The following is a 48,957-nucleotide window of genomic DNA, read 5'->3' on the forward strand; positions in this document are numbered from 1 at the left end:
TTCCGGCCGACCTTGTTGCCCTTGATCGCGTCGGTCCGTTCGTACACGTGGTTGTGGCCGTTGATGACCAGGTCCACCTGATGCTTCTCGAACAGCGGCACCCACACGTCGCGCACCCCGCCCTCCGAGGCGTGCGCGCTGGTGGTGGAGAACGCGCAGTGGTGGAAGAACACCACGATGAAGTCCACGTCGCGATGGTGGCGCAGTTCGCCCAGCCGCCGGTCCAGCCACGCCGTCTGCCTTCCGCCGCTGATCCCGAAGTTGGCGGGGATCTCGTACGAGACGTCGTTCGCGTCGAGTGCGACGACCGCGACGTTGCCGTGTACGAACGAGTACACGCCGGGCTGGTTGACCGGGTCCGGGCCGTTGTCGGGCAGGGACCAGCGGGCGTTCTGGCCACCGTAGCCCTGGGGCGAGTACCAGGCCTCCATGTCGTGGTTGCCGGTCGTCACCATCCACGGCACGGTCTTGGCCACCGTTTCCGTCTGGGCCAGGAACTGGTCCCAGGCCCGCGCGTCGTAGGTGTCGCCGGCGGTGCCCGAACCGGAGGAGTCGGCGTAGCAGATGTCGCCCGCGTGCAGGTGGAAGGCCGGGTTCTGGGCCAGCAGTACCGCGTCGTTGCCGAGCGCGTGGTAGCTCACGCCTTGGTCACCGAAGGCGGTGAAGGTGAAGTTCTCGGCGCGCGAGGGGGCGGTGGTGAAGGTGCCGAGGGTACCCAGGTTGCGGTGGTCGGCCGGGTCGAAGCCGTCGTGCCCGACCCCGTAGTAGTAGGTCTGACCGGGCCTCAGCCGGTCCAGACCCACGTGCAGGTAGAACTGCTCGGCCGCGGCGATCTTGCCGCCGTTCAGGACCGGTGTGCTCAGGTGCCGGACCTCGGCATCGATCTTCACGCTCAACGCCCAGGGGCTGGTGCCCACGCGCAGGTACGGCTTCTTCACCGCGAACGGCACCTGCCAGGACACCCGCATCTGCGTCTTCGGATCGGCGCCGTACTGCAAGTGCCGTGCGAACGGTGCGGCCAGCGCACCGTCGACACCGCGCCGCTCGGTGGAGGTCAGCGCGGCAGGAGCCGCGTACGCGGGCGAGGCCGCGCCGACGCTCAGGCCGGCACCGGCGACGGCCGCGGTCACCGCACCCGCGCGCAGCGCGCCGCGCCGGGTGAACTTCGCACGCAGGTAGTCGTGCTGCTCAGCCATGCTCATCCGGGAGGCGAGCTTCTGGGGGATACCGAAATCGGGAAGGTCCATGGCCGCAAACCTCATCGTCCCAGATGACGCGGAGTTGGCCGGGAGGTGGACGGACGGGGGCGGAATCCCCAGGAGAATCCCCGGAATTGCCCATCTTCGTGCCACTCCGGTTCGATGCAGGGGCCTCTGGCTGACGCCACACCAGTTCCCGTGGTCCGCCACCTCGATCACCGTGCCGCGGTCTTCTCCCGAAGATCGCGTGGGGTCACCCGTCTCACACAGCAGTTGGCCGGCTGCGTCCGGACCGCGTCATGCTCGGGGAAGCCGGCCGCTCCGCTCCACGCCGCGTGGGCGGGCAGTCTGTGGGGATGCCGGCGGCGTCTCACTTCTTGCCCCGCAAGGCTCGCAGGAGCGACTGCGTCCTGTTCGGGCCGGGGCCGCTGTCGAGCTGGTTCTCACTCTCGGGGGTGACCCAGCCCAGCGCCTTCCAGAACTCGAGGGCCTCAGGCGGGAACAGGTGCTGGAACTCGTCCGCGCTGATGGCCATGTCGGGCGCCTTGGCGGTGCTGTGGTCCTGTTCCATGACACCCTGATGCTGGCCGGTGTACTGCTTGAGGAACTTCTCCATGTAGCCGGGGCCCGAAATGTCGGAGGCCAGGCCCGCGAGATCCCCTTCGATGTTCTTGGATCCGTACTTGTCCTTCAGGTCGGTGAAATGTTGCGGCAGGTTCTTGAGGATTTCGTCCATGAACTCCGACCCGGGCGCCAGGATGAAGTTGTTGCCCAGAATTCCCTTGCCGTAGCGGGCGGTGGCCGCCTCGCTGAGGTCCTCGGGGGTCGGCTCCTGATCCGTTTCCTCACGACCCAACGCCGTGTGCACGCTGTTCTTGTCCCTCAGTCGCGGGGCGAGAAGGGGAACTTCCTCGCTGTGCATCAGCACCTCGGGCGCCGACCTGAGCCGAACAGCGCCTGGTGCGACGTCGACGTCCATGTACACCCCGCCGTATTTCTTCATCACGGTGTAGCGCAGGATGTCGGAGGCCAGATTGTGGGCCTTTTTCTTCTTGGCATCCTTGTAGATCTGGTAGTTTTCCTCGCCCGCGTTCTCCTTCACCAGCTTGTCGCTGTCGGCGCGGATCTTCAGGCGGTTGCCGAAAATCTTCTCGAGGTCCTTTACCCTCGAACTGCTCGCGTCGGTCCACAGGGTCAGCGTCCAGTTGCTGTCCTCGGCGTTCTCCTTCCACGCGTTCAGGTTGGCCACGGCGGCATCGCCGGGCTTCCCGCCCAGCCAGATGAAGTGCAGGTCCCGCGGCACCGGGACGCGGCGCGCCGATCGCGGCTTGTCAGCCCCGCTCCACACCTGCTGAGCGGTGTCGGCCTGAGCGGCAAAACCTCGGCTGCTCAGGCGGTTGAGCAGCAGCCGGTAGATGTCCGATCGGTCCGTGGCCGCCAAGTGGCGCACGTATCCCACGAGCCGATCACCGTCACCCGAGTAGAGCTCGGTGTTTTCATGGTCGCGCAGTTGGAGACTCTCGCCGCGTGCCGACTCCACGGTCTCCTGTTCCCCGGGGCGCTCTTCTGTCGCCGTCTCCTCTCCAGGGGCCCGCTGCACCACCGTGGCGACGTGCGGTTCTCGCGCCGGGCTCCCGGTCGCGACGCGTTGCACAGGTGCCGGCCCGCTGACGGGCTGCTCGTGGTTGCTGCACCCCGGGCCGTGTCGATGCCGGTCGCCGGGCACGGGCCGGCTCCCGGCAGAGACGCGCTGGACGGGAGCAGGCGCGGCCATGGCCCGGTCGGACGCGCTCTCCGCGAAGCGTTCGCCCCGGTCACTCGGATGCGAGATGGCAAGTCCGGCCCCGTTGTCCGTACCCAAAGCCGGTTCCGGGTCGAAGGTGTGGGCCAGCTCGTGCGCCCAGTCCTTCTTGCTCATGGCACCGCCGTCGACGATGTGCCCGCCGGCGGCGAACGCCTTGGCATCGATCAGGGCAGCAGCTTTGCGCGCGGTGGTCCCGTCATGGACCTGCACGGCACTGAAGTCCGCGCCGTCGTAGCGTGTTTCCATCTCCCGCTGCAGAGACGGTTCCAGCGGGTGCGACGGTGACCGCAGGGCTTCGTCCACGGCCGCTCGCTGCACATGCGCATGGTCGACGGTCTCGTCCGGAGCGGGTCTGGCCGAAGCGCCGCCTCCTGCGGAAGCGACTCGCTGCAGATGCTTGAGCCAGTGAGAGTTCAGTCCGACAGCCTGGCTCGCGCGGGACGACCCTTGCGCCCGTCGGCCGACTTGCCCGGCATCCTTCTCGTGCGCATGCACGCGGCACACTCCTTCGCCCAAGGGGACACTGCCAGCCTGATTGTCCCCGCTGCAGTGCGGCGGCATGAAGTCCTCACCGGTGCAGACATGTTGCCCTCGGGCACCGTACGTTCGGGCAACAGGACCACCCCCACACGCCGTGAACGCCCGGTCACCGGCCCCGCGACCTCGTCAGGGCCCGGCACCGTCCTCTTCGGCACGCAGCCATTTCGCCACGGCTGCGTTTCCCGCAGTGTGTTGGAGGAGGTTCAGACGTGCCAAGGTGCCGCTCTCGGGGGCGGACCGCGCAGTCTTCCCGACCGCGCCCGAGGGTTCCGTGGCGATCGCGCGCCTTTGCGCCTGCGCGGCGCCCTCCTGCTGGTTGCCCTGCATCCGTCCTCTCTCCGTCGATGACCCAAGCCCGTCAACCACCCGCGAATTGCTATCACGAGATGCCGCCGAGGGGGAGGGCAGTTGGTTGGGCATGTCCCATGTGGTGAGGCGGACGAGGTGTTCGTAGCAGCAGATGGTGGCGCCGAGTCCGAGGAAGGCCGGTTGAAGGGTGTCCCGTATCTGGTTCGTGGTGATGTCGGGCGGAGCTGTCGACAGGCTCCGCGGGGACGTAGAGATCTGGCCGTGCCCCCACCCTCGCCCAGGCCTGGCCTGGCCTGGCAGATCCTGTTCGACGGCCGTGGGCAGGCCAATCCTGGCGCAGCGAGCACCTGGCGTTCGCCGCGGCACGTGACGCGGTAGTCGCCGCGACCGCCCGGCGCGCGGAGTGCCGTCGTTCTCGTTTCACGTTGGAGCGCTGTCGGCAGTTCCTCGAGTTTCTGAGTGCTGGGATGGCGACGACGAAGGCTGCGGCGGAGGTCGGCATCACGACCGCGACGGTCTATCAGCCCCGCCGCCGGGATGCCGCCCTTCGATGTCCCAGGACACGCGTCGCCATCGGGGTCGCGCACCGCCCGTCCGACATCCGCGACTTCCTCGCCGAGGCCGGGCTGGAGAACGCCGAGGACGTGGACCTCACCGACACCGGCTTCGCGGCATCCAGAAGTGCCGCAGTTCCGGAAAGGGGCTCTGCGGCGCTTGGGGCTGCGGTGACCCTCTTTTCAGAGGACGGTACCGGCTTTGACCACGTGCTGAAGGTGGCGCTCGGGCCGGGTGAGGACGGCCAGGTCCGCCAGGGGGTCGCCGTCCACGACGAGCAGGTCGGCGTGCGCGCCCGGCGCGAGGGTGCCGATCTCGCCCTCCATCCGCAGCAGGCGGGCCGCGGTGCTGGTGGCGGATCGGATCACGTCCGCGGCGGGCTGGACCTCGGCGCGCAGCGTGAACTCCTGCAACTGTGCCGAGTGCAGCGGCCCGAGCAGGTCGCTGCCGTAGACCAGGTTGACCCCCGCCCGGTGGGCCTTCTCGAGGGCGGCCAGCCCGTGGTCGCGGACCTCGGTGAGCTTGCGGTAGGACGACTCCGGCAGGCCGGACTGCCTCCCGAGCTCCGCCGTCCGCTCGTACGCGACCAGGGTGGGCACCAGGAAGGCGTCCTGCTGCAGCATCAGGGCGACGGTCGCGTCGTCGATCAGGTTGCCGTGCTCGATGCAGCGCACGCCTGCCCGCAGGGCCCGGTCCATGGCACGCGGGTGGTAGGCGTGCACGGTGACGTACCGGTTGTGGTTCTCCGCCTCCTCCACGGCGGCACGGATCTCCGCCTCGCTGTACTGGACGGCGGCGATCTCGTCGTGCGGCGAGGCCACCCCGCCGGAGAGCAGCACTTTCAGATGGGCGGCGCCCTTGCGGAACTCGTCACGGGCCGCTGCGCGGACGGCGTCGACGCCGTCCGCGATCCGGGCGAAGTTCGGACGGTTCTCGCAGCAGGGCGCCGAGTCGTCCCCCAGCGGGCGCAGGTCGCCGTGGCCGCCGGTCTGGGAGAGCGCCTTTCCGCCATGGACGAGCCGGGGGCCGAGCACCAGCCCTTCGGCCAGGGCGCGGGCCATGCCGTGGTCGGCGCCGCCCACGTCGCGGACGGTCGTGAAGCCGCGGCGCAGCATCCGTTCGGCCTCCGCCAGGGCCCGGACGGTCAGGTATCCGGGGGTCCAGGACGCGATGGCGGGCAGGTCGAGGGAGGTGACCAGCAGGTGGACGTGGGCGTCGATCAGGCCGGGCAGCACGGTGGCGCCGGCGGCGTTGAGCACCCGCACGTTCTGCCCGATGCCGGGCGGCCGGCCGGTGCCGGTGGCTGCGATCCGGCCGTCGGCGACCTCGATCCAGGCCAGGTCGGTACGGGTGCCGGTCTCGGGGTGGAGCAGGTGCGCGTCGGTGATCAGCAGTCGGCTCATGGTGGCGGTCCTCTCACGACCCAGTTTCAATACGACCCGTATTGAATACACCATGTATCGTGTTGCCGTGAACTCCTCCCCGGCCGAACCCGCAGCTCCCCGGCCTCCGCGGCGCCGCGTCCACACCAGAGCCCGCATCCTGTCTGCGGCGAGCGAGCTGTTCCTGTCCGCGGGGTACGCGCGGACGAGCATCGAGGACATCTGCACCGCCGCCGGCTACACCCGTGGGGCCTTCTACTCGAACTTCGCCACCAAGGAGGACCTGCTGCTGGCGCTCTTCGACGAGCAGGCTGCCGGGCGAATGGCCGAGCTGGAGCGGCTGGCCACCGCGGCCGAACAGCTGAGGCCCGGGGAACGGGCGCGGCGGCTGGTCGAGGCGCTGCTGCGGGTCGAGGACGCCGAAACCGGCTGGATCCTGCTCTTCCTGGAGTTTCGCCTGTTGGCCGCCCGTACGCCTGGGCTCGCCAAGCGGGTAGCCGCGCACGACCGCACGGTGACAGCGGCGGTGGCGGTCCTGCTGGAGCGGGTCCTGCCGGAGTTGGTACCGGCCGGAGCCGCTGCCGAGCAGGCCGCCGAGGTGGTCCTGGCCGCCCGCGAGGGCTTGCTAGCCCGTACGGCCGCGGGCGGTCCGGCCGCCGAGCAGCTGCTGAACGCGACGACGGCAGTGCTGACCGGGCTCCTGGGCTGACGCGGCAGAAGGGGCGGCACCCCGTCACGTACGGGTACGGCCCGTTCGCCTCTCGCGCAGCCGGCCCTGGTCGTCGTGGCGGCCCAGGACGAGGTGGTGCGGCCTCTTGCCGACTCGACGATCTGCCGCGTCCACCAGCACGCCGCCGGAGCGGTCAAAAGGGGGATTTAGAAGGAGCCGCCCGGCGGCGTTGATGGTCGCGGCCATCGATGAGTGGCTGTGACCACGCGGCCGCACCAGCTTTCAGTTAACCCTTTGCCGAGGAACCGATGGGCCAGCTAAGTTCTCCCAGCCGTCCGTGTTGAACCGGACCGGCCCTGTCGACGAGGAGGTGTGGAGCACATGCGCAGGAGTGCCCAGCAGTTGAGCCCGCGTACTGACCTTTGCCACCTCCTCACGACGGAGACATCTTGTCGCTCCGCATCACCCCACTGACCGACCCCGCTCACGGGGCGCACAGCCGACGCCTTGCATGGCTGGAGTCCGACGCCGATTCCAGCCCCGTCGGGACGGCCTTTCTGCGCCTGTTCGATGGCGGACAAGAGCACCTGGCCGAACTGACCCTCCACGTCCATCCCGTGGAGCGCCGCAAGGGCGTCGGCTCCCGGCTCCTCGACACGGCCGTGGCCGCCGCCCGGGACAACTCCCGGCGCTGCGTCAGCGCGCAGGCCCGGGCCGGATCGCCCGGCGATCACTTCCTGCTGGCCCGCGGCTTCCGCAAGGTGCTCACCTTGAGGTTCGCCCGCTTGCCGCTGGCCGACGTCGATGCCATCGACCTCGCCGAGGTCATCGAGCGTCCGCATCCCGGCTACCGGCTGGCGTCATGGCAGGGCACCGTCCCCGACGCCCTTGCCCAGACGTTCGCCGCCTCACGCCGGGCCATGGACGACATGCCCATGGAGGACACCGACTACGGCACCGTGGCCTGGGACGTGGACCGGGTTCGGGCTGCGGCGAAGGCCGTCGAGGAGCGCGGCGACCAGTTGCACACGGTCGTCGCCATCGACACGGCCGACGACTCGATCGCCGGATTCACCGAACTCGTCGTCCCCGGCAATGGCACGGGTGATGCTCAGCACTACGGCACCGGCGTACTGCCCGAGCACCGCGGATACGGACTCGGCCGATGGATGAAGGCCGAGTCGATCCGACAAGCCCACGGGCGCTATCCAGACCTCGGCGGCCTCCTGACCGACACTGCCGACAGCAACACGCACATGAGACACATCAGCGACAGCCTCGGCTACGTGCCCACGCACACGACCCTGCAGTATCAGCTCGACCTGTAGAGGCGATAGGACCGGCCGGACGTGGGCATCACCTCGTCCGGCCCGTCGGCACTTTCACAACAGGCCCTAAAGGGTTTTGCAGAAGGCTCGGTTTGGCCATTTTGCCTGTATGGGTGGGGTGTTGCGCAGCTGGCCCCACTTCTCGGTGTGTCTTCGGCGACGGTCTGCCGGGTAGCTCCTGGCGGGACCACGGCCGTGACCTCCTCGTGAGCACCCTCATCCGGCTCGACAAGTGATCGACAGGACGCTGCTCAGCGGTTGTGTCGCCTGTGGCGCTGCCAGACCGGGTCATTCGATGGCCGGGTAGGCCATTGCGTCCGTTCCCTTGAGCGTCAGGCCTACGTACTCGTTCACCGCGTAGGGTGCGATCCCGGGGGACGTAGGCAGATCCTCACCCGTGCGCGCGTCCATCGCCAGCGGCCCGTTGTCGGTGCTTCCGTAGATCCGGCCGCGCCACACGGCAGTCACTCGCGGCGCGATGCGGTTGGCAGCCTTGTCCGGCAGTTTCCACCGGAGCTCTCCGTTCGCGGTGTCGAAGGCCCACACCGAGAGCCCCTGCCAGTTTCGGAAGCAGACGAGGGTGCTGACGCCGTCGAAGTCGCAATCGGCGGGCCCGAAATCCTCCGGGAGTTCTTGCCTCACCAGTCCGCTCTCCGCGTCGACAAGGCGGTGGAAGTCGACGTCGTTCTTGCTTCGTCCTGCGACGCTGACGAGTTGGGGTCCGCCGGCGCCCACGCCGGGATATTGGCTGTCCTCCCCGCGCCAGCGCTGCTCTCCGGTGTTCAGGTCGTATCCGGCAGCAGCTTGGTACTGACTGTTGATCTCATCCTCCGCGATGCCCACCACGGTGTTCTTCGCGATCCTCTCTGCCTTCAGCAGGTCGCGTGTCCACAGCACCCGGCGGTCTACCAGGTCGATGGCGTAGGTCGTCGAGCCGGAGGGCTTGAACGCGCTGACGGTCACCAGCGCGACACGGCCCGAGCTCCCGGCGATTCGCGCGCTCAGCGGGCCGGGCGCGTCCTTCGCCCACTCCGGAATGTTCAACGGCAGCCGCCATTCGACCCGTGCACTGGCCGCGTTCACCGCGGTGAACTCCACGAAGACCCGCTCGGCGTGCGTACCCACCGCTGGCTGCTTCACGACGAACGAGGCGAGGGCCAGCGGGGAAGCGCCCTCCGTGATCGACACCGGGTGCGTGAACAGGAAGGAGCCTTGTCCCTCCGCCTGCGGATCCGTTACCGGCGTCGCCTCGGGTTTGACGGTGGTTACGGCCCCGCTGGTGGTGTCGATGGACAGCAGGCTTTCCTGCGTGGCCACATAGGCCTTCTCCTCGTAGAGCGCCACCGGATTCCTCAGAAGCTCCAACTCCTTGCCTTTGGCGGTGAGGAGCCCGGCGGTGGCTGCTTTCGGCATCAGGACACCGGCCTTGGGGTCGAACTTCGCCGGCGGAGCGAACACGGCGCGCGGAGACTTCGACGAGGTGCCTGCGGATACGTCGGGCTGTGGACTACAGCCGGTAAGGGCGGCCGCCAGCAGAAGCACGCAAGATGCCCAACGGCCGACGGGACGGCTCAAGTTCACGACGACCTCATCCACTCGATGATCAGATGATCACTCTACGGTCGAAGTGAATGGCGGCCGAGCCGCCGTGCCGCGAACTCCGGGTCCCGGTCCACGCCCGCGGACGGCCGTCCGGTGAAGACCGTTCCTTCGGCCTGCGGCCGGTGCGGCGGGCAGGGAAAGGGGGCGAGTGTGTCTTTGGCGCGCCCGGGTCAGGCTGTGCGCTCCCATGGGATGTCGGCGGGGGTGCTCCATCCGGGGGATGGTGGAACGTTATTTCGAGAAGGCGAGGGTTGTCCGAACGTGGCCGGTGGGACGACCGTGCTGGCCGGCCGGACCCAGCAGGCCATCTCATCGGCCACTGGAGGCACTCTCATGGCAGGTCAGTTCACCAGCGATCTCGACGCGGTCACTCATCACGACGGCGGCTACTGGTTCTTCAAGGGCGACCAGTGTTGCAAGACCAACGACGCCGGAACCAGTTTCAAGGTCGAGCCCGCGCCCATCACCAAGAGCGGCCGCTGGCCGATCCTTGAGACGGTCTGACCCTCCGCGAGCGTCAGCCGGACTGTGCAGGGCGGTAGCCCTCCGGGAGGGCAAGGGGCAGGCGGGCACGGTCTCCGGAACGGCTTCGCCCCGTCGCCTGCTGAATGAAGCCTTCGGCCCTGTCCTGTATGAGCACGCTCATGCAGGACAGGGCCGAATCGGGTGCGGATGTCCGAGCAACGGCCGCTACCTCGTCCGAAGCTTTCCATCCACACCCTCGTCACCGCAGGCCTGGCCATGCTCGGCCACCGGCCTGCCCGGCAACCCTGAACTGGTACCGGTCCGGTCTGCACGGGGCTGTTTCGTGCTGGTCTCCAGCCTCGGCCCGCTCATCGGCAACGCCAATGCCCTCGCCATGAACCGCCCCGCCCCGCCCCGCCGCCGACGCCGCCTCCGCCCCCCGCCGCGCTAGCTGGGTTAACCACCCTTGCTGGGACGCAGTCCGGGCCTGCCTACAGGCCGTGACAGAGCCCGGCCGGGTGCCTCGGGGCGCCCGGCCGGGCTCTGCGTGCGTGGGATGGCTGTGCTGTCAGAAGTCCTCGTCGCGCAGGTCGCGCTCCTCGCGCAGCAGATCTTCCTCACGGCGCTTGATCTCCTCGGGGCTCTTGCCGCGGGACGGAGTGCCGGGCTCGGGATGGACCGGGTCCTGGCCGGGCCCGTGAGGACGCTGCTGCTCCTCGCGGCCCTTGCCCGGCTCTTGGCGCTTGTCCTGCCTACCGCCCATGACGGTGACTCCCTTGCTGCGCTGGGGTGCGGATTCCTGCCGCTCACGCTGACACGAAGCGTCGTGTTCCGCACCATTTCGGATACGGATCGTGGCGGGAGGGTGATGCGTGGCACCCGCGCAAGGACGGAAAGCGGGCTGTCACGCTCGAGCTGCCACCCGCCAGCACGCACTCGTTCCGGTACCTGGCCGCGGGGGACTACTGGTTCAACGTCGAGAGCGCCGGTGACCGGGACGGCCCCTTTGCGGCAGTGAGCGGTCCACGGCGGCCGCAGTGCGGAGCCTGTGGCAGGTGCAGGAACCGTCACGGCCCGCCTCGAGGATGCCCCGGGTCGTCCCCGTGTCCCGACGATCGGCCCCTCCTGGGGCAGGAGGGGCCGCTGCGGTGCGGTTGCTCGGGAAGCTAGCGCTTGTGCCCGTGCTGCACGTCCAGGCAGAGCGCCCAGACGTCGGAGTAGCTGCCCTGGGAGGGTGAACCACCGCTGTGGGTGGCTGCCGTCCAGTACGACGGGTTGGCGCCCTGGTCGCCGACCGGGGTGCCGGCGGCGTCGCTGGGGAAGCTGCCGTTGAGGTGGGGGCCGCCCGAGGTGGCCTTGCTGAAGTCGGTCGTGGTCACGTTGCCGCCGCTGATCGCAGCGCCGCCGCTGACCAGCTGCCCTTCCCCTCGGGAGCAGCCGGCTGTCGCGCTCTCGCCCGTGGAGGCTGTGTTCGGGCCGCTGACCTCGGTGAAGTGGACCGTTGTGGAGACGTGCTTGAGGTCGATGTCGTCCGTGCTGCAGATCGCGTAGGCGTAGGTCATGTTGTCCTCGCCGCGTCCGCCGCCGATCCCGCCGACCGCCGTCCAGGAGTCGGGGTTGCGCTCGCCGTCCCCCGCTGCGATCGAGCCGAAGTGGTGGTCGGCGTCGTTGAAGGTGGGGAAGCTGGCGATCGGTTTGAGGCTGCCGACGCTGGCCGGGGTGGTGCGGGCGCCGCCGCCGATGAGGACGGTGTTGGCAGGGCAGCTCGCCGTCACGAGCTTGGAGGACAGCCCGGCGGACGGCCCCTGAGCCTTGTTCATGACCACCTGGGTGTGCCTGATCAGGTTGCTGTTGAGGCAGATCGCGTACGGGGTGGTGGAGAAGGCGTCGCTGCTGCGGCTCCCGCTTCCGCCGAACGCCATCCAGTGCGTGGCGTCGGTGCCGACGATCCCGGGCGTGTCGATGTACTCGGTGGCGCCGTCGGCGCTGGGCACCATGCCCATCACGTGGTTGCCGTTGGACATCTCGTCGCTGCCGATGGCCTGGTCGGCCCCGCCGCCGGAGATGAGGCCGTCGGGGCAGTCGGCGTGTGAGGAGACCCCGGTGAAGGGGGTCGGGGGGCCCATGGTGGGTCCGGGGGTGACGACGGTGACGTCGGCGGTCTTGGCGTACGCGGCTCCCGGCACCGCGACGGTGAGCAGGGCGGCCAGGATCAGGGCCTTGCCCGCGGCGGAGCCCCGCCGGAATTGCGTGCTCATAGGGGTCTCTCTCGTCTGTTCATGTGCACGGTCGGTGATCGGGCTGTCGGGAACGGCTGCCTCAGACACCGTCGTTGGCGCACAGCGCCCAGGCGTCGGTGTAGGTGCTGGGAGAGGACTGGCCTCCGGTGTGGGCGGAGGCCGTCCAGTACGCCGCCGTGGTGGTCCCGTCGCTGACCGCGGCGCCGCCGGAGGTGCTGGGGAAGCTGCCGTTGAGGTGGTCGCCGCCCGAACCCGGCCCGGTGAAATTGGTGGTGGTCACGCTGCCTCCGCTGATCGCGGCACCGCCGCTGACCAGGTTCCCGTCGCCCTGGCCGCAGCCCACGGTCGCCGTCTGGCCGGTGCTTCCGGTGGTCGGGCCGCTGACCTCGGTGTAGCGAACCTTCACGGTGGTGCCGCTGACGTTGATGCCGCTTCCGCTGCAGATCGCGTAGGCATAGGTGTAGTTGGCGCCGTTGGCGCCGGAGTCCCAGCCGACCGCCGACCAGGAGTCGGGGTTCGTCTCTCCGTCCGCCGCGGCCTTCGCGCCGAAGGAGTGCGCGGAGTTGTTGAAGGTGGGGAAGCTCGCGATCGCCTTCAAGCTGCCCGTGTTGCCCGGGGTGGTGCGGGCGCCGCCGCCGAGCAGGCGGGTGTTGGCCGGGCAGGTCGCCGTGACGAGGCCCGCGGTCGCGCCGGCGGTGGGGGTGTTGGCCTTGTTCATGACGACCTGGGTGTGATTGATCAGGTTGCTGGTGAAGCACATGGCGTAAGGAGTGGTGGAGAAGGAGGCGTTGACCTGCCCTCCGCTGCCGCCGATGCCGAGCCAGTGCGTCACATCGGTGCCGACGACGCCGGTGGAGCCGGTGTACTCGGTGGTGCCATCGGAGCTGGGCGAGGTGCCGTTGACGTGGTTGCCGTTCACGCTGGAACCGGTGCCGATGGCCTGGTTGATACCCCCACCGGAGATCAGACCGCCGGAACAGTCCGCGTGGGTCGATATCTCGGAGTTGGCGGAGGCAGGGCCACTGGTGGCACCGGGGGTCTTCACGGTCACGCTCACGGTGTTGGCGTACGCGGTGCCCGGTACGGCCAGGGCCAGAGCGGCACCCAGGAGGACCGTCCTGCCTGTGGCGAAGCGGCGAAGAAGTCCTGCGTTCATGTGGATCTCCCCATCTGATGGGCGATAAGCGACGAGCGGTGCACGGGTGATGGGCCTCAGAGGCGGCCATGGGCGGTACGGAGCGGAAGAGGCGCAGGGGCATCGTCGGTGCGGAATTGCCACGGCATCACAACGGCTGACTGCCTCGCGGATGTACGCCGCTCAGGGGCAGACCTGGGGTTCGGACCGGCCATCTCGCCACCCTGTCCCGAGTAGCGCATGCGGACTATAACAGCCCTTCAGCCGTGCATCTACCTAGCTATTTTGTACTTCTGAGTAGCAGATGCGCGGATGAGGGGCCTGGTCTTTCCGGGGTCGCTTCTTCGGGTCGCCTTGCTGACCGGATGAAGAAGGCGGCGAGAGCCGGTGGCGCTCTTGCCGTGCGCCGCACCACCCCGAACCTCCGCCACGCCCGGCCAGGGCGCGCCAGCACCCGGTAGTCGCGGCCGCGCCCGCGCGGGACCGGGACGGCCTGCATCCCTCGCCCGGTTGCCCGGCTGCCCGGGTCCTGCGTGCGGGTGGGGTCGTTGTCAGTAGGGGTACGAGACGATGAGCGCGCCCCGCCCCGGGAGAGGAAGTCGGCCGTGGACGTACGGCGCTGGCCGATCGGCAGCGCGCTCGGCCTCGGCCTGGGCGCGGCGGGCTCAGGCCCGCCTCGGTACGGCGCCGCCCAGGACGATTTCGTGGCCACTGGTACGGGGGCGGTGGCCCGGGTGCTGATGCCCGCCGGTGTGGCCGTGCTGGCGCCGGTCTCCCACCGCGCACTGATGGGCGCCGGCCCCGTCGGTGCCGCCGCAGGACCGCGCGCCCAAGAGCGACTGTGAAAGGGCGAGTTGGTGGCACTGGTTGGTCGTCAGCATGGCGGGTGGCTGTCATGGGAATGCCCGTTTCTGTGTGCGGCCGGCCAAGGCCGGTGTGTGCTGGGGGGTATGGGTGAGGACGGCTGGTTGGCGCGGGGTGTGGTGGTGCGTCGGTTGTTGGCGGTGGAGCAGGGGCGGGGGTCGGTGTCGTTGCTGTATGTGCGGGTGATGGCGGAGGCGGCCGGTGTGACGCTTCGGACGGCGTCGAAGCGGCGTGAGGGCTGTTTGGGGCCTATGGTGCGGCCGAGTCCTACAGCGCCAGTGGCTCCGTCGAGCAGGGGCGTCAGCTGGAGGGCGAGGACCTCGGGGTCGGCCGGGCCGGCCTCCTGCCGTAAACCATCCCCGCGGACCAAGCCCACGCCCTAGACTGCGACCGCTCCGAAACTTGGCGATCATCGGGAGGCGTGCGAGATGAAACGGGCACTGATCAGCGCATTCGCGGCCGTGGGGTTAGTCGTGTCCGGAGGGAGTGTCGCCACCGCTTCCGACGGTGCTCCGCCGCGCACCACGCATGGCCCTTGCCAGTACACACAGACCCCGGACGAGCCGCCGGCGCGCTCTGTTCCGCTGCCGCCTGACCCGCGGCGCACCCCCAGCCGTGGCACGGTTGACATGGCTGTTCCGACCAGCCAGGGCCCGCTCCCGCTGCACTTGGACCGGGCCAAGGCGCCGTGCACGGTCCAGAGTTTCCTGCACCTGGCACGGCATGGGTTCTACGACCGTACGGTGTGCCACCGTCTGACGGCGTACCCGACGCTGAAGGTCCTGCAGTGCGGCGACCCGACCGGTACCGGTGAGGGCGGGCCCGGGTACAAGTACAAGGACGAGCTGCCGGTGGACCTGCCGCCGGCACCGACCGATCCGACCGGCGCACGTCGCCTCTACGGGCGCGGCCTGCTGGCGATGGCCAACGCCGGCCCGAACACGAACGGTTCACAGTTCTTCGTCGTATACGGCGACTCCGCGCTGCGACCGAACTACACGGTGTTCGGCACGGTCGGCGCCGACGGCCTGACGACACTCGACAAAGTCGCCGCCGGAGGCATCGAACCGACCGCGCAGGACCCGGCACCGGTCGACGGCGCACCCGTGCTGCGGACCGAGCTGCTCCGCGTCCGGCCGTCCTGCGAGCAATGACGCACCGCGGCGTGGCCGCGTGCTCGATGAGCGTGCCTGGCGCCTGTGGCCGCCCCAACCGCATGCCCGACCGCGATTCCCCCGAGGGAGGCCGTGCCAGCGGTACGGGCGCTGACGTCGGGGGCTTGGACGGCGCCGGGTTCGCTCAGCCCCGTTGCGGACCCGGCGGGGGAGGGTTTCCCATGCCAGCATCTCCGCGCCTCCGTCCTCGGGAGTACGCCGGGCATCCATCCTCGCCCGTCCGCGGGCCACAAGTCGGAGTTCTCCCATGTCGACAACGCCGTCCGCAGCGCCGGGTCCCGGGTGTTTCCAGATCGGATGCGGTCTCATCGTCGCCGTCTTCCTCGTAGCGGTTCTCGCCTCCTCCTGTGGGGACAGCGGGCCTGAGAACGACAGGCAGCGATGCGAACGCACGTCTTCGCAGAACGACAGCATTCGGTTCGGGGACTGCAAGGGCCTGTTCCCCGGGCAGTCCGGCATCAGCGGCTGGGACTAGGCAGCGGCTCATCCCCAACCCACTCACACCACATGGACTTGCACGGCCACGACCAGCAAGCGATGCAGTGAAGTTCTACAGATTGTCAAGCTCTTCGATTGTCGTAGCTGGGCCGTGCTGTGCCTGGGTGCGCTACTTGGTGGAGCCGTTCACTACCGGGCCTGCGGCGGGGCCGTCCCGTTGGGCCGTTCCTCGAGCTGATCGGCATCCCCGAGCGCCCTGGTGTGAGGTATGCCGAGGCCCGGCCGGGAAGGACGTTGCACGAGGTCGCTCGGACCGCTGTACGCGGCGGACGGCGTCGCGCTGCGGCTGGCCTGATTCACATGGCCTTGACCGATTCGGGGATGGCCGGTGTGGATCCGGACGACGCTGAGGCTATGGGCATCCTCGGCCGGGCGGACTACCTGCGGCTGCTGGCCCGGGGAGCCTCGCCCAGCCCGGCCTCCCAGATCCTTTTCGAGTTCCTCGAGCATCTGCGGGCCGGGATAACAACGGCGAAGGCCGCGGCGGTTGCGGTGCCGAGGTAGACGTAGCGGCGCTTGTCGTATCGGGTAGCTACGGCCCGGTGCTGTTTCAGTTGGTTGATGGCCCGTTCGATGGTGTTGCGCTTCTTCGTCGAAGCCGGGTGGCCGCCCGCCTCGTGAGCCTTTGCGTAGGCGGGCGGCCTGGCTGTCGGTCTTCTCCGGACTCCGGTCCGGACCCGGTGCAGAATCCCGTCGATCGCCTGCCTGTGGTCCCGCCACCTGCCACAACGCCTGTTGCTGACCGGCAGGAACGGCCGCAGCCGTTCCCACGCCGCATCACTCAGATCGCCCCGCCCCATGACAGGAGAAGCGACCCGGACAGACGTCGGTCGCAAGATCAGACGAGCCCTGATCACTACTCCGTGACGAAGGGCGCGTACCCGACCGGGACCTCGCTCACCTGAAGCTCGGAAAAGAGCAGAGTGAGGTTGTGCGCGTTGGTCTCAATGCGAACCTCGTGGAAGTCGATCCCGAGGGCCTTCGACCAGCGGCGGGTCGCCTCCGACTCGGGGAGAAGCCTGGCTCCCGGGTACAGGCAGTGCCACTTCACACCCCAGACGTATCCGTCGAGATCGACACCGGTTTCGTGGTCGATGAGCCGGTCGTCCAAAGAGACCCGCCAGGTCTCCGCCGGCACTGAGGTCTCGCATCGGGCCTCGACGCAGTACCGGAAGAGATACCGCAGGTGGGATGGCGTGATGCCGGTACGGGGATCCGCCGTCGCGTAGACGATGACCTCGTAGTCGCGCATGTAGTTGGTGTATCCGTGGTGCACGACGGCGTGATCGAAGGTCTCGTCCAGCATCTGTTCAAGTACGGCAGCATCCATACCGCCCTTCTACCTCACTCGACGAGACCTTCGACAATGAGATTCACGGGCGTCAGGCACCGTTGTTGGCCTCCAAGATCGCTTGGACAGTTCCTAGGGCAGGGCGAAAGCGACTGCGCTGTCTGCCGGCCAGGGGCCCAGGCTGCTTCCGGCGGGTCGGCTGTTCGGGCTGATGTCGGCGGTGTCGGCGGTGTCGGCGAGTTGGAGGGCCAGGAGGATCCCGGCGGAGTGTTGGCTGAGGGTGTGCGCGGTCTGCAGTAGCCGGGGTGGAGGTGGGCGGGCAGGGACAGGGCGATGCACGCGGCTCGGCCGGGCATGGCCAGGGGGAATGCGGCGCGGGGTATCCCGAGTTCGGCTGTGATCCGGTCATCGGTCCAGCCGCGGCTCTGCAGCTCCACCACCTTGCGATGTCTGCTTTCCTTCACCGTTCCGGCTTCTCGCTCCTGTGCAAGCGAGTGCTATTCGTGCGGGAGCAGATGGCGGTTCGGACCGACTGGAAGCCGGACGTCTCACCACTGCAGTGCCATCGCATCTCGGACGGCGACCCGATCCTCGTCCAGGAGAGCATCATAGGGCCCCAGATCGACCCCAAGCTTGGCCATCTACCCGGCGGCGGGACTCAGATAGAGATCATGGAATTCGAAGATCGAGCCCGGCTGATACCAGTCGGCCCCACCGGGGGAGATCCCCCAGTGACAGCCGAAGAACCGGACGTCGTGGTCGATTGGGCCGAGGGTGACACCACGGTCCGATGGAGCGGCCCCGCCGGGGATGTCGAGACGACGTACACACTTCCGCCGCAGGCCGTCATGACGTGGCGGGAATACGACGAGACTTTGGTGCTGGTGGTGGAAGCCGTCAACAGTGCCCCTTTCACCCCGTCAGACAACGCAGTGGTTTACCGGGCCGATGGCACGGAGCGGTTCCGGCTGCACCCCCCACGAGACCTGCTCAGCAATCCGGACGATGTCCACGGCTTCTACGACGCCTTCCCGCAGGACGGGCGACCACTAATGATCATGGTTACGCGCAACGCAGGCGACTTCCACGGCCGCATCGACCTGGAGACCGGGGAGATCGTGGACACCAACACCTGGCGCTGACCCGACCCCCGCTCACGCCCCTTGCCCGGCGGCCGGGACGGGAGCGTTCCGGGGCAGCACGAACCGGGTCGTGGTCGTTCTCCATCCCCCCACCTGGGGGCGCAGCTCGGTGGGTGCGCCGAAAAGCAGGCGGCGTGCAGGTTCCTCGTCGAAGAGTCCGTCCCGCACCCCCCGCATCGCCGACCCCCAGACCACCGTCGCCCAGCTGGAGCACCTCGCTGAGCTTGCCGTGGCCGATGGAGTCCTGCACCGTCTACGACGACGCCCGGGTCGGCATCGCGCCGCTGGTGTGGGAGGTGCCGATGTCAGCTGGGCCACGTACCTTTCGGTTGGCCGTCCGCCTGGGCGGTGAGGAGGGGTGAGACATGAAGTGGGTCGGGGACGCGCGGCTGGCGGCCGGGCCTGAGGCCGCCTGGTACCTGGAGGCGGCTTTCACGCCCGGCGCTCACCTGGGGACGGTGTACGACGATCCGACGACGCCCATCGTTGTGACGGGCATCGAGGAGGTGACCACTCTTCGTGTGCCGAGTGGCCGTCTTGTTGTCGATGCGCCGTGGGATGACGATGACACCTGGAGGTACGCGCAAGCGGTGCCGACGAGGCCCCCTCGGGAGCTGGCGGTGCGCATTCCCCCGGGCGTCTACCCGGTGGAGATCGCGTGGACGGCGGGCCCCTACGAGTTCTTCGGCGAGCAGTTCGACGGTGTGGAGTGCGCAGCGACGCGCCTGCACATCAGCGATGACCCTGTGGTCGGGTGGGAAATGGGCCTGGGCGTCGATGACGACATCGACCTTCTTCCGCCCAGGGAGGAACCTCGGTTCGCAGCAGACCACAACGTCGGCTGCTTCGCCGACGCCGGCGCGTGGACGACCCTGTCCGCACCCTTTCGCACGTGCGTGGACGGGCGGTGGGAGCCGCGTGGAAGCGGGCAGCTGGCGGACGGGTGCGAGCGGATCAGTGACGAGGCGCAACAAGCCGACCTGGTGACGTTCGGAGCGGAGTCAGGCGGCATCGTCTGGTTGGGGCGGACGGAGAACGGCGATGTGGCCGCCATCGTCGTCACCAGTGGCTTGTCCGGCGCCAAGGCATGACCTTTCGCGCATGTGACTGGTGCAGAGCAGTCATCGAACATGCTGCCGATATGGGGTCGGTGGGTATCCGGAGCAGATCCTCACCAATATTCAAGGTCAGCTCGATGAGGGTGCCGATGAGCTGGAGGCTGGCCGAGCGGCCAACCGCGAGTTGACCAGAGCCCTGAACCGACGCGCCTGATCGGCGGGGCCGGGTTCCGCACGTTCTGATGGTCGTCAAGCGTTTGCCGGTCCGGGAGGGGACATGGCGCCGCTGTGCACTCTTCGGGTGGATACGACGTGTCGATGCCGTTGTCGATCGCTGTCAGGGGGCAAGGATGAGCCCCGTGCCGCCACCCTCGCAGGACACCAGCCCCGACCTCTGGCAGCGCTACGGCGCCCGCCGGTCCCGGGCCGACCGGGCTGCGGGGATGGACGGTACCTTCCACTGGGACTGGTACCAGCGCAACGGGCCGGGTGCCGAACTCCTCGGCTCCCTCGACGGCAGGGCCGTCATCGAGGTAGGCGCCGGCACCGGACGCCAAGCCGCCCACCTTGCCAGAACCAGCACGGCCTGCGAGGTGACCGCGCTCGACGCGTCCGCCTCCATGCACGAGCGCTGCCGCCGGTCGTACGGCAACGTTCCACGGCTCCGCATGGTCCTCGCCGAGGCCACCTCCTACCTCGTCGAGCGTCCCTCTACCTTCGACCTCGTTTACAGCGTCTTCGGCGCCCTGGACTTCACCGATCCTCGCCGCCTCCTCCCGGCCGTCACCGCGAGCCTCCGCCCTGGTGGGACGCTCGTATTTTCTACTCTGGGCCACTATCGCAACGGCCAAGCCTGCGAGAGCCGGGTTCGTTCCGCCCAACTCCCCACCGTCCTGGCCGACGGGACTCCGACGACGATGGAGCGGTGGGTCCTGGACCTCCCACTGTGGGAACGCCTGCTCGCGCGAGCCGGCCTGGATGTCGTCGGCGTGGACACCGTCCGCGACGCCGGGCGTGGTGGTGGGCCCCCGATGGCTACCCGCATCATCCGCGCCGCGCGGCCCCATGTCCGGCATCTGTGATGAGCCGAAGGGCGGTGCCGCTTAGTGGAATTGGCTGACGCACCGGTGGCGTCGGCGGCGGATTCGTGGTTACGGGTCCTACGGTCGGAACTTCAGGGGGAGACCTCTAGAGCGAGAGAAGGAAGAACGTTGGCTGCCAAAGAAGCCAGTACGTCCATTCCGGAGCATCCGCTACTACGAGTCCTGCAGCCGCACGGGGCGAACGTGAAGGTGTTCTGCGGCTACATCGGTTCGGCGAGCAGCGGCGACCACATCCTGCTGTACGCGAGCCTCTACAACCTCTCGCAGTGCGTCGAGATCCGCCGTTCAGAGGTGCTGCACGTCGAGGAGGCTCCGGGGCAGCTGCTGCCTTTCGGCGGGTCCGTGCTCTGGCTCAAGTCCGATGCCACCGTCGTCCGACGCCGTCAGGAGAGCGTCGCCGACATCTACGGTTCGGCCGCCCGACGCCGGCAGGAGAGCGTGGCGGACATCTACGGCGCGGTTGTTCCCCCGTCGTCGGACGGTCGGCTGCGCATCACCCGGCGGCAGCGCGCGGAGTCCGCAGATGACTGCCATTCACCCTGCCAACCCTGCCACAGCCCGTGCGGCATTTGCACGTCTCACCCGCCACTGCTGCAGGACCTATCCGTGCCCAGCCCGGAGTAAGCGGTGGTTCTGAGCCTGCGGACCGCCGACCGGTCCACAGCCGTGGCCCATCCAGCCCCGTACCTGATCGAGAAGCTGCTCAAGGAGAAGATCGTCGACTCGCAAGCCGAGGCGGAGCTCCTCTTCAGGGAGGTCAAACGGTACTGCGTGCTGGTGCACGAGCATGCCGAGCGGTCATGGCAGATGCACTCGCTCCGGGTCGACGAAGCATGGCACCAGTTCATTCTGTTCACAGTGCAGTACCAGGACTTCTGCGAGCGGTACTTCGGCCGCTACGTCCATCACGCGCCCAGCAACGCGCCTGTGCCGACGTCGGCGGAGGGCGCCCTGCCAGAGCGCCCCACGGCTACGTTCCCTCAGTTCAAGGACCAGTACGAAGAGACGTTCGGCGAGGAGCTGCCCGATGTTTGGTACGACGGTCGAACCTTGACGCTGCGTCGCCGGCTGGTGAACGAGCAGGCGGGGCGACAAAGCGTCCAGGCGGAGGGAAGCGAGGTCCATCTCCTCGCGCCGGACGGTGAGATCCTGATCAGCGTGAACGACGTCGCCGCCGACGCACTGGAGTTCGTCGCACACACCGGCGCCTTCTACGTGCGCGAGCTAGCGGGCAGTCTGAGCAACGACGAGAAGGTGGAGCTCGCCGCAGCCCTCGTGGAGGAGGGGATCCTGCGAGCCAGCGGTTGACTCCGGTCACACCACCGGCCCGGCCCCTGGGACCCAGATTCCACCAAGGACAATTCCAAGCCCGGTTTTCCACCAGCCGCAGGAGCGCAGTTCCGTCAAGCCCCAGGTGGTCGGCGGAGCAGCGCAGTTCGACGCGGTAGGGGTCGGCTCCGAACGTCCACGGTGCAGGAAGGCTCGCCCGCGACTTCTCATCAACAGGAGGGGTCTTCACACCGGGGTCGCCCGGTCCGCCTCGATGGTCCTGGCCGCCTCGGCGGCTTCCCGAAAGGTGACGACCGCCTCGCCGTTCTCCCGCGCCCATGCGGTGAGCATTCTGATGGGCTCCTCCAGGGTCCGCCCGAGATCGGTCAGGCCGTACTCCACGCGCGGCGGCGCCTCGGCGTACGCGTGCCGCTCGACGAGCCCGTTGGCCTGGAGTCGGCGCAGCGTCTGGGTCAGTACCTTGCGCGAGATGCCACCGCTCAGCTCTACCAACTCACCGTGTCGCAACGGGCCATCGGTCAGCGCGAAGAGCGTGACCATTGACCACTTGCTGGCGATGATCTCCATGGCCAGGAGGGCGGGACAGTCCGCGAGGAAGGCAATTCCGGGTCGCAGGCTCATGCCCCGAAGGTTACCTGTAGGTACCTAGCGGCCGCCTATCGTCGTCGAGGTGCGCACGCCCCTTACCCGCATCTCGCATGATTGAGGTTTCAGCCATGTTCGTCTCCCTTGCCGTCGTCACCGTGCTCATGTCGGCGGTTCTCCTGGTATCGGCCGGGGCCAAGTCCCTGCGGACGCGGCACATCACCGAGCAGATGTCCGCCCTCGGAGTGCCGCAGAGCATGATGGCTTTCCTGATCGGCGCTCAGATCGCTGGCGCGGCCGGTGGGATCGCCGGACTCTGGTGGGGACCCCTCGGAGTCGCCGCCGCGATCGGCCTGACGCTCTATTTCGCCGGGGCGGTTGCCTTCCACCTGCGCGTCGGCGACCGCAAGGGCGCGCCTCCGGCGGCGGTCCTCACCATGGCTTCCGTAGCCCTGCTCGTGCTGCGCGCTGCCACCCTCTGATCATGGTCCTCTGGGTGGACGAGCGTGCCGCTCCGGCGTCGGTATAGCCCGTCGTCCCCCTGTGGGCTGCACACCGCCACCGTACGGTCCCGACCGCCCGAGGCGCGGGACCGTACGGGATGAGTCAGGGCTTCGGGATGACAGTGGGGAGGCCCGTGGGAAGCTTGCCCGGCTCGCTCTTCTGGTAGGTCTCGGTGCCGACTTCCTGCCAGGTGACCTTCAGCTCGGCCGCACCCACGGAGGCGACCTGGCCCTTCGCGTGCAGTGCGCCCGCCGGGCACTTGAGGTCGAAGGACTTGCCGTCGGTGGTGCCCTGGCAGGTCAGACCGGAAGCGCCCTCGACGACCACGGCGGTCTTGCCCTTGACGGTCAGGACAACGGGCTTCGACGGATTCGCCATCGAGATCCAGCCGCCCTCCACACTGCCGCCCTTGGCGTCGGTGCCGACACCGGAGCTGGACGCGGCCGACGGACTGCTCGGCGTCGCGGCCGGCTTCGGGTCCTTCGAGGTGGCGGCCTTGTCGCTGCCGGAGTCGCTGCCGCATGCCGTGAGGGCCAGGGCGGCCGCGATGCCGGCGGTGGCGATGAGGCTGTGACGCAGGTTCTTGTGCACGAGAAGTCCCCCAGTGGAGCGCGAATTGATCGAAAGAGTGTGCCAAATTACCAGGAAGGGAGACACGGACGGCGGCGTCGGCGTCACCGGTTCGTCACAGGTACCGGGCTTACTCGTCCAAGACGCCGCCGATCAGGGGTGCGCGGGCCTTGGAGTGGCTCGTCTGGCGCAGTTCCCCGGCCGACTTGAAGGGTGAGGCGGGCTGCGGCGCGGCTGCTGTTCTGCGTGCCGTAGGGGGGTGACGATCACCCTGCCGGGCCGCCATATTTCCACCCAGGCCCGTGGGATGGAGCGCACGCTGAAGGGGCACAGCAGCCGGTCGTACGGGCCTCCGTCAGGTGGCCGCCAGGGCGTCACCCGTAAGCGCGTCGGCGTACAGGCCGAAGGTGCACGGCCGCTCCCCAGCGGCAGCTCACACCGCCGGGTCTACATCTACGACACCCCTGTTGATCGAGTAGCGCACCACACGCGGGACTGACACTCATGAACCGGTCACCATCCGACGGCGCCGAAGCCCTGTCCTTCAAGTTGCGGTGCGCGGCGAGCGTGAAGTCTCGCGGTGACCTGCAACTTCGCAATGCACAGCCCGCGATGACCCGAACGACAGTCCCTGGGCTATTTGCCATTCAAGTGTGTGGTCAAGCGTGATAGCAGAGGCAGCGCCGCCTCAAGCGTCTTTCGTTCATCGGAACTGAGGACATCGTTGATCGCGGTGCCGAGCCAGTCCGCACGCCTTCGGCGCTCCTCGGCCAGACGGCCGCTTCCCGTCGGCGTGAGGTGGAGCAACAGCTTGCGCCCGTCGCTGGGGTGCGCCTCGGCGTGCAGGAGGCCCTGAGCCAGGAGTTCTTTGACCGCCTTGGCAGCCGACTGGTGGCTGACTCCCCGCTGTTGTGCGATATCGGCGGTGGTCAGCGGGCCGCTGCGGTCCAGGTACCCCAGGACGGCGGCCTCGCCGGGCGGCATCGTGTCTGCAGTGCGCACAGTACGTACGAGCCGTCCGATGGTCAGACGAAGTTCTTCGGCCAGCTGATTCTCGTCCATGATTCCAGCTTACCCACACCCATCAACCAAACTGTACACCTTGGCTACATTGTTCGCTTGGTGCCGCGGGAGTGGCCGCCAGCCCCTGCCGTAGCGAAGAGCGGGGGCGTGGGGTCGAGTCACGGCCGACGCTACGGCGCGCCATCTACAACCATGTTGTACAGTTTGGTTGTAGATATTCGGGCGGCTCGGAAAGGACCCTCTGTGAAGCTCACCAAGCACTCCCATGCCTGCATCACACTCGAGAAGGACGGCACCCGCCTGGTCATCGACCCCGGCACCCTCACCCCGGACGCGGCAGAAGCCGTCACCCAGGCTCATGCCGTCCTGGTCACCCACGACCACTTCGACCACTTCGACGAAGAGCTCGTCGCCGCGGCTCTCGAAGCCCAGCCCGGGCTGCAGGTCTACGGCACAGCCGCGGTCGCAGCCGCCCTCGGCAGCCACGACGGCCGCGTCCACGCCGTCGCCGCGGGCGACACCTTCAGCGTCGGTTCCATCACCGCCACCGTCCACGGCCACCGCCACGCGCTGATCCACGCCGACATCCCGCGCCCCGACAACATCGGCTACCTCCTCGACAACGGAGCCGTCTACCACCCCGGCGACGCCTACTTCGCGCCCGACGCTCCCGTACGCACCCTCCTGCTGCCGACCAGCGGCCCATGGACAAAGCTCGGCGAAGCCGCCGACTACGTCCGCACCGTCAAGCCCGAGCGCATCATCCAGATCCACGAACTCATGCTCAGTGACCTCGGCCAGCACTCCACCGCCAGCCTCCTCGGCGAGAAGGGCCTGACCGGCACCCCGATCGACCGCCTCGAGCCCGGCACCACCGTCGAGCTGTAAGACAGCATCTGGTCCCCGTAGTTGGTATGTGGGGATGCTCTTGTGACTAGGCTGTTTCCTCTGGATCAAGCCCGTCCGGTGTTCCTGTTCAAAAAGATCTCGGATCTGCCGGGCGGGCGGCCTACTCTGAGCCCGGTTCGTACTACCTGGGAGAGCTATGACAAGTAGGTTCACCGAGCTGACCATCGACTGCCACGACCCGGAGCGGCTCGCCACCTTCTGGTGCGAGGTCCTGGACTTCAAGGTGATCGACCGGGGCGAGGACAGCGTCGAGATCGGCTCCTGGGTGCCGACCATCGAGGATGTCCAGGCCCGTCAGATGCCGCCCACCCTGATGTTCGTCCGGGTGCCGGAGGGCAAGGCCGTGAAGAACCGGCTGCACCTCGACGTCAGCCCGATCGACGCCAGCACCGAGGACGAGGTGACCAGGCTGCTCGCCCTCGGCGCCACCAGGGTGGACGTGGGCCAGGGACCGGGCCGGAGCTGGGTGGTCATGGCCGACCCCGAGGGCAACGAATTCGACGTCGTGCGCTCCCTGGCCCCGCGGGACTAGGCGTTCCTTGCAGATCCTCGCCGGACTCCACCTCGCTGGATGTTTCGTCTGCCGTCAAGGAGAGCACCAGGATCCGGTCGGCACTGCCTACCGTGCCCAGTCCATGCCGAGGTGAGCGCGGGCGGCGATGTCGCCGGGCAGTGAAACTGCGCAGTCGTCACACTTATGAGCTGGCGCCCGTCTTGGAGAGCGTGTTCGCCCGGTGGCGGGGTTCGTTAGGCTTACTGGGATGGAAGCCCGCACCCTGCCCGTTCTTCTGCTGTCCGCGCCGCGCACCTCGACCGCTGAACTCATCGCGCAGGCAGCGGCGTGGCGCGGCTACGACGTGGCCGAGCGGGCGGAGCTCGCCGTCGGGCGCCGGGCGTACTGGTACGGAGGCCCCCTCGCGGCAGCACGCCTCGTGGGCCCCTTGGGCCTTGGGCTGCTCGAACCGGCCGACGACTGGCTGACGCACCTACCGCACTCTCTCCTGCGGCGCTCCGTACGGCTTACCACCCTCGCCGAGGCCCGGACTCTGCGGGAGCGGGCCTTCGTGAAGCCGCCCTCGGCCAAGATCGATCTGCTGCCCGCCGCCGTATACGAGGACGGGACGGCACTGCCGGGCGGGCTCGACGGCTTCACACCGGTCCTGGTGAGCGGGGTGGTCGAGTTCACCGCCGAGTACCGGTTGTTCGTCCTCGACGGCGAAGTCGTCACCGGAAGCCGGTACGCCGTCCACGGACACCTCGACCCGGCGCCGCTGGACGCCGACAGCCGTGCCTTCGGCCGCACCGTCCTCGAAGCCACGGCCGCCGGTCTGCCCAGCGCGGTGTGCCTGGACATCGGCCGGCTCGCCGACGGAGGCTGGGCGGTCGTCGAGGCCAACATGCCCTGGTTCGCGCACTGCTACGCCGCCGAACCGGACCGAGTCCTCGACGTGGTACTCCGTGCCGCCGGCCCGATCGGCGCGGTCGCCGCGCGGGACCGGCCGCACCTGAGCAGGTCATCCGTCCCTGCGGCCCACGCTCCCTGCGCTGCGCCGGAGTAGGCGACCAGTAGCCGCCGGAATGCCCGCCAGCCACACACGATGCATCTGCGACCGCGGCGGTCTGGATGTGGGACCTGGTCCAGCCCGACCGTGAGCTCCAAGCTGACGATCAGCCGACCTCTGGTCGCTCACAGCCCGGCGTTGCCGGGTTGCCTTACCGGCGGAAGTGGGCGTGGTGTTCGTGCAGGAAGGCGTCGAGGGTGCGGGGCGGGCGGCCGAGGATGTCGTTGACGGTGGTGGTGGGGGTTTCGGGTCGGGCAATGGCGAGTTGCTGGATCTCCGTCACGTGGTCGGCGAGCCAGGTGGGCATGTGGGCGTTGTGGACGAGGTCGTCGTGCAGTTCGTCCGGGGTGAGGTTGACGTAGTCGACCTGATTGCCGGTCAGGGTGGTCAGTCGTGAGGCCAGTTCGGGGTAGGAGACGGCTTCGGGTCCGGTCAGGGTGTAGGTGCCGCGGGCGATGTCGGGCCTGGTGAGGGTGGCGGCAGCGACGTCGCCGATGTCGCGGGCGTCGATGTAGTTGCAGGGCGCGTTGCCCGTCGTGCCGAGGATGACGCCCTGGGTGACGGTGGGGGCCAGGCGCAGGAGGTTCTGCATGAAGGCGTAGGGGCGCAGGATGGTGTGGGCGAGGCCGCTGGCGCGCAGGTGTTCCTCGACGGCGTGGTGTCCGCGAGAGATGGCGACCGGCGAGTCGGGTTCGGCGGCGGGTGCGGAGATCTTGACGATGTGTCCGATGCCGGTGTGGGCGGCGATGTCGATGACGCGGGTTTCGAGTTCGACCTGTGCGGGACTGTTGGCCATGGCGAGGAAGAGTTGGCCGGCGCCCTTGAAGGCGGTGCGCAGGGAGTGGGGGTCGGTGGCGTCGGCGTACTGAACCTCGACGGGCGGTTGGTGTGAGCCGGTCATGCCGGGGATCGGCCTGTGCGGGGTACGGGTCAGTGCGCGGACGGGTGCGCCGAGTGCGCGGAGGCTGTGGAGCAGGGCGTTCCCGGTCGCTCCGGTCGCTCCCATGACAACGATCATCGTGTGCTCATTCCCTTTGACTTGGTGACTTCCCGGCGGCGGTTGCTGCCGGTGTGGCTCGGTCGGGCTTGGGCGCGTGGGGGCGGGTGGCCCCGGTGCCGGGGTGGGCTACGCCGGGGATGCTGTGGCGGTGCTGCGCCAGCGCAGGGTGACGATGGTGGTGGCGAGGGCTGCGGAGACGGGCAGGTCGATGCGCAGGCGCTCCAGCCACGGGGTGGCGGGTATCGGGGTGTGGGCGGGCAGCCATTGGGCGGTGAACCATCCCAGCAGGACCGCCGCGCCGGCGGCGGCGATGACGAGTGCGGCGGTCAGGGCGACGCGCGGCGCGGTGGTGGTCCACCGTCGGGGCTGCCCGCCGTGCCGCAGCCAGGTGCCGACGAGGAAGGCCACCACGGCGGATGTGCCGGCGATGGAGGTGAAGGCGGCCACGGCCAAGTCCTGCTGCTCGGTGACGGCTCCGGCGGTACCTGCCATCAGCGCGGGGGCGGCGTAGGCGGTCAGTACCTCGCGCCACAGCGTGAACGGTCGGGATGGCCGGGAGGCTGCCTGGTTTCGGCTGGTTGTGTCCTTCGTTGCGGGCATGCTGGCCTCTTTCTCGTTCGTGTGAGGGGAGCGAAGGCGCGTGGCGGGGGCGGCAAGCCTGCACCGCCCCAATATAATTAGGTGGCTAACTATTACCTCGGAAAAAGAGCCCCTACCCGGAGGGAGGGGCAAACCAGTAGGGAGTCGGGTCAGTCGACGGCCAGAGCCGCACTGCCCCGCACGACGCGGGCGAGCAGATCCAGGAACACCGCACGCTCCTCGAAGGAAAGCCCGCCCACCATCGCCTCGAGCCGCCCGAAATGCTCGGGCGCCATGTCGCGCAAACGCTGCGCTCCGCGTGCGGTCAGGATGGCCACCGTGCCCCGGCCGTCCTCCGTGGACGGGCGGCGGGCGATCAGGCCCTCGCGCTCAAGCCCGTCCAGTAGGCCGGTGATCGTGGCCCTGGAGACATTGAGGTCGGCTGCAAGGCGCGAGGGGGATTTCTCCCCGCCGTGGTCTTCGAGGTCGGCGAGCAGGCGGTAGCGACCCGTCGACAGGCCGAACCTGGCAAAGTGCGCCTCGGCCGCCCGGCCGACCCTCGCGCCCGCCGAGATCAGCCGCACCGCGACCAGCACCGCCTGCGGATCGACCTCCAGGCCATAGTGCTCGACCTGCCGCCGGGCCTGGTCCAGCGTGGGCGCCTCGCCGTCGATGCCGTCTCTCGTCATGCAAGTAATATGGCGGCTAATCACTTGGGCTGTCAAGGCACCCCCGCCTTCGGGCGGGGCAGGGCCAGCTGGGCTGGGCCTGGAGGCGTCCGCGGAGGTCGATCTCGTCGGAGGTGAACGGGTCCCCGGGCCGCCAGATGTGGACGGGCTTGGGCCGGAGCGCCAGGCCGGCGCCTGCCGCGGCACCTTCGGTCTCGGCGAGCGCCTGGTGGAGCGAGGCGACCGAGAGGTCTTGCCCCAAGGCCGGGTGGTTGGTGTTTTCGCAGGTCACGCAAGCCCGTTGAAGGATTCCTGACGTGGAGCAACGGAGCTCGTTGGTACGGGCAGTCGTCCAAGACAGCCTGTATCCGAGGAGCCCTGTCGCCGTCTCATCAGGTCCCGCCGGCCCCCGCGATGGCCATCACCCATACGGTCACCGTGGCGGCAGGCCGGTTCGCGCCCGGGCATCTGGGTGAGCTGACTGCCGGCGTGCCGTACGAGCCGGTCGACGCGGTCCTGGCGGAGACGCGGTCAGTGCAGCTACGGCTGCGTGATCTCCCCTCGAGGGTCGGGCTCTATTTCCTGCTTGCGATGTGTCTCTTCCCCGAGGCCGGCTACCGGCTGGAGTGGGACAGGCTGACGGCGGGGCTGTTCGGGCTGCCGGTGGCCTGTCCGACGCCGAAGGCCCTGCGCAACCGGTCCCGGCTTGGGCGCTGGCGGCACCGGCGTTGGCCGGAATCCCGGTGACCCAGCGGGGCATGGCCCAGGAAGTGACCATCGTGTCCGGGCACGTACCCCCCGACCATGCCGCAGGCCTCGTCGACTGGTCAGCCCTCGGCCGCCTCAAGGGCACGCTCGTGATCCTCATGGGCGTCACCCACGTCGCCACGAGCAGCGAGCTGCTGATCCAAGCCGGCCGGGACGCCGCCACACCCGTACTCGTCGTCCAGGACGCGGCCACCCGCTTCCAGCGCGTACTGTGCTCCACCCTTGCCGACATCGCCCAGGACTGCGCTGCCCACGAAATCGCACCGCCCGCCGTATTCGTCATCGGCCCGACCGCAGGCCTGGAGGTACCGCACACACCAGCCATGGCCGAAGCCCGGCACCCGCTGATGCCGTGAGAGAAGCTGCGAGGCCGGCCATCCTCACCGAGAGCGATTTCACCCGGCAGTGGCAGCGGCTGCCCGCAGGCCGCAGGCCGCAGGCCCAAGGGCCGGCGCGATACGGGCGCTTGCTCGCCGGTACGGGGTGCGCGGCATCCGGTTGGAGGCTGATCGTTTATCCGGTGAATCCGGCCGCCCAGTCGGGTGAGTTGATGTCCCGAAGCCTGTCGCCGGGAGGAGCGGGCCGTTAGACATCAGGTTTGTGATCAAGAAGCTGCTGCAGCGCGGTCTTCTCGCGCTCGCCCTCGCCTGCCTGCCCGTCCTCTCCTCCGTGCCTGCCGCGCACGCTGACGCCCGGCCGCCGGCTGTCCCGGGGACGCCTGGCGTGGGGGCGCCGAAGCCTCTGTTCGAGGTGATCGACATGATCCCGGCAGCGGCCGAGGAAGGGGAGGGCTGAGTATCCCCGGTGACCAATGATCGCCCGCAGTCCGGCGCCGGTACCGCCTTGGTCAAAGTCTGCCTCGCCGGAGCCGGCATTGTGTTCTTCGTTCTGGCCCTCGTTCTTCCCGCTCGCTGGGCCTACGTCCCCGGGGCCGTCCTCCTGGCCGTTTCTGTCTTCGTCGGCCGCCGTCCCAGACGCCGTACCTGACGCTGCACAGGCCGATTCGGCCGTGGCGAGCGACGAGCCGAATCCCGCGCCGCCACCGCGGGCTTACCGGTAACCCGCGTTCGCGCACGATCTGGTGCCGGCCGTCGGCGGAGGCCAGGAACCGATGCCCTGCACAGCCGACGCCGGAGCCGCCACCGTCTTCCGCCCCCTGGAGCGCAGCCAGCGACTCGAGCTCCGCCCGGGTCGGATCAACCAACCCCGCGCCTTTGCGTGGGGCTCCCCTGCCGGAGGCTTCCGCCTTCCGAGTGGGCCCCTGCACGGCCGCCTCTTTCATCAAGGAGTTCTTCATGCCCACCGCGACCGTGGACCTGCCCCTGAGTTTCGATGTCCCGGAGGTCTTCAGGGACATCGATTTCGCCCTCTCCGCGAAGGACAACACCGACAAGCTCGTCGACGAACTCATCTCGCTCGACCCGCGTCCGACCGATGAGCAGATCGCGCATGCCGTCCTGGCCCAGCAGTCGATGTACGAGATGCTCTCGGCTGCCGGAGCCGTCTACGCGGGGATCCTTCTCTACGGCCCGACGAAGGAGAACCCGAAGGCGAAGTTCAGCTCGATCATGCTGACGGTCACCGCCCGCCCCAGCGAGCTCTCCAACGAGAACACGGTGGGGCGCCTGGCCCGCACGATGGGCGCGATCTACCCGGAGGCCGAGGTCGGCGTGGTTCACATGACCACGGGGCCGGCCGTGCTCCTGACGGAGGAGACCAAGGTACCCAAGCCCGTCAACCTGCTGACCGACGACACGAAGGCGACCACCGTGCGCCAGCTGCACGTCTTCGTCCCCATCCCGGGCCGGCTCGCGATGGCCGACTTCTCCATCGCCACCGAGAACACCGCCGAATGGGACACCTGCATCGACATCGTCGGCCAGGTCTGCAAGTCCATCAGGTTCACCGACTGACCCCCACCCCCTTACCACCCGGAGGACTGATCACATGGCGGTTCTGTACACGATTGCCGACGGCAATGGCCTCTTCCCGATGGACAACCTCGGCTACGCGGCGGGTGGTGACGACCAGATCGTCGCCGCCGTCCACTCCAAGCTCAACCAGTTCACCCGCGACGAGAGCATCTCGATGAAGGTCTGGGGCTGGAAGGCGGATGCTCTGCGTGAAGAGGACCGTTACCGGATCAGCGAGCTGATCCGCATGTACCTCTACCAGGAAGACCGCATCCTCGCCGCGCTCAAGCGCCTGGACGGGGACCTCGCCGCCATGTGGAAATCCTCCACGGAGGCGAAGAAGCGGATCAAGGCGTTCACCGACTCTCTGGCTGAAGGTGCCTGGCAAAGGCACCAGGTGATGCACGACCAGTGGCAGAAAGAGCGGGAGGCGGCCAGGGCTGAGGCCGAAGCCGATCACCCCGGCCTCGGAGCCTTGCTCGGATCCGGCCTCGGCGGCGGCAGCCTGCCCGAGGTGCCATCCATGCCCGCCACGCGCGGTGCCGGAGGTGCCATGACTGCGGATGGCGAAGTGCTCGACGGCATCGAGTACGCCATGTGCCCGGGATCCGCGCCGATCATCGACCTGTACGACCCTGAGGTCGCCCGCAGTATCGGCTACGTTGCCTCGCTGGCCCGGGGCGGGATGTCCTTCAGCTGCGAGTACTGGCGGCTGACCGACAACTCCTACGACGCCAAGCGCATCCCGGACGCCGACCTGCGTGATCTCGTCGACCTCGTCCTCGCGGTCCAGGCCGAGTACCAGCTGCAGTCCCTGCTGCTGGACCGCGAGTTCGACCGGGTCATCGACACCCGGGGGCAGGAGTTCGAGTACCTGCTGGCAAAGGCCGCCGCCGAGGCCGCTGCCGCCGAGGGCAGCAGCTTCTGGGGGATCTTCGGCGATGTCCTGGGCATCGTCTCAGCAGTGGCCGGGGTCCTCGCGATGATCCCGGTCCTGACCCCCCTCGCCGGGCCGATCGCCCTCGTCGCGGCCGCCGGCTCACTCGCTGCCCACACCGTGGACGCGGCGATCAAGGGAGACTGGGACGCCGAAACGATCGCCGGACTCGCCACCGACGTACTCGGTGCTCTGCCGGTGATCGGCGCGGTCGGCAAGGCGGCGAAGGCCGGGAAACTCGCCATGAAGACGGTCGGCAAGGTGAGTGTGGCCGCCCGCTCCGGTGGCCGGGCCTTCCTCGCCGCGGCGGGCTCCGCCACCGCCGACGCCGGGAAGATCTCCAGCTACCTGGGCACCAAGGGCGCCAAGTTCGTCGGCGCCAGCGCCACGAAGGGCATCCTCGCCGGCAAGGTGATCCAGGGCTCCGCCAGCCTGGTCACCCAGGTGCCCACCGTGCTGAAGCTGGCCTCCGGGACGGAAGCCGGCGGGAACACGGCCACCGCCGTCGACTTCACCCAGGGCATGGCCGACAACGCCGGCGACTGGGTCGAGATGGGCTCCCGCCTCGCCAAGAAGGGCGGCGGCATCTCCCTTTCCCGATTCGCCGCCGCGTTCGCCTAGGACCCCCAAAGTCCGATCGTGCGGCCGCCTCGGGACCGGGTCATCCGTTCCGGGTCCGGGCCGGGTGAACCCCGCGGACGAGGAGGGGCTGCGCCCTGACCTCGATCTCGTTATGGCCGGGTTGCGTGTCAGCTACGTTGCACGAGTGCCATCGGGCGCGAGGGGCCTTGGACGGCCGCCACGTCACGTGCCCTGGCGGTCCGCTGCGTGGGCTGGGTGGCTGGTTTGTGTCAGGCCGGTGGCAGCGGGGTGTGCAGTCCGGCGGGCAGCTCGGCGCGGATACCCGCGCCGGGCTGGAGGGTGCCGCCGGTGACGACGGTGGCCTGCCGCCCGCCCGCCGGACGATGTCTCCGCCGGTGTCCCGGTGGAGGAGTTGCTTGAGGAGGCGGGGGCGGATCTCGTTGATGCGTTTGCAGGGGTCACACAGGCCGGTGAGGCGGACGGCGGTCTTCTCGCCGAGGTGCAGGAGCGTCCCGGCCGGCAGTGCGTGCAGGTCGAGGCCGCGGGTGAGGATGTTCTCCCCGAACTCCCCGAACTCCCCGGCCTCGAGGGCGTATCCGGCGGCTGCGACGTCGTCGAGGAGTTCGGCGGGCAGCAGGGACCCAGCACGATTCTCGCCGGCCGCGCGACATGCGGCCTGCGGCCGATTCTCCCAGCCGTGCCCCGCAGGCCAGGGGCCTGTCCGGGATGCGGGATCCGGCCCGCCGCGCCTCCCGCCGACGGCCGCGCATAGGGGCCACCACCTCATACGCCCCGGCCGGTCTGCGCTCGCGCCCGCGACCTGTCGGCGGCAGGCGGCCGGGGCCTGGGCCGGCGGCGACATTCGGGCTGGTGGTGGCCTGAAGGTCGCTGTGGTGCCGGTGGCAGTTCCCTGCCTGTGAACGCCTGAGCAAGGAGCCGGTCTGGTATTCGCCGTTCTTGCGTGATGCCTCCGCCAGCACGACGGCGAGTGTCCAGGCATGTCGCTCCTGGTGCGAGGCTGTTGAGATACACCACGGGGCCCGACATGCGTGGATGCGTCCGCGGCCCGCCCTCCGCGCACGGCCACCCAGCACCCACGCCCACCGAACCGCCGCGGCCACCCGGGGATGCCTGGGCACCGCGTCCAGGTCCTGCCGGCGGTCATCCACGTCTCGTACTCCGCCGACGTAGAGCCCACGGACGACCACTGACTCGGAGACAGCCCACCATGGGAAACGACGCCAGCCCCCCAGACCTGTCGAGTTGCGAGCTGACATGGGCCCCATACGGTGGAAGTGGTGGGCCCTTCCTTCTTCCAGGGAGGAAAGCCGACAGGTCTCATTCCACCCAGGGTGCGTCGATTCACGCTGGTTGTTTGCCTCGGTAGTATTTTTCGGTCGACCAATCCCTCTTGCGCATCCTGGCACTTCTACGTCGAACGCCTGGTGCTGGTTGCAATGAGCCGAAGAACCCTTATTGGTTTGCCTCTTAGTGTTTCGCTACTTGGCCTGGTATTTGCGCCTTTTGGTGCCTCGGCAGGGGATTGCGACATCTTCCCGGGCGGGATCTGTCCGCCGTTTTCGGAGCCGCGGCGATCGCCGGACTTCGGTGACGGATGGTGGAACATCCAGAGCGCGTTCACTCAAGATCTGGTCGTGAATGCGCCTTTCGAGTACGGCCGAGTCTTCCTTGAGCCCGATCGTAATGCGGAGTATCAGCAGTTCCGCTTCCTGCCCAGTGCAGGTGGTCAGTTCCAGATCCAGGTGCGCAGCACGGATCTGTGCCTGGAAGGAAGCGACCACTGGAAAGACGGACAGGCGATCGTTCACACAAATGAGTGTGCAGAGGAGGGCCCGCAGTTCTGGAGGATCGAACCCCACCCGGAAGGGTTCGGATTCAGGATCAGGCGGTCAACTGGTGCGCTCCGATGCCTCGACGCGCATAACCCGAGTCTAACCGCGCCATCGAAAGGAACCTATTTGCAGGAATGGTCCTGTCATGCGAGGGAGAACCAGGCCTGGAAATTTATTGACGCGACCCCTGTACAAGGCGTCCGCTAACAGTGTGGGCGGCGGCCGGGTGATGCGAGCGTGCTGCTCGGCAGCGGGTGGAGGTCCTGCAGACCGAGCTCCAGGAGGCGGAAGCCGCGTGGGAGCGGTTCGATCGTCTGCCAGACGGTGGCCGAAGTCCTGGCAGAACCTCTTGTGGGCGAGGAGGCGTCGCTGGCCGGGGTGGCCGGTGAACGGCCTGCGCGGGTCGCCGGGGCGGTGCCCGGCTCGGTGGTTCCCGCATGGAGGGAAGGGCTTGCTCTCGACTCACCGGCCCCGGACTACCAACGGCTCGTGGAAGTCCTGGCGGGGAGCGGGGAGGAGATGGACTGCCGGCAGCTCGCGGCGGACTTGGGTGTGGAGGTGGTCGCGGCGAAGGTGGAGGGAGCGCGGTCGAAGGTGAAGCGCCTGGCCGCGCGGGGCTGGATGGCCGAGGAACGTCCGGGGACGTTCAGCGTGCTCGCCGGGCGAGCCGGCGGCTCATGACCATGCTCATCGACCACCGGATCACCGCCTCGGAGGTGTCGGTGCGGGTCTCGTAGTCGCGGACCAGGCTGCGTGAGTGCATCAGCCATGCGAACGTCCGTTCCGCCAGCCACCTTTTCGGCAGCACCACGAAGCCCGTGGCGTCGTCGATGCGTCTGACCACCGGCAGCGCGATCCACAGGACATCGCGGGCGCGGTCGACCAGGCGTCCGGTGTAGCCGCCGTCGGCCCACACCAGCGAGATGCGCCAGTGCCGCATCCGCAGCCGCTCCAGCAGCGTCCAGCCGGCCTCGCGGTCGGTGACGGATGCGGCGGTGACCATCACGGCCAGCAGAAGCACGAGGGTGTCCACGCCGATGTGCCTCTTGGAGCCGTTCACCTTCTTCCCGCCGTCGAACCCCCGGCTGGCAACCGGCACCGACGCGGCCCCTTTCACCGACTGCGCATCGATGATCCCGGCGGTCGGCTCCGGATCGCGGCCCGACGCTTCGCGGACCCCGTCGCGCAGCCGGTCGTGGAACTCGGCGACCAGGCTCTTGTCCCGCCAGCGCCGGAAGAAGGCGTAGACGCGGTCCCATGCGGGGAAGTCCGCAGGCACTGCTCTCCAGGCAATGCCGCCCGCAACCAGGTAGCGCACCGCGTCGATCAGCTGCCGGTGGCAGTAGCTCTCCGGCTGCCCGCCCCTTCCCTCAAGCCAGGCGGGCACGGGCGCGGGCATCGCGTCGCATACGACTGCCCACTCCGCGTCGGTCATTTCCGAGGGGTACCTCGGACGCCTGGGCGGCCGGTCCCCGGCGTTCCCGAACCGCTGAGCGAGGCAATCGCACGACAGCGGACCGGAGTTGGATGGCAATGTCACGGAGACGGAAGACTGCGGCACCAGGGGCCTCCTGTTGCTCGACTGGATTCGACACCCACGAGCTGTACGGGAGGCCCCACTTTCATGCCCTGCCGACCAGGAGATCGCCCGACCGAGTCGGCAGACTCGAACTCACGATCACCAGCTCGATTAGAGCAACCGCTGGTTAGCGCACTCAGCGCACGAAGTCCGTTACTGTGCCGTGGTTGTCGGGAGCGGTCAGGCCCCAGAGCATCAGTCCCAGGATGATTGCCAGCAGGATCAGCCCCGGCACGTTCTCGGGCCCCCAACCGACGGGCTGCCGAACCGGTGGGTCGGGTGTGGCGTCGTCGCGTGCAGCGTCGGAGTCGGCGCGCTGCCAGGGCGCGACAACGGCCTCACCCCGGGCGATCAGCGCGGCCACGTGGCGTACGTCGGCCGCGTGGTAGGTCGCCTCGTTGGTCAGGTCCGGGGAGGGCGCAGCCGAGGTACGTACGCTGTTGGCCCGCGCCACGGCCGTGATGCTGATCGGCCTGATCTGCGGCCAGATCTCCCGGACTTCGGCCTTCGTCAGCCAGCCTTCGCCGTCCTGATGGTCCTGCTCGTCCGCTGCCCCCATTCGAAGTCCGCCCCCTCGCTCGCCGATCACCCTTGGCTTGATACCCAGACCGCCGAAAGATCACCCGGCCGGGCAGTCACACTCGAACTCACGCCCACCGTGATCGGTATGGCAACGACTTCTAATCTTGATCTTTGACCTCGCCTGTCATCCGACGTGCTGAGATCTACCGTTTCCGGGGGCACGTGACGCGGCCGCCCTCCACGCTTCGTGATGTCGAGTAACGAAGTGTCGAGGAACGGTCGCTGAGGATGAGTTTCCCTGTTGATGTTCCCGCCGTCGAGGCGTTGGGTGTCCTGTCCCGCTTTCGTGTGGAGTTCCACGACTGCCTGTACGCCCGTGCGGATGCGCTCTTCGAGCTCGCTGACGCGGTGCTGTGTGCGGACGGGCCGGTCAAGTCGCTGGCTGAGCTGACGTTGACGGCCGAGCATCGGCGCGGGCACGGAGCGATGTACGACGCTGTCAATCACGGCTGGCTGGAGCCGCGTCGCTTGCGGCGGCTGCTGGCCTCCACGCCGTTGCCGAGGGCTGCCGACGGGCGGATCGTCCTCGCGATCGATGTGAGCAACTGGCTGCGTCCGGACGCTCCTACCAGCCCGGACCTGCTGATCTGCCACGTCTACGGGCGAGGCCGCAGCGCGGACCAGATGATCCCCGGCTGGCCCTACTCCTTTGTCGCAGCCCTGGGAACCGGACGGACCTCGTGGACCGCGGTATTGGACGCCGTCCGTCGGGGCCCGGCCGACGACGCCACCGTGGTGACCGCCTCCCAGCTCCGCGACGTCACCACCCGGCTGCTGCGGGCCGGCCAGTGGAAGCCGGGAGACCAGGACATCCTCGTCGCCCTGGATGCCGGCTACGACGTCACCCGCCTCGCTTACGTCCTGGCCGACCTGCCCGTCGAGCTGGTCGGCCGCCTGCGCTCGGACCGCGTCATGCTCCGCGACGCCGGCCCGTGACGCTCCACCCCACGCGGGGGGCAGCCCCGCAAGCACGGCGGTGTCCTCACGTTCTCCAAACCCGACTCCTGGCACAACCCGGACCACACCACCATCAGCGCCACTTCCCACTCGGCGCGGCCGAGACCCTTGCCTGGGACCGCATGCACCCACGCCTGCAAGCCCGCGGCCCTGGCTCGATCACTGCGGTGAACTCCCCTTGATTTACGGCACGTTGATCCGGCTGGAGGTCTAGCACCTCCCAGGTGACCGCGATCCGAAACCGGTCTGGCCATGGTCCTCGAAGACTGGGATGACGGGCCAGGACATCGACCTGAGATGGCAGGCGTTCCTCCGGCGCTTCGACGTCGAGCACACCTTCCGCCTCTTCAAACAGACTCTCGGCTGGACCGTCCCGAAAGTCCACGACCCGAGCACGGCCGATCTGTGGACCTGGCTGATCATCGCTGCCCACACCCAGCTCCGCCTCGCCCGCCCACTTGCCGAGGACCTCCGACGCCCCTGGGAACGGCCTGCGGAACCCCGCCGACCACTCCCGCCCGGGTCCGCCGCGGGTTCCGGCGCCTCCGCGCGAAGACCACCCAGCCCGCAGGCGTGCCCCAACCATCCCTGCCCGGTCCCGGACGCCCACCCGGATCGAAAAGCCGCAGGCCAACCCTGCGGCACGAGCCTGGGAAGACATTGAAACGAGCAGAGACCCTCACCGAACACGTCCATTTGAAGGAACAGCGAGGTTAAAGATCAAGCTATTGGCCCGTCTAAAGGGTGTTGCACAAGGCCGTGTTTGGGCAGGTCAGAGCGCGTGATCACAGTCTTCTGGTCATGATGCGAGGGCGAGGTTGTGCATGTGGGCGACGGCCCGGACGGCGTGGTGGAGGCCGTCGCCGTGCTGGCGGCAGTCGCGGAGGATCTTGTAGTTCTTCATACGTCCGATCACATGCTCCACCCGGGCACGCACCTTGCGGTGGGCGGCATTGTCCGCTTCTTCGCCTGCCAGCAGGGGCCTGCGCGGGCGTTTGCGGTGCGGCACGACCATCCCGCAATTGAGGTAGGCGCCGTCGCCCAGGACGGTCACGCCCTGGCACTGCTGGGCCAGGCCGGAGGCGCGCCAGGCATGGGCGTCTGCGGTGGTGCCTGGCGCCGGTCGGGCCGTTGCGATCACGAGACGGGTGTCGGCGTCGACGATGACCTGCACGTTCGCGGAGAAGCGGTAGTTGCGGCTGGACGCGCCGAGCTTTCGGTCGCGGACCGGGATCAGGGTGCCGTCAACGATCCACAGCCGGTCTGCGGCGTCGGCCGGACGGGAGACAGGCTCGAGCGCCAACAGCGGCCCGAGACGTTGGATCACCCGGCACACGGTGGACGAGGAAACCCCAAACAGCGAGCCCAGCTGCCGCATGGTCAGATTCGTCCGGTAGTACACCGCGACCAGCAGCACTCGCTCCGCCAGCGGCAGGCGCCACGGCCGACCCTGCATCGTGCCGTTGCCACCACGCTCCCGCACAGTCTTCAGCAACCGCGAAAACTGCGTCGAGCGCAGCCCCGTGAACGTCTCCACCCACATCCGCTCAGCACTCAACACCGCAGCCATACAAGGGAAATGCCCAGTTGCCAGCCTTGTGCAACACCCTTTAAAGGTTGTCCCGCAATTGGTTTCCGACCTCAGCGTTGGTGGGGTGGTTGGGCGCGGGTGTCCGCCCTTCGGACCAGGAGTGGCCTGGGGGAACGCATTCTTGCCATGATCGCCTGGTGAACTATGACCCGCGCATACACCCCTCGAAGGTGGCCGACGACCGTGCGTCGCTCACCTCGTTCCTCGACTACCAGCGGGCCACCCTGGCCATGAAGTGCGCGGGCCTGACCGGCGAACAACTCAAGCAGAAGGCGATTCCGACCTCAGGACTTACGCTCCTGGGCCTGGTGCGCCACGCGGCCTCCGTCGAGCGGAGCTGGTTCCGCTTCATCGTGAACGCCGAGGACGTCAAGACACCTTGGCCCGGCGAGGTCGACGGTACGTTCGCCGAGTTCCACGTCGAGGACGCCGATGTCGGCGAGGCGTTCGGAGTTTGGCGCGAGGAGTGTGCCCGTGCCCGCGCCGTCGCATTTTCCTTCGATTCCCTCGACGACACCGTCGACTTTCGCGGCGAGACCATCTCACTGCGCTACGTCCTCACCCACATGATCGAGGAGTATGCGCGTCACAACGGCCACGCCGACCTGCTGCGCGAAGCGATCGACGGAGCAGTCGGCGAGTAGATACCGGCACCCTGTCCGAGGACGTGCAGCGCTTGGACGTCGCGCTGAACGATGCGGTGGGCACCCTGATTGGGCCGGCGCGGTACGAGGGCGACGAGGCCCGCCCGCTGGCTGTCGTCCACGCCGCGACGCTGCTGAAGTCGATGGCGGACACCTGGCAGGCCGAGGCCGTCCAGGCGGCCCGTACCGACTACTCGTGGGAGGGGATCGCGGGCGCTCTGGGTACCTCGAAGCAGTCCGCGCACGAGCGCTTCAGCCGCTGAGTGGCTGATTGAGAACCTCTGACCGGGCCAGTCGGGCACTCAGCCATCCCGCGTGTGACCCTCTGGGCGACGCTCTACCTCCACGCCGAGCGCGCCCAGTCGGCCAACGATGTGTGCGCCGAGCGATTCCCGGGCGACATGGAGGTGGCGCAGCACGCTCTGCGTTTGGACGGCCAGGTCCTGAGGCAGCGGGTAGATCAACTGGCCGCCGGCTTCGGCGCGGGCTCGTGTCGCCCTGGCCTGGCTGCTCGTCCAGGGCGACGACATCGCGCCCATTCCCGGTAACAAGTGGGTCGCCCGCGTCGAGGAGAACCCCGCTGCCGACGCCATCGAGCTGACCGACGCGCAGGTCGAAAGGCTGAACAACCTCACCCCCGGCCGCTGGCGAGCGCCACGGCGAAGGGAACATGGCCGTCATCGACCGGTGACCGGCCACACCTTGTGACGGTGACGTCCGCAGGCCCGACACCAGTCATGGCCTCTGACCGCTTCTCCGTGGAGGCCCAGCCTGGCGTCCACCCCGAGTGCTTTTGGCGACAGAGCCCCGCCCCGCTCAGGTGACGGCGCGGTGGCCAGCCAGATTGGACGCGGGCCGTCTGTCTGGCGTAGAGATCACGGAAGCGCGGTCAGAACCCCTCGGTTGGCGAGTGAGTACTTCACTTGGCGAGCAGAGAATTGGGCGTCGATCGTTGGCTTTCGTCCCTCAGGACGAGTAACCGAGTGCGTCCGCCAGGAGCAGGGCCAGGTCGACCTCGTTGGCCCAGCGATCCACCACCCGTGCCCGAGCTGTCCAAGGCATGAGCTGGCATGATCTCCGGGTGAGAGACGTTCGCTTGCCCGTATTTCGCGCATCGGTGCAGCTGTGCTGCCGGAGGGGTTGCTGATGGCTTGGTGGTTTCGTCGGCGGTCCGAGCCGGACGAAGAACTGGCCAAACTGACGGTTGCGGCGGAGCTGGGTGACGATGTGGCGATGGGAAACTTGGCGGTGGGCCTGCATGCGAAGGGTGATCGGGAAGGCGCGCTGCACTGGTGGGGTCGGGCATGGGCTGCCGGGAACGTGGTTGCCGGCTTCAACCTGGGCATGCTGCACGCGGTGGCCGGCGACGCGAACCGCGCGCAGGTGATCTGGGAGAAGACCGCAGCGCTCGGCGATCCAGACGCCATGCTGGGCCTCGTCAAGCAGGCACTTGAGCGTGGTGATGCGGCTGGTGTCGAGCGCTGGGCGCCGGTGATCCTTGCACAGGACGAGGCGTTCCCGATCACCGCGCTGGGCGTAGCCTTCTGGGACTGTGGTGACCTGGAGCGCGCCATGCAGGTGCTCCTGCGCGCCGAGGAGCTGGGTGACGGGTACGCGATGGAATACCGAGCGCAGATCTTGGGTGTCTGGGGCCGGCACGGGGAGGCCGATGCGCTGCGAGCTCGGGCTGCGAGGGCCGAGCGGATGCTCTGAGGTGTAGAGCGCGGCGAGCGGGCTCCGGCATCCACCCGACCGAACTGTCCAATGGACGCTCAACTCGCCAATTCAAGCGCTCAGTCACATCGGCGGGCTGCTTGCGGTCGGCCACACCCGCGGTGGCGGGGGAGGCCTTGGTAGGCCGGGTAGGGGCGGGTGGATGGTGACATATTCGGAAGCCGCGAGCAGTGTGGTGAGGACCAGGGGCAGGGGCCGGTGGCGCATGCCGCCAGGGTGCCGCAGCCGGCCCTGGCGCTGGCCCTGACGGCCCCGCCAGCACCTCTTATGGGCGGGGGTGGCGTACGGCCTGAGGCTGGACGGCCATCGGGCGTTCGTGTTCACCGCGGCCGGGCCGGACCGTTCCCTTTTGGCTGCGAGTCGCCAGACAACATCCTGCCGAGTGGGGGAGTGCCGGCACCACTGGGTGCGCTGCCTGGCGAGAATGGTCGTCCATGGCTATGACGAGCGCTAGTTCGGTCACCAGCCCGGAGAGCGCCGTTCCGACCGGAGGCTGCCACTGATGAGTTCGCGTCCCGAGACCGCCCGCACCCTCGACCTGGAACCCCACCCCGAAGGGGGCTGGTACCGCAGGATCTACACCTCGCCCGTCACCGTTGCGCATCCGGCCGGCCGCGGTCAGCGGCCGTCGGCCACCCTGATCCACTTCTTGCTGGCACCGGGGGAACGGTCCCAGTGGCACACGGTGGCCAGCGACGAGATCTGGCTCTGGCGTGACGGCGGCCCCCTCACGCTGTACATCAGCCCGCCCGGGCCGACACCGACCACGGTCACCGAGTACCGCCTGGGATCGCACCGCAGTCCTGGCACCGAGCTGGAGGTGTGCGTTCCCGCAGGCCACTGGCAAAGCGCCTGCCCCGCCGGCGATGAAGAGGTCCTGGTGAGCTGCGTGGTGACACCTGGGTTCGACTTCGCCGACTTCACACTCCTCACACCGACGTAGCGGGACGCAAGACGCCCGTTGCCGGTCCTGGGGTCTGGCGGGTGCTCCAACAGTTGCAGCCACTCGCATGGGCGGGCCCGGACTGCCGGGTGACGCTGTCGCTCTGGCGGCCCGGGCCTTGGGGCCGGTGTGCTGGGCACGGACGCCGCGGATCTGGGCCCCGTGCCTGCGTGATGAGGCGAGCGGCTACCGGCATCGGCGCGTCGCCCATCCGCGACCTCCGGCCCGGTCCGCGGCGCCCGTCGCCGGCCGTTCGTGGGGGCTGTCGTGCCTGCGCCCTGCCAGTTGTCTGCGTGGGCTTGGCTACTTGCGTTGTAGCTGCATTTCGTCGTTGCGGATCCAGTCGTAGTGTCTGCCGCCGGAACCTGATTGCGGGGTCTCGTAGTAGGTGCGGCCCTGCCATTTTGCTGCGCTGCCGGTGAGTTTCACGCACTGGTTCTTGTGCCAGCGTCCGCCCATGTCGGTGAAGCCGGATACTTCGTTCCAGGTCCTGATCCAGCCGGTGAGCTGCCGGTTCGGCTCGCCGTAGATGCGGATGTCGGCTCGCCAGGCACGGGGCGAGGCCCGCCGTGGCTTTGGCGTCGCAGCTGACGTTCTCGGCGATGTCGCGCAGCTGGTCCAGGTCCACGGTGTAGCCCTCCTGGTACCCGCCCGATTCCTTGCGGACCACCGCGTACGCGAACTGCTTGTACACCGCTCCCCGGTCGTTTTTCTTCGCGAGGTTCCAGGACCCGTCCCAGCCCGTGTACCAGCCCGGGGCGAAGCGGTTCTCGTCGATTTCGATGAAGCAGGTGTCCTTGGGGGCGGTGGGCACCGTCCCGCCGGCCCTGCGGAAGCTGCCGTCGGAACGCCGTCCCCCGCTGCCAGGCGTCCGGACGTGACCGCCGAGGACGCATCGTGCTTCAAAGAAGGGACGGCTGCGGCCGCCAACTGAGAGGCGGGCCAACCGGAAGGCTGTCCCATGACCATGACCATGACCATGCCCGTGACGCTCTACTGCTCGCAGTGCCCGGCAGAGACCCCGTCCTCGTACCTGCCTCAGCCGGAGCGCCTGTTCCGGTGTCTGGCGTGTGGGCATCTGCTGGAGGGGCCTTAGCTGCCCAGGCTTCCGGCGACACCGTTGACGACGCCTCCGACGACACCGCCCCAGCCCGGGACGGTGCCGGGGTAGGTCTGGTGGAAGTGGCCGCCCGAGCCGCCACGCCTCCTCGCCAACGCGCCACATCCCGGCCGCCGCCCAGCAGGACGCGCAGGGCCCGGAGGAGCGCGGGATCATCGGGATGGCCCTCGACGTCCTCACCGGCACCCCACCGGAAGCCTCCCCAAGCCCCGGCGGCCTCGTCGTCCACACCGCGGCGTGGGCGGGGGTTGCGACGGTGAGGGCGGCGGCGGTTGCCGTGAAGGCGAGAGCCGAGCTGGCGTCGGCCGGGGAGCGGGGCGGCGCCGCAGGCGCCTCGGTGGGCGGCACGGACCAGCCGCCCGTGCGCGGGGGCCCCGGGCACGGGCGGCGGATGTCCTCGAACGAATCCGGGTGCCGCACCCCAAATGGCGGGCGCCCCCGAAGCTGCCCGGACCGCGTCAGCGCCGACAAGGCGTACAGCTCTCGTCGCAACCGCCGCTATCTGCGAAGACGCTACATCAAGCACACGATTCCCGAGCCGAGGGACCAGCGGGCCAACCGCAGACGCCGCGGGAACAGGGCGGCCACCCCGCCGGCTTTGATGAAGAGCAATACAAGCGACGCAACGAAGTCGAGCGGACCATCAACGAGATCAAGAACTTCCGAGCCGTGGCAACCCGCTGCGAAAAGCGAGCCTACGTCTTTCACGGCACCGCCACGGTCGCCTCGATCCGGCTATGGCTTCGGACTTGATCCGCCGGACGGAAACCATCGCTACTCGACGGTGATGTCTTCGTAGGTGATCGTCACCTGCTCCGTAGCGGTCCCGGAGTTGGCGGCTCCCAGCTGGGGACCCTCCCAGCGAGACGCCCAGGCGTTGCTGAGGTGAATGCGGCGGACGGTCTGCATCTCCGCATCCTTCAACGCGATGGTGATGTTCTGGCGGGCAGCGTCGAGGTCGGCGTTGACCAGGGTGGACTTGATCCAGTCGGTGAACGCGGTGCTCTTATCCATACCGCGGGTGATGGTGATCTCGCCGGTACTGCGCGCCCCCGGCTGCTTGCGAACGATCAGCTCACCGGTCGCCGAGACCTGCCGGGTCTCCACCACGTCCTGCTCCAGCTGGAGTCCCGAGACGTCCTGGACGGTCTCGACCTGGAACTTGCCAAGCTCGATGGCGAATGTATTGCTGCTGAAGCTGTTACCGGTCAGCACGTTGCATGCCCTCCACTGCTCGTGGCTGAAGGGCTGGCGGTGATCGCCGCCAGCCCCGCTTGCATGTGCCTAACGCCACGAGCGTGAGGAGGTCACATGATTCGCCGGACAGGCCCTGGTCGTCAGCAGCTTCCTGGTGGCCTCGATGCGCTCTGCGGCGACACCGTCGTGGTGCCCTCCCTCGATTGGCTCGCCCGTTCCGTACTGGTCCCCCCATTCTTCGAGGGCTTGGAGATGGGGGGAGGTTGATCCAGTACACCCCGCGCAGCAACTGCACGGTGAGCGTGTCGGGCAGGGTGACGCACAGCTTCGCGGTGTATCCGGCGCCTCCCGTAGGGTCCGGTTCCGCCGAGGTTCTGTCCGGCCTGCTGCGCCCCTTGAGGACCGGCTCCTACTCGCGCAGCAGCCCGGGCACGTGCAGTTCGGCGCGGAGGTCGGGGGTGATTAGCAGCGGTGATCTGTTGTGAATGCGCGCAGTGGTGGCACTGGGTGGGCGCCAGCCGGGACGGGACGGCTGTGCCTGCTCAAGTTGCACAGCGGTAGTGATCATGACTGTCATGGGGTGGCCAGGCTGCTGCCGTCAGACGCCAATCGCGCAGGTGGCTGGCTGTCATGGGCGTGCCTGCTCACAGACGGATCGGCTCGAGGTGCGGCGAGTGCATACGATCTCTCGGTTTCGTGTCAGTGGGGTGAGTGACAGCGGGAGTCCTGCTTCGCATGGACTGAGGCGCAGGTCAGGGTGGTGTTCTGCTGTTCGTTCCTGCTGGTCAGGCATGGTTTCGCTCGGGTGAGGGCCGTTGTGACCCGGCAGCTGGCGGACCGTCCCTGCCGTCGGCCTGGAGTGCTCAGAATTACTCCTCGTCGACGGTCTGCTCATCAAGACCCCAACGGTTCCAGTCCACGTCATCCCAGGGGAAGAAGAGGTTACCGTCGTTGTGACCGGCGTTGACGTTGTCAGTGGTGACGTCGCCACCGCCGTGGGGGCCCGGAGGCTGTCATCGCCCTTACGGTCGGTAGCGGCGTCACCGGCGGCGCCACCACCGCCGCCCATGAGGCCATCGTCGCCGTGGTCGGCGGTCTCGTTGGTGACGATGGCCGCGGCCGTGGAGTGGCTCAAGGACGGCACCGCGGCGGATGCCGGAAGGATGACGCCCCCGGAGATCAGCGCGGTCGCGGCGGCGACCATCAGCATGCAGGTACTCCGCCGCCGGGGATCGGTTCCGACCCAGATCGCAGTGCCGGGGCAGCCGGCGCTCCGGCGGGAAAGACATCCTCGCTGGGGGTTCCGCCCCACCGCGCGGCCTCGGGTCGTCCTTGTCCCGGTGAGGCGTGCACGTCCAGTGGGCCTGAGAGGGCCCAGGGGCGTCACGTTCCGACAACTCGGGACTTGACGGAGCGAGGGGCGCCGGTTACGTGTCCGTGGAGCTGCCGCCCGGCACCCGACCGGGAACCCCGTTGGATCGGTCAAGCCCACCGCTCGGGACGACCGTCACGCCGGGCATCTGGCCGACCTCGCCCCTGGCCGCGGCCGCGGCCGGCGCCCTGCGGCTCCTGGCCGACGCGATCCGGCACGGTACCGACCACGACGACGTCTTGGAGGCGCCGAAGCAGGCCGGAAGCGCACGACGCGTTCGCCGGTGTCCTCGACGCCGCCTCCACCGCCGTGACGAACGACCTCGAGGACCAGTTCGAGTTCGACGGCGGTTGCACGCCGAGAACCCCTCCGGCGCCGCCCGCCAGGACCGCGGCGCGTTGCACTGGCTGCAGCCGCCGACCCGCCGAGACCCCGCGCGCCATCACGGCGAGCAGGGCCTCGTCGCTTTCAGTGGCCGCGCTCAGGCCAGGCGCACGGGATCCCGGGCTTCCTCGAGCTTCTCGGCCATGTCCAGCACGATGCTGACGGAGACGCCGCAGAGCATCCCGGGGTCGCGTGGTGGCGCGTGGTTCTCGGTCAGGGGATGAACTTCCTTGCGCGGTCTGTGCTTCGGCCGAAAGGCCGGTGATCGTGGAGGCTCGTACAGGTCAGAACCGGTGGGCAAGCCTGTCAAGCGCGCCGACACCTCTATGTACGCGATAGCCGGACATAGAGGTTGACCCCAGCACATCCGCGCGGGAGCCGACGAAGACCATCTGGCCTGTGTGTACCGCCCATTACGGGCTTGCGCGGGTCAGGGATGAACCCGATCTGATGCAGGGCTGCCCGTCCCGCCTCCTCACACGCGCAAGACGATCGAGAGGCGGACGAAAGGGTGGCTGCCACCGGACTACGGACTGCGCGAGCTTCGCCACCTGCGCTGAGAGCCAGCGAATCTGCAGTGAGTTGTCACTGGCCGCGCGGCTTCCCTGTAGTGTCCGGGTTCTCTGCCCTGTACCAGGGTCGAAGCTGCAGGTATCTCTCTTTCATGGCCGGCCCGAGATGCGCCTGGACGCCGTACCCGGGTTCGCCCTCGTACGGGAGGTCGCAGAGGAACGACGTCACGATGACCTCGATTGCCCCGGGCACGCGACGCTGCGTCTCCTCTTCCAGGAACGCGAGGACCCGGCGCCAGTTGGGACCGTCCGGGTCGCCCTCCGCCAGATACGAGCGCACGGTGTCCTGGACGACGTCCCAGAAGAACACGTGCGGGAGCACTCCGTTGTCGTTGAAGACGTGGCACTCGTAGGAGTCCTCGAACCCGGGCACCTGAGCAACCAGGTCCTCCACGAGCCGCACGCCAGCAGCAGCCTTCTCGGCAGTTCCGCTCGCCTGGTGCTCTTCTCGCTCTTCGTTGTCTTCGGCCGCCATGTGCCGGGACGCTATCTCATCGTGTCAGCACCACCCGCGACCTCTTCCCGCCCTGACTGTGAATGCGCGCAGTGGTGGTTCACGAGGCCCGGTACGTCACCAACGCCCTGCCGAAGGGTTGGCCATGTGCCGCCCTACGGGCACCATCTCGTCGTCCTTGCCCCACACCGCGTCCTGCTGGGGAGCGAGGTGCCCTGTGGCCTGCCGGTACAACCGCAGCGCGGCGAGTTTGGCCTCCCACGCTTCCTCTCCCGGCTCCCAGACCATCCTGGCCTCCGGCGCGTCCAGCAGGGTCTTGCGCCACTCCTTGAGCTCTTCGGCGCGCAGGGCTTTGCGCTGCGGGTGGACCCATCGGCCGAGGGGGAATGCCTTGGTGACGCCGACCTCGGTTTCGGTGTTGTACAGGACTGCGTACAGTTCCGCGCCCTGGCCGACGAGGTCCCCCTGGGCGGTCTGGTCCGCTGACCGTGGCGTGCCACGGAGGCCAACACCGAGTCGTTGACCGGACTACGGAAGGACACGCCGGGCCGGAGCGCATCCCCCGACTGGCCTAGTCGGTAGAGGCACCGGACGGCGCGGGCTGATCCGGCAAGATCCGGAAGAGACGGTCTAGTGTCCTGAGTCTGAGGTTGGTCGTTAGTTCGGTATGAGTCGTCCGGGTCCGAAGATTCCGCCGTTGTCGGTCACTGATGCCCAGCGGGCAG

Annotated in this window: 49 protein-coding genes and 6 pseudogenes (1 of these 55 cut by a window edge); 29 read left to right on the top strand and 26 right to left on the bottom strand. The window is 68.5% G+C overall.

Annotated features, from left to right (window positions below):
- From ACFYXK_RS20340 to ACFYXK_RS20350, 3 genes are all read right to left on the bottom strand, one after another.
- Positions 1 to 1,247, bottom strand: the 5' portion of a protein-coding gene (locus ACFYXK_RS20340) for a purple acid phosphatase family protein (RefSeq protein ID WP_389412375.1). The gene continues 331 nt to the left of window position 1, outside the view; the window shows 1,247 of its 1,578 coding nt (coding positions 1-1,247); it begins with the start codon at positions 1,245 to 1,247; its stop codon lies beyond the left edge, outside the window.
- A gap of 322 nt (positions 1,248 to 1,569) precedes the next feature.
- Positions 1,570 to 3,498: a DUF4157 domain-containing protein gene (locus tag ACFYXK_RS20345; RefSeq protein WP_389412376.1), complete on the bottom strand. Its 1,929-nt coding sequence runs from the start codon at positions 3,496 to 3,498 to the stop codon at positions 1,570 to 1,572.
- A 1,091-nt stretch (positions 3,499 to 4,589) separates the two neighbouring features.
- The gene (locus ACFYXK_RS20350) at positions 4,590 to 5,810 is read right to left on the bottom strand and encodes an amidohydrolase family protein (RefSeq protein WP_389412377.1); all 1,221 of its coding nucleotides are present in this window, start codon (positions 5,808 to 5,810) and stop codon (positions 4,590 to 4,592) included.
- Positions 5,811 to 5,877: 67 nt separating this feature from the next.
- Here ACFYXK_RS20350 and ACFYXK_RS20355 point away from each other — a divergent pair, with 67 nt between their 5' ends.
- Positions 5,878 to 6,498, top strand: a complete 621-nt coding sequence (locus ACFYXK_RS20355; RefSeq protein ID WP_389412378.1) for a TetR/AcrR family transcriptional regulator — start codon at positions 5,878 to 5,880, stop codon at positions 6,496 to 6,498.
- Between the two features lie 24 nt (positions 6,499 to 6,522).
- Here the strand turns inward: ACFYXK_RS20355 and ACFYXK_RS20360 are convergent, their stop codons facing one another.
- The gene (locus ACFYXK_RS20360) at positions 6,523 to 6,705 is read right to left on the bottom strand and encodes a hypothetical protein (RefSeq protein WP_389412379.1); all 183 of its coding nucleotides are present in this window, start codon (positions 6,703 to 6,705) and stop codon (positions 6,523 to 6,525) included.
- A 203-nt stretch (positions 6,706 to 6,908) separates the two neighbouring features.
- Between ACFYXK_RS20360 and ACFYXK_RS20365 the strand changes: the two genes are divergently transcribed.
- Positions 6,909 to 7,787, top strand: a complete 879-nt coding sequence (locus tag ACFYXK_RS20365; RefSeq protein WP_389412380.1) for a GNAT family N-acetyltransferase — start codon at positions 6,909 to 6,911, stop codon at positions 7,785 to 7,787.
- A gap of 288 nt (positions 7,788 to 8,075) precedes the next feature.
- Here ACFYXK_RS20365 and ACFYXK_RS20370 read toward each other — a convergent pair whose 3' ends face one another.
- Complete coding sequence (locus ACFYXK_RS20370) at positions 8,076 to 9,383, bottom strand: PQQ-binding-like beta-propeller repeat protein (RefSeq protein ID WP_389412381.1); 1,308 nt, start codon at positions 9,381 to 9,383, stop codon at positions 8,076 to 8,078.
- Between the two features lie 339 nt (positions 9,384 to 9,722).
- On the opposite strand from ACFYXK_RS20370, the gene ACFYXK_RS20375 reads away from it, so the two are divergent.
- On the top strand, positions 9,723 to 9,893 hold the full coding sequence (locus ACFYXK_RS20375) for a hemopexin repeat-containing protein (protein ID WP_389412382.1): 171 nt from the start codon (positions 9,723 to 9,725) through the stop codon (positions 9,891 to 9,893).
- 529 nt (positions 9,894 to 10,422) lie between these two features.
- On the opposite strand, the gene ACFYXK_RS20380 is transcribed toward ACFYXK_RS20375, so the two are convergent.
- The 3 genes from ACFYXK_RS20380 to ACFYXK_RS20390 form a co-directional block, all read right to left on the bottom strand.
- Positions 10,423 to 10,617 carry a hypothetical protein gene (locus ACFYXK_RS20380; protein WP_389412383.1) on the bottom strand — a complete coding sequence of 65 codons (195 nt, stop codon included), beginning with the start codon at positions 10,615 to 10,617 and terminating at the stop codon, positions 10,423 to 10,425.
- Between the two features lie 403 nt (positions 10,618 to 11,020).
- Positions 11,021 to 12,112: a hypothetical protein gene (locus ACFYXK_RS20385; RefSeq protein WP_389412384.1), complete on the bottom strand. Its 1,092-nt coding sequence runs from the start codon at positions 12,110 to 12,112 to the stop codon at positions 11,021 to 11,023.
- A gap of 61 nt (positions 12,113 to 12,173) precedes the next feature.
- A complete protein-coding gene (locus ACFYXK_RS20390; protein WP_389412385.1) occupies positions 12,174 to 13,250 on the bottom strand; it encodes a hypothetical protein in 1,077 nt (358 codons plus the stop codon).
- A gap of 584 nt (positions 13,251 to 13,834) precedes the next feature.
- Here ACFYXK_RS20390 and ACFYXK_RS20395 point away from each other — a divergent pair.
- From ACFYXK_RS20395 to ACFYXK_RS20405, 3 genes are all read left to right on the top strand, one after another.
- Positions 13,835 to 14,074 carry a hypothetical protein gene (locus ACFYXK_RS20395; protein ID WP_389412386.1) on the top strand — a complete coding sequence of 80 codons (240 nt, stop codon included), beginning with the start codon at positions 13,835 to 13,837 and terminating at the stop codon, positions 14,072 to 14,074.
- A gap of 648 nt (positions 14,075 to 14,722) precedes the next feature.
- Positions 14,723 to 15,247 carry a peptidylprolyl isomerase gene (locus ACFYXK_RS20400; protein WP_389412387.1) on the top strand — a complete coding sequence of 175 codons (525 nt, stop codon included), beginning with the start codon at positions 14,723 to 14,725 and terminating at the stop codon, positions 15,245 to 15,247.
- 819 nt (positions 15,248 to 16,066) lie between these two features.
- Complete coding sequence (locus ACFYXK_RS20405) at positions 16,067 to 16,270, top strand: hypothetical protein (protein ID WP_389412432.1); 204 nt, start codon at positions 16,067 to 16,069, stop codon at positions 16,268 to 16,270.
- Here ACFYXK_RS20405 and ACFYXK_RS20410 read toward each other — a convergent pair.
- The 3 genes and pseudogenes from ACFYXK_RS20410 to ACFYXK_RS20420 form a co-directional block, all read right to left on the bottom strand.
- Positions 16,243 to 16,429 (bottom strand): annotated as a pseudogene (locus tag ACFYXK_RS20410) (IS5/IS1182 family transposase); the annotation flags it as partial. The gene ACFYXK_RS20405 and the pseudogene ACFYXK_RS20410 overlap by 28 nt on opposite strands.
- A gap of 2 nt (positions 16,430 to 16,431) precedes the next feature.
- Positions 16,432 to 16,566: pseudogene (locus tag ACFYXK_RS20415) on the bottom strand (transposase); the annotation flags it as partial.
- A 56-nt stretch (positions 16,567 to 16,622) separates the two neighbouring features.
- The gene (locus tag ACFYXK_RS20420; RefSeq protein ID WP_389412388.1) at positions 16,623 to 17,096 is read right to left on the bottom strand and encodes a hypothetical protein; all 474 of its coding nucleotides are present in this window, start codon (positions 17,094 to 17,096) and stop codon (positions 16,623 to 16,625) included.
- 407 nt (positions 17,097 to 17,503) lie between these two features.
- On the opposite strand from ACFYXK_RS20420, the gene ACFYXK_RS20425 reads away from it, so the two are divergent.
- The 5 genes from ACFYXK_RS20425 (at position 17,504) to ACFYXK_RS20445 (ending at position 21,668) form a co-directional block, all read left to right on the top strand.
- The gene (locus ACFYXK_RS20425) at positions 17,504 to 18,199 is read left to right on the top strand and encodes a hypothetical protein (RefSeq protein WP_389412389.1); all 696 of its coding nucleotides are present in this window, start codon (positions 17,504 to 17,506) and stop codon (positions 18,197 to 18,199) included.
- Positions 18,200 to 18,564: 365 nt separating this feature from the next.
- Positions 18,565 to 19,290, top strand: coding sequence for a DUF4241 domain-containing protein (locus tag ACFYXK_RS20430; RefSeq protein WP_389412390.1), 726 nt, complete (start codon positions 18,565 to 18,567; stop codon positions 19,288 to 19,290).
- 326 nt (positions 19,291 to 19,616) lie between these two features.
- Complete coding sequence (locus ACFYXK_RS20435; protein WP_389412391.1) at positions 19,617 to 20,339, top strand: class I SAM-dependent methyltransferase; 723 nt, start codon at positions 19,617 to 19,619, stop codon at positions 20,337 to 20,339.
- Positions 20,340 to 20,468: 129 nt separating this feature from the next.
- A complete protein-coding gene (locus tag ACFYXK_RS20440) occupies positions 20,469 to 20,984 on the top strand; it encodes a hypothetical protein (protein WP_389412392.1) in 516 nt (171 codons plus the stop codon).
- A 3-nt stretch (positions 20,985 to 20,987) separates the two neighbouring features.
- A complete protein-coding gene (locus tag ACFYXK_RS20445) occupies positions 20,988 to 21,668 on the top strand; it encodes a glycine-rich domain-containing protein (RefSeq protein ID WP_389412393.1) in 681 nt (226 codons plus the stop codon).
- 207 nt (positions 21,669 to 21,875) lie between these two features.
- Here ACFYXK_RS20445 and ACFYXK_RS20450 read toward each other — a convergent pair whose 3' ends face one another.
- Complete coding sequence (locus tag ACFYXK_RS20450; protein ID WP_389412394.1) at positions 21,876 to 22,271, bottom strand: winged helix-turn-helix transcriptional regulator; 396 nt, start codon at positions 22,269 to 22,271, stop codon at positions 21,876 to 21,878.
- A gap of 95 nt (positions 22,272 to 22,366) precedes the next feature.
- On the opposite strand from ACFYXK_RS20450, the gene ACFYXK_RS20455 reads away from it, so the two are divergent.
- A complete protein-coding gene (locus tag ACFYXK_RS20455) occupies positions 22,367 to 22,717 on the top strand; it encodes a DoxX family protein (protein ID WP_389412395.1) in 351 nt (116 codons plus the stop codon).
- Positions 22,718 to 22,841: 124 nt separating this feature from the next.
- On the opposite strand, the gene ACFYXK_RS20460 is transcribed toward ACFYXK_RS20455, so the two are convergent.
- On the bottom strand, positions 22,842 to 23,330 hold the full coding sequence (locus tag ACFYXK_RS20460) for a hypothetical protein (RefSeq protein ID WP_389412396.1): 489 nt from the start codon (positions 23,328 to 23,330) through the stop codon (positions 22,842 to 22,844).
- A 615-nt stretch (positions 23,331 to 23,945) separates the two neighbouring features.
- Positions 23,946 to 24,371, bottom strand: coding sequence for a MarR family winged helix-turn-helix transcriptional regulator (locus tag ACFYXK_RS20465; RefSeq protein WP_389412397.1), 426 nt, complete (start codon positions 24,369 to 24,371; stop codon positions 23,946 to 23,948).
- A gap of 204 nt (positions 24,372 to 24,575) precedes the next feature.
- On the opposite strand from ACFYXK_RS20465, the gene ACFYXK_RS20470 reads away from it, so the two are divergent.
- The 3 genes from ACFYXK_RS20470 (at position 24,576) to ACFYXK_RS20480 (ending at position 26,800) form a co-directional block, all read left to right on the top strand.
- Complete coding sequence (locus ACFYXK_RS20470; protein ID WP_389412398.1) at positions 24,576 to 25,220, top strand: MBL fold metallo-hydrolase; 645 nt, start codon at positions 24,576 to 24,578, stop codon at positions 25,218 to 25,220.
- A 157-nt stretch (positions 25,221 to 25,377) separates the two neighbouring features.
- The gene (locus ACFYXK_RS20475; protein WP_389412399.1) at positions 25,378 to 25,773 is read left to right on the top strand and encodes a VOC family protein; all 396 of its coding nucleotides are present in this window, start codon (positions 25,378 to 25,380) and stop codon (positions 25,771 to 25,773) included.
- Between the two features lie 229 nt (positions 25,774 to 26,002).
- Positions 26,003 to 26,800 carry an ATP-grasp domain-containing protein gene (locus ACFYXK_RS20480; RefSeq protein ID WP_389412400.1) on the top strand — a complete coding sequence of 266 codons (798 nt, stop codon included), beginning with the start codon at positions 26,003 to 26,005 and terminating at the stop codon, positions 26,798 to 26,800.
- 154 nt (positions 26,801 to 26,954) lie between these two features.
- On the opposite strand, the gene ACFYXK_RS20485 is transcribed toward ACFYXK_RS20480, so the two are convergent.
- The 3 genes from ACFYXK_RS20485 to ACFYXK_RS20495 all read right to left on the bottom strand — a co-directional run bounded on the left by ACFYXK_RS20485 (position 26,955) and on the right by ACFYXK_RS20495 (position 29,071).
- Positions 26,955 to 27,809, bottom strand: coding sequence for an NmrA family NAD(P)-binding protein (locus tag ACFYXK_RS20485; protein ID WP_389412401.1), 855 nt, complete (start codon positions 27,807 to 27,809; stop codon positions 26,955 to 26,957).
- A gap of 120 nt (positions 27,810 to 27,929) precedes the next feature.
- Complete coding sequence (locus ACFYXK_RS20490) at positions 27,930 to 28,403, bottom strand: hypothetical protein (RefSeq protein WP_389412402.1); 474 nt, start codon at positions 28,401 to 28,403, stop codon at positions 27,930 to 27,932.
- 149 nt (positions 28,404 to 28,552) lie between these two features.
- A complete protein-coding gene (locus tag ACFYXK_RS20495) occupies positions 28,553 to 29,071 on the bottom strand; it encodes a MarR family winged helix-turn-helix transcriptional regulator (protein WP_389412403.1) in 519 nt (172 codons plus the stop codon).
- A gap of 393 nt (positions 29,072 to 29,464) precedes the next feature.
- Here ACFYXK_RS20495 and ACFYXK_RS20500 point away from each other — a divergent pair, with 393 nt between their 5' ends.
- The 5 genes from ACFYXK_RS20500 (at position 29,465) to ACFYXK_RS20520 (ending at position 33,289) form a co-directional block, all read left to right on the top strand.
- Entirely contained in the window at positions 29,465 to 29,797 is a 333-nt protein-coding gene (locus ACFYXK_RS20500) for a transposase domain-containing protein (protein ID WP_389412404.1), read from the top strand.
- A gap of 11 nt (positions 29,798 to 29,808) precedes the next feature.
- Positions 29,809 to 30,174: an SAM-dependent methyltransferase gene (locus ACFYXK_RS20505; protein WP_389412405.1), complete on the top strand. Its 366-nt coding sequence runs from the start codon at positions 29,809 to 29,811 to the stop codon at positions 30,172 to 30,174.
- A 244-nt stretch (positions 30,175 to 30,418) separates the two neighbouring features.
- Entirely contained in the window at positions 30,419 to 30,613 is a 195-nt protein-coding gene (locus ACFYXK_RS20510) for a hypothetical protein (protein WP_389412406.1), read from the top strand.
- Positions 30,614 to 31,113: 500 nt separating this feature from the next.
- Positions 31,114 to 31,731, top strand: coding sequence for a hypothetical protein (locus tag ACFYXK_RS20515; RefSeq protein WP_389412407.1), 618 nt, complete (start codon positions 31,114 to 31,116; stop codon positions 31,729 to 31,731).
- A gap of 34 nt (positions 31,732 to 31,765) precedes the next feature.
- Complete coding sequence (locus ACFYXK_RS20520; protein WP_389412408.1) at positions 31,766 to 33,289, top strand: hypothetical protein; 1,524 nt, start codon at positions 31,766 to 31,768, stop codon at positions 33,287 to 33,289.
- Between the two features lie 40 nt (positions 33,290 to 33,329).
- Here ACFYXK_RS20520 and ACFYXK_RS20525 read toward each other — a convergent pair whose 3' ends face one another.
- Positions 33,330 to 34,592 (bottom strand): MOSC domain-containing protein, encoded by a 1,263-nt coding sequence (locus ACFYXK_RS20525; protein WP_389412409.1) that lies wholly within the window; start codon positions 34,590 to 34,592, stop codon positions 33,330 to 33,332.
- Between ACFYXK_RS20525 and ACFYXK_RS20530 the strand changes: the two genes are divergently transcribed.
- Positions 34,549 to 35,310 (top strand): RICIN domain-containing protein, encoded by a 762-nt coding sequence (locus tag ACFYXK_RS20530; protein WP_389412410.1) that lies wholly within the window; start codon positions 34,549 to 34,551, stop codon positions 35,308 to 35,310. The genes ACFYXK_RS20525 and ACFYXK_RS20530 overlap by 44 nt on opposite strands.
- Before the next feature lie 117 nt (positions 35,311 to 35,427).
- Positions 35,428 to 35,784: a hypothetical protein gene (locus ACFYXK_RS20535; protein WP_389412411.1), complete on the top strand. Its 357-nt coding sequence runs from the start codon at positions 35,428 to 35,430 to the stop codon at positions 35,782 to 35,784.
- Here the strand turns inward: ACFYXK_RS20535 and ACFYXK_RS20540 are convergent.
- Together ACFYXK_RS20540 and ACFYXK_RS20545 are read right to left on the bottom strand one after the other, a co-directional pair.
- The gene (locus tag ACFYXK_RS20540) at positions 35,750 to 36,538 is read right to left on the bottom strand and encodes an IS5 family transposase (protein ID WP_389412412.1); all 789 of its coding nucleotides are present in this window, start codon (positions 36,536 to 36,538) and stop codon (positions 35,750 to 35,752) included. The genes ACFYXK_RS20535 and ACFYXK_RS20540 overlap by 35 nt on opposite strands.
- Positions 36,539 to 36,818: 280 nt before the next feature.
- Positions 36,819 to 37,241, bottom strand: a complete 423-nt coding sequence (locus tag ACFYXK_RS20545) for a hypothetical protein (RefSeq protein WP_389412413.1) — start codon at positions 37,239 to 37,241, stop codon at positions 36,819 to 36,821.
- 251 nt (positions 37,242 to 37,492) lie between these two features.
- Here ACFYXK_RS20545 and ACFYXK_RS20550 point away from each other — a divergent pair.
- Positions 37,493 to 38,938 (top strand): annotated as a pseudogene (locus tag ACFYXK_RS20550) (NF041680 family putative transposase).
- An 82-nt stretch (positions 38,939 to 39,020) separates the two neighbouring features.
- Here the strand turns inward: ACFYXK_RS20550 and ACFYXK_RS20555 are convergent.
- Positions 39,021 to 39,791, bottom strand: coding sequence for a transposase family protein (locus ACFYXK_RS20555; protein ID WP_389412414.1), 771 nt, complete (start codon positions 39,789 to 39,791; stop codon positions 39,021 to 39,023).
- A gap of 158 nt (positions 39,792 to 39,949) precedes the next feature.
- On the opposite strand from ACFYXK_RS20555, the gene ACFYXK_RS20560 reads away from it, so the two are divergent.
- The 5 genes and pseudogenes from ACFYXK_RS20560 (at position 39,950) to ACFYXK_RS20580 (ending at position 43,133) form a co-directional block, all read left to right on the top strand.
- Positions 39,950 to 40,456: a DinB family protein gene (locus ACFYXK_RS20560; RefSeq protein ID WP_389412415.1), complete on the top strand. Its 507-nt coding sequence runs from the start codon at positions 39,950 to 39,952 to the stop codon at positions 40,454 to 40,456.
- 23 nt (positions 40,457 to 40,479) lie between these two features.
- On the top strand, positions 40,480 to 40,719 hold the full coding sequence (locus ACFYXK_RS20565; RefSeq protein WP_389412416.1) for a hypothetical protein: 240 nt from the start codon (positions 40,480 to 40,482) through the stop codon (positions 40,717 to 40,719).
- Positions 40,720 to 40,942: 223 nt separating this feature from the next.
- Positions 40,943 to 41,147, top strand: a pseudogene (locus ACFYXK_RS20570) (aldo/keto reductase); the annotation flags it as partial.
- Between the two features lie 455 nt (positions 41,148 to 41,602).
- The gene (locus ACFYXK_RS20575) at positions 41,603 to 42,169 is read left to right on the top strand and encodes a hypothetical protein (protein WP_389412417.1); all 567 of its coding nucleotides are present in this window, start codon (positions 41,603 to 41,605) and stop codon (positions 42,167 to 42,169) included.
- 523 nt (positions 42,170 to 42,692) lie between these two features.
- Positions 42,693 to 43,133, top strand: a complete 441-nt coding sequence (locus tag ACFYXK_RS20580) for a cupin domain-containing protein (RefSeq protein WP_389412418.1) — start codon at positions 42,693 to 42,695, stop codon at positions 43,131 to 43,133.
- A gap of 303 nt (positions 43,134 to 43,436) precedes the next feature.
- Here ACFYXK_RS20580 and ACFYXK_RS20585 read toward each other — a convergent pair whose 3' ends face one another.
- A complete protein-coding gene (locus ACFYXK_RS20585; protein ID WP_389412419.1) occupies positions 43,437 to 43,562 on the bottom strand; it encodes a hypothetical protein in 126 nt (41 codons plus the stop codon).
- Positions 43,563 to 44,225: 663 nt separating this feature from the next.
- Positions 44,226 to 44,348, bottom strand: coding sequence for a hypothetical protein (locus ACFYXK_RS20590; RefSeq protein WP_389412420.1), 123 nt, complete (start codon positions 44,346 to 44,348; stop codon positions 44,226 to 44,228).
- Positions 44,349 to 44,424: 76 nt separating this feature from the next.
- On the opposite strand from ACFYXK_RS20590, the pseudogene ACFYXK_RS20595 reads away from it, so the two are divergent.
- Positions 44,425 to 45,006 (top strand): annotated as a pseudogene (locus ACFYXK_RS20595) (transposase); the annotation flags it as partial.
- A 21-nt stretch (positions 45,007 to 45,027) separates the two neighbouring features.
- On the opposite strand, the gene ACFYXK_RS20600 reads toward ACFYXK_RS20595, so the two are convergent.
- The 3 genes and pseudogenes from ACFYXK_RS20600 to ACFYXK_RS20610 form a co-directional block, all read right to left on the bottom strand.
- A complete protein-coding gene (locus tag ACFYXK_RS20600) occupies positions 45,028 to 45,468 on the bottom strand; it encodes a phage tail protein (RefSeq protein WP_389412421.1) in 441 nt (146 codons plus the stop codon).
- Positions 45,469 to 47,791: 2,323 nt separating this feature from the next.
- A complete protein-coding gene (locus ACFYXK_RS20605) occupies positions 47,792 to 48,253 on the bottom strand; it encodes a hypothetical protein (protein ID WP_389412422.1) in 462 nt (153 codons plus the stop codon).
- 117 nt (positions 48,254 to 48,370) lie between these two features.
- Positions 48,371 to 48,670, bottom strand: a pseudogene (locus ACFYXK_RS20610) (helicase); the annotation flags it as partial.
- Positions 48,671 to 48,957 lie beyond the last annotated feature (287 nt).

The organism is Streptomyces sp. NPDC002209 (assembly GCF_042890265.1).
Lineage (GTDB): Bacteria > Actinomycetota > Actinomycetes > Streptomycetales > Streptomycetaceae > Streptomyces.

Coding starts and splice junctions, on each gene's coding strand:
- ACFYXK_RS20350 (WP_389412377.1), bottom strand. CDS start 5,810: ATGAGCCGACTGCTGATCACCGACGCGCACCTGCTCCACCCCGAGACC.
- ACFYXK_RS20360 (WP_389412379.1), bottom strand. CDS start 6,705: ATGGCCGCGACCATCAACGCCGCCGGGCGGCTCCTTCTAAATCCCCCT.
- ACFYXK_RS20375 (WP_389412382.1), top strand. CDS start 9,723: ATGGCAGGTCAGTTCACCAGCGATCTCGACGCGGTCACTCATCACGAC.
- ACFYXK_RS20380 (WP_389412383.1), bottom strand. CDS start 10,617: ATGGGCGGTAGGCAGGACAAGCGCCAAGAGCCGGGCAAGGGCCGCGAG.
- ACFYXK_RS20385 (WP_389412384.1), bottom strand. CDS start 12,112: ATGAGCACGCAATTCCGGCGGGGCTCCGCCGCGGGCAAGGCCCTGATC.
- ACFYXK_RS20390 (WP_389412385.1), bottom strand. CDS start 13,250: ATGAACGCAGGACTTCTTCGCCGCTTCGCCACAGGCAGGACGGTCCTC.
- ACFYXK_RS20400 (WP_389412387.1), top strand. CDS start 14,723: ATGGCTGTTCCGACCAGCCAGGGCCCGCTCCCGCTGCACTTGGACCGG.
- ACFYXK_RS20405 (WP_389412432.1), top strand. CDS start 16,067: ATGGCCTTGACCGATTCGGGGATGGCCGGTGTGGATCCGGACGACGCT.
- ACFYXK_RS20420 (WP_389412388.1), bottom strand. CDS start 17,096: ATGGATGCTGCCGTACTTGAACAGATGCTGGACGAGACCTTCGATCAC.
- ACFYXK_RS20425 (WP_389412389.1), top strand. CDS start 17,504: ATGTCTGCTTTCCTTCACCGTTCCGGCTTCTCGCTCCTGTGCAAGCGA.
- ACFYXK_RS20430 (WP_389412390.1), top strand. CDS start 18,565: ATGAAGTGGGTCGGGGACGCGCGGCTGGCGGCCGGGCCTGAGGCCGCC.
- ACFYXK_RS20450 (WP_389412394.1), bottom strand. CDS start 22,271: ATGAGCCTGCGACCCGGAATTGCCTTCCTCGCGGACTGTCCCGCCCTC.
- ACFYXK_RS20455 (WP_389412395.1), top strand. CDS start 22,367: ATGTTCGTCTCCCTTGCCGTCGTCACCGTGCTCATGTCGGCGGTTCTC.
- ACFYXK_RS20465 (WP_389412397.1), bottom strand. CDS start 24,371: ATGGACGAGAATCAGCTGGCCGAAGAACTTCGTCTGACCATCGGACGG.
- ACFYXK_RS20475 (WP_389412399.1), top strand. CDS start 25,378: ATGACAAGTAGGTTCACCGAGCTGACCATCGACTGCCACGACCCGGAG.
- ACFYXK_RS20480 (WP_389412400.1), top strand. CDS start 26,003: ATGGAAGCCCGCACCCTGCCCGTTCTTCTGCTGTCCGCGCCGCGCACC.
- ACFYXK_RS20485 (WP_389412401.1), bottom strand. CDS start 27,809: ATGGGAGCGACCGGAGCGACCGGGAACGCCCTGCTCCACAGCCTCCGC.
- ACFYXK_RS20490 (WP_389412402.1), bottom strand. CDS start 28,403: ATGCCCGCAACGAAGGACACAACCAGCCGAAACCAGGCAGCCTCCCGG.
- ACFYXK_RS20495 (WP_389412403.1), bottom strand. CDS start 29,071: ATGACGAGAGACGGCATCGACGGCGAGGCGCCCACGCTGGACCAGGCC.
- ACFYXK_RS20500 (WP_389412404.1), top strand. CDS start 29,465: ATGGCCATCACCCATACGGTCACCGTGGCGGCAGGCCGGTTCGCGCCC.
- ACFYXK_RS20505 (WP_389412405.1), top strand. CDS start 29,809: ATGGCCCAGGAAGTGACCATCGTGTCCGGGCACGTACCCCCCGACCAT.
- ACFYXK_RS20515 (WP_389412407.1), top strand. CDS start 31,114: ATGCCCACCGCGACCGTGGACCTGCCCCTGAGTTTCGATGTCCCGGAG.
- ACFYXK_RS20520 (WP_389412408.1), top strand. CDS start 31,766: ATGGCGGTTCTGTACACGATTGCCGACGGCAATGGCCTCTTCCCGATG.
- ACFYXK_RS20525 (WP_389412409.1), bottom strand. CDS start 34,592: ATGAGACCTGTCGGCTTTCCTCCCTGGAAGAAGGAAGGGCCCACCACT.
- ACFYXK_RS20540 (WP_389412412.1), bottom strand. CDS start 36,538: ATGACCGACGCGGAGTGGGCAGTCGTATGCGACGCGATGCCCGCGCCC.
- ACFYXK_RS20545 (WP_389412413.1), bottom strand. CDS start 37,241: ATGGGGGCAGCGGACGAGCAGGACCATCAGGACGGCGAAGGCTGGCTG.
- ACFYXK_RS20555 (WP_389412414.1), bottom strand. CDS start 39,791: ATGGCTGCGGTGTTGAGTGCTGAGCGGATGTGGGTGGAGACGTTCACG.
- ACFYXK_RS20575 (WP_389412417.1), top strand. CDS start 41,603: ATGGCTTGGTGGTTTCGTCGGCGGTCCGAGCCGGACGAAGAACTGGCC.
- ACFYXK_RS20580 (WP_389412418.1), top strand. CDS start 42,693: ATGAGTTCGCGTCCCGAGACCGCCCGCACCCTCGACCTGGAACCCCAC.
- ACFYXK_RS20605 (WP_389412422.1), bottom strand. CDS start 48,253: ATGGCGGCCGAAGACAACGAAGAGCGAGAAGAGCACCAGGCGAGCGGA.